The following is a 49,870-nucleotide window of genomic DNA, read 5'->3' as shown; positions in this document are numbered from 1 at the left end:
GGAGTCGTGAGTAATTGTGGTGCTAGCGGGAGACCTTTCTTCAGTGGGCCTTTCAGGCTCTGGCCGGTAATAGAGGCTTTCAGCCGCAGAGCAAACCTCCAGTTCACACTGGAGGTTTTGATTATTTGAATGAAAAATAAAAAACCCTCCGCATCACACACTAATACGAAGGGAAACACAAAATGAAATCTAAGATTGAATTCATAATAACATGAAATGAATGTTTTCTCAATAATTTAGCATAATACATAAAAAAATGAGAAAACACGAAGCTTAATCCAACTGAACTGGCAAAAAACCTCAAATTTTTTAAAAAAAGGAAAATAATTTACTTTAATTGATTGGGATGGAAAGAGTATAGTTATGAGCCCAAAATATTAAAGACGGGCTTAGAAAAAGTAGTTAAAAACTAGAGAATAAACAAAAATACTTTTTAGATTAAATGAAACATACTATGTTAATCTTTTGTTTTCTTTATGTCAAGTATATTGTCTTTTCAAAAAATTAGAAAAATCTCTAAAAGTATGGTAATTAAAATGCCAATATGTATTGTATAATTTTTTTTATGTAAATACAGATATCTTTTAAATCAACTATTTTTTAGATTTAATCTAAAGATTTTATAAAAAAAGAAGGGAATGAAATACAAAATGAATAATTCATTAAAAAAAGGTTCATTTAAGTTTTTATTGTATTCAAATACGATTCTCATGGGGGCAGTAACTCCCATTCGTTCGTTGTCTGTTTTTGCTGAGCAGATTACATCTTCAGCAGAGGTTGCAGTTCAACGAAATTATGCGAATACACTGGTTGAATATCAGGATGCAAGAAATGAGTATGAAATAGCTAAAGTAACATATGATCAGGCTCTTGCAGATTACAATGGCTTGAAGGATACAGCAGATGCTACATATGCTGTGGCACAGCAATTGAAAACTGAATTAGAGACATTGAAAGCAGAGTATCAAGATCAAGCAGCCGTTTTTGAAACTGCAGCTCAAAATTATAATGCTGTAAGAGAAATTTATGAAACAAACAAAACCGAGTATGAAGCAACAGTAACTGATTACCATACAGCAAAAGCTGATTATGAAGCTGAACAGCTTATTTACCAAGAGATGAAATCTACTTTTATTGATAAACAAAATGAGTATTTTGCATCTCTTTCTGATTATGAAACGTTAAATAATGATGCTGAAACGAAAAAGATTGCGTATGAATCACTACGCATGGAATATGAAAGCAAGCGTACTGAATATGAAGAGTCTGCTAAGGCTTATGAAGAGGTTCAGGCTGCTTATAATGATGCGAAACTTGCTTACAATACTCAGTTGACAGATTACAATGAGGGGAAATTTTCTTATGAAACACTACTGAATGAATATACTAATAAGAAGGACGGTTATGATGTCTCAGCAACAGTTTTTAATCAGGCTGCAGAGATGTATGCGGGGGTAAAAGCAGAGTTAGAGGCTACTAAAATAGCTTATGTTGGAGAAAAAGCACAATATGATCAGGAGCTCAGCAAATATAATATTCTGTTAGAGGAGTACAACACAAAGAAAGACGAATATTTAACTAAAAAGACGGCATATGAAATGCGTTTGGCTGAATTAACTGCTTTAATCAGCGGTTATGAAAAGCAACTTACTGCATATAATCAGATTAAGGATGACTATTTAACGACTAAACAGACCTATGAAGCTTCAAAAATAAATTATGAAACATTGTCTGCTCAATTAGCTGAATTAGCTAGTCAATACGAAAATGAGCGAACGGCTTATGAAGTTGAAAAAACAGCTTTTGAAGAAAAGACAGTTGTTTATCAGACTGCTAAAACAGCCTATGATCAGCAAAGGGCATTTTATGATACACAACTCGAAGCTTATGAAAATGAGCTGAAAGCTTACAACGAGAAACGAATTGCAGCAGAAGAACTTCTTGCTCAATATGAAGAAGGAACGGCAGAGTATCAATCTGCTTTAGAAACATACAATGAAAATAATAATCGCTATAATGAAATTAATATAAAGTATCAGGAAGTTAAAGCTCAGGCTGATCAATTAAGTGTTGAATTCAAAGAAGCACAAACAGTTTATCAAACAGCGTCTGTTGATTATCAAACAACTACTACTTCCTATCAAGCAGTTAAACAACAGTATGATACTTTAGCAGCTCAACTGGAGCAGGCCAAAGGTGACTATCAGGAGTTGGAAAGAGATTATCAGTTTTTAAGCAGTAAATATGCTGAAGGAATGGCGGTTTATACAGAAACAGAAACAGCTTATCAAAAAACTTTGACAGAATCAGATGAAGTAAGAGCTGAATATATGGAGTTAAATAATTCTTATGATCTTGTTTTAGCAGAATTTATCAACGGTTCAGCAATTTACGAAGCGACGGAAGAAAAGTATATTGCTGTAAAAGCTTTCTATGATGCTGTCAATCAGCAATATGAAGCAGCCCGATCAGAATACGACCGTTTATTGTTAGAGCAGCAGTCTCTTAAGGATGAACTGACTCAACTTCAAACAGAACTTTCTCAGCTAGAAGCAATTTATAACAGTCTTGGTATTTTAATGGTCACTGTTCAAACTCAATACAGCGAATTGGAAGCGCAATATAATGAAGCAAAAGCTGCGTATCAGGAAGTAACTGCGCAGTTGACAGCTTTGGAACCAGAATATACCGCTGTATCTGCAGCCTATATATCTGCTCAGGAAGCCATCGCAGATGCTGCAGCTGTTTATCAGCTTCGTGAAAATGAGTACACAGCTTTAGCAGCTTCATATGTTGAATTGAACGAAAAATATAATCAAGCCTATGCTCTTTACCAAACTGCTTTAGGTAAACTTAGCAATGCTCAGAATGAGAAAGTATTCCATGAAGCAGAGTATGGAGTAGTACAGGGAGAGTATGATGATTTACAGATGGAGTTCTCTGCGTTGGAAATTAAGTATAGTGAAGTGAATCAGGCATATACAAATGCTTTTGAAGCTTATAATACAGCTCAAAGCGCTTATATTGAAGCAAAAGATAAATTACTGGAACTTACAGACAAATTTACAGAGGCAAATACAAAATATCAAGCTATGTTAGTAAAATATACAACTGCAAAAGAGGAATATGATGAAGTACAGAGATTATATGATCTAGTTGAAAGTGCGTATCAAGTTGCATTAAGTGCTGAACAAAAAATTAGTACTGCTGTGACAAATATGAACTCTGTAATGAATAATTTTCCTTCCATTACACAGGAAAATTTTGTCAATATTGCAGCTGAGATTGAGGTATGGCAAGTTGATTATGCAAATGCAAAAGTTGAATTAACTGAGGCTTTAGACTCTTGGTCAGATATTCAAGCATACCAGACTGCAAGCGATGACTATAACAATAAGTTAGGAAATTCATCAAGTCCCGTTTATACTCCAGAGTCGTTTAGTGATGAGCTGGCTGACTATATTAATGAGGCTGGCACAGCGATGACAAATAATATTAAGAATGCTGAAATCTATCAACAATATTATCAGGCATATGCTGATTATCAAGAGGCGTTTACAAAATATACAGAAGGATGGGGAGAAAAAAATCCTTATAATAATGATTTAGATGATTGGGTGGCAGTAATCAATGTTCCAGTCAGTCAGAATTATAGTTTAATTGGCTTAACTGATGAAATATTGTTGGAGATGGAAGATACTCCGGAAAATCGTCAGTTGCTTATAGATACTTACGAGACTTTTTCAAATGATCAAGTGACGGAATTTGAAAAACTTGCAGACTATTTGAGGGAGGTTTCAGCTGAATGGCAATTGGCCAAAATAGCGTTAGCTGATGCTATTGAAGTATTTAATAATGCAACTCAAAACAGTGTAATAATGGGTGAGGAGACTGATCCGCTTCCAACGAACGCCAATAATATCCTAAAAAGAGTAAGATCAACAATAGAAAATAATTTGGATGAATTTGGAGACTATGCTACTATTTCGAAAAAAACTTCTATATACGTATGGATTCATTCACTTGGGAATTTTGTTGCCTATACAAGGTATTTAAGCGGTCAAGATGTAGAAGATCCAATTTCGGAAATTCCTCCTATGGTAATTGAAACACTTGGAGCAGAACCAGGACCTTTGGCATTGATACCGGTTGAACCCACTGAGGAGGAACTTCCAGAACTGCTTGCTGCACCAATAGAACCAGAAGTACTCAATGAGCCAGAAGCAGTTTCACCTGTTGCAGAATACGAGATTCCTGCAATTGAAGCACCGTCATTGGTTTCAGAAATGATAATTAATGATAACCTCACTGGCATTACTCAGACAACTCTTACAGAAGCTCGTGCTTCCGCACCAACTGATTCTGTTGTTGAGCCAGGTGTATCTCAACCAGTAACGGATGTGGAATGGGACAGTGAAGAAGCAGTGGCTTCTATCACTCCTGAAGCTCCTTCCGAACTAAATGATTTGGAGGAGGTAACAGCTCCTGAACCTATAGAGGTACCTGAAGTGATTGAAGAAGTACCTGCTGTAGAAGAGCCGATCATTCCAGAAGTCACAGCTCCGGAAATAGTAGAAGAAGCTGCGGCTCCAGTGGAACAGCCAGTCGAGATTACTGAACCAACAGAACCAACAGTGATCGAAGCACCCCTGTCAGGAGAAGTACCGTCTGTACCTATTACTTTGACTGCACCTGTGGAAAAAGCACAGCCTGTTTATACAAATACTGTAAGTATTGCAGCTGAGCCTGAAAATCAACTTTCAACCACTCGTTCTAAAAGAAGGTTACCAAATACAGGAACAGAAGACTCTACAGCCGGACAAAGTGCCGGAATGCTTATGACCGGCTTGGCTGGTTCCCTTATGTTCTGGAAGAGAAGAAAAAGAAGGCATGTGAAATAAAGTAATCGATTATTCAAAGTGATTCTTTCTAAAATAAATAGGTGTGGTTTTGACGGTAATTACCAAAATCACACTTATTTTTTAATTCATTCTGTTGTCTGTCTCTGAGTAAGGTTGTTACCAGTCAAAAAGGACTGCATAGCTAAGTGCAATAATCTCCCGGGCATACATTCTCGCTGTAACAGAGGATTCAGATTTGGCAGGTAATCCGCTTAGTTCCTCAATTCCTAAGCGGTTTGCCAGGAGTTTAGAGCGATAGATATGGAAATCACTAGTTACAATTACGGTTTTTCCCAAGTCTCTTTTTTCCAGCGCATTGGTAATATTCTCTTTTGTTCGGGTGGATTGATCTTCGCGAATGATTCTTGATGAGCTGACACCGTTGGCAATCAGATAGCCTGCCATAACATTTGCCTCGGAATCTGGTTCATCGGAACCTTGTCCGCCGCAAACGATGATAACCGCCTGAGGATTTTCGTCAATATAGCTGATTGCTGTATTTAGGCGTTCTTTCAGCACTGTGCTGGGATAAGCAGTTTCTTTACTCTGACCTCGTACTTGTGCTCCCAGAATAAGGATTGTATCCGGCTCAGCTGCTGGTATTTCTTTTGTGCCCTTTAAAATCAGAAAAAATATGGAGCCAATATATATGCTGCACAAAATAACAATAACTGCTAGTACCTTTTTTAATTTTTTCATTCATTCCCCTCTTTTCTGCTAGTCATTATACCCCGTTACTTTGGCAGGCAGGGTAGGCTTTGTTAATCATTGAATTAAATAATTTGACTTTTGTAATGATAGTCTGACGTTATTAAGTGTAAACGAGAAAGTACGAAAAGGTCTTGTTTTCACTGTACTTTAAATAATTTTTAAACTCATTAATTAATTCTTGAGGTTCGATGGGAAATACTCTCTTTTCTCAGGCAAATTAATAGAAATCACTTGTTGAATCCTATATGATTAAAGATATATATAATGAATTAAAAAAAATAAAAGTGATAAATTGATGTATTTTCCAAATTTATTCATAAAATAACTGAATAAAGTCTACGATCCTTCGAGATTATATGGTAGAATAGAAAAATGTATAGTTCTAGAGATAATTGATTTATCAAGAGTGAAATAACTGGGAATTTTGACCATAAAATCAAATGATAAAAAAAGGAAGTTTGTTAAAATGAATGAAAAAAATATCACTACTACTCGTTCGGAAAGAAATAAACAAAATAAGCCAGTTAAAGAGACAAAGCAGGCTGATCCGGATAAACCGATAAAAAAAGGAACAGCTAAAAATAAGACAATAGCTATCCCTCTTGTTACTGCTGTAACTTTATTTACGCTGGTTTTAGTGGTAGGATATGTATTTTTTCAGTCTCACTTTTTACCAACTGCAGAAGCAAATGGTGTGAAAATAGGCTGGTTAAATGTAAGTGCTGCTGAGGAAAAATTGAAAAGTTTGAATACTGATGCCGGAGATATCGTGATTGAGACTGCTGATGGACAAAAACAGACAATCCAAATTCCTGAAAAATATGCGGTTACAAAAGAATATTTGAATGAAAATATTGGAAGCCAGTCAATTGAACTGCCTTTGAATGAGTCATTTAAGACAGAACTGGAAGCTAAACTGAACGAGTTGACATTTGCTGAAGGAACGCCAAGTAAAGATGCACGAATTGAGCGTTTGGATACTGGCTTCCAAATTGTTCCTGAAGAAAATGGAACGGTCATTGATAAAGAGAGTCTTATGAATAAAATAATTTCTGACGTAGAGAAAAATACCGGCAACTATATTTATAATGTAGCTGATTTTTATCAGAAACCGGCTGTACTGCAGGACAATGAAGACTTGAAGAAGCAATTAACTGCTCTCACGCAAAAAGAGAATAAGAAAATAACTGTTGCTGTCAGCGATAAAACAGTAGAGATTCCGAAAGAAACATTGCAAAGCTTCATCAATGATGAAGGTCAAGTTGATACAGGTGTTGTTGAAATCTGGTTAAATCAGATCAGTCTGGAGTATTCTGCTGTCAGTCAGCCAATCACATTTACCAATGTGCATGGTGAAACGAGACAATATAAAAATAATGGCAGCTATGGCTGGTCATTGAATGTTGCTGAAACGATCCCTTTAGTTGTTCAGGCATTAGATAGTGCTAATTTGGAAGAAACAGTTACTGCTGTGATTGACGGAGATGTTAATCAGTCATCGGTTGTTAATCAGACATATATAGAAATTGATCTAAATAATCAGATGATGTATTATTTTGAAAATGGCGTAAAAACTTTGGAGACTCCTGTTATTACTGGACGCTATCATAAAGGAACTGCAACTGTACCGGGTTTCCACACGATCCTTTACAAGGATACAAATACAAGCCTTAAAGGTCAGATGCTGGATGGTTCAAGTTATGATGTTCCTGTAAGCTATTGGATGCCGTTACTGAGCTATGGCGGAGTTGTTACACAAATTGGTATACACGATGCAGATTATAAATTGGAACATTTTGGAAATAAAGAAGCTTACAAAACAACCTTGGGAAGTAATGGCTGTATTAATACACCGGGAAATGTAATGGCTCCATTATTTGCCGCTTCTTATCCGGGAATGCCTGTTATTATTTACGGTACTATCTATGATGATGCTCCAGGTGAATTCGACAAGCCGGTTGATTATGGTACACCGGTTTAAAAATAACGAAAATAGTTAAGAGCTTTTGAGGTTTTCAGCTTCAGAAGCTCTTTTTAGTTAATTTTTTGTATTCTTGGAAGACTTTTGTTGGGCAGAAATCGTTGAATAAAAAGCTTCTGAAAAGAAGACTAATTTTTATTCTCACGAAGGGCTTGCTTTTTTATTTGAGAAGTGATTAAATGGGTACATAACATGATTGAAGAAAAAGACAACTGAACTTGAGATGCAGTCTTACAGAGAGGAAAAACACAGCTGAAAGTTTTCCGGATATGCGCAGGGGATGACCACTTTTGAAACCTTTGTTGAAGCAGAGGCGGTTGTACCGTTACCACATTTAAGGAACAGGGTTTTTTACTTTGTTTAAAATTAGGTGGAACCACGAAATATTCGTCCTAGTATCTAACATAGATACTGGGGCTTTTTTATTTAGTGACGGGACTAAGAAGTTGGAGAAGCATTCTGAATCAAGTTTTTCTTAATTATCCTGATAGCTGATATAATATGAAATGTATAAAATCAGTAAATTTAAAAGGATCATTAAGCAGAAAAAAATTCAATCAGCGATGAAGGAGGAATATCTACCATGTTAATCAAAATCACTTTTCCAGATGGTGCAGTCAAAGAGTTTGAGGCTGGTATCACTACACTGGATATTGCTAAAGGAATAAGCAGCAGTCTGGCTAAAAAAGCGTTAGCCGGAAAATTTAATGGAGAACTGATCGATTTGGAGCGGCCGATTGAAGAGGATGGGGTCATTGAAATTGTTACTCCAGATCACGAAGAGGCTCTAGAAATTTTGCGTCATTCAACTGCTCACCTGATGGCCAATGCTCTGCGCCGCCTGTTTCCATCCATTAAATTTGGGGTGGGTCCTGCTATTGAATCAGGATTTTACTATGATACTGATAACGGGGAAAGTCCTGTGACAGCCGAAGATTTGCCGGCTATTGAAGCTGAAATGATGAAAATTGTCAAAGAGAATAACCCCATCGTCCGTAAAGTAGTTACAAAAGAAGAAGCACTTGATTTGTTTGCTGATGATCCGTATAAAGTTGAGCTGATCAGTGAGCTTTCGGCTGATGAAGTGATTACGGTCTATGATCAAGGAGATTTTGTAGATCTATGTCGAGGAGTTCATGTTCCGTCAACAGGTCGGATTCAGGTCTTTAAACTGTTGTCTGTAGCTGGTGCATATTGGCGCGGAAACTCCGACAATCAGATGATGCAGAGAATATATGGTACAGCATTCTTTGACAAAAAAGATTTAAAAGAATTTATCAAAATGCGTGAAGAAGCGAAAGAACGTGACCACCGGAAGCTTGGGAAAGAGTTGGAGTTGTTCATGATTTCTCAGGAAGTAGGCTCCGGTCTGCCATTCTGGTTACCTAAAGGTGCAACAATCCGCCGTACAATTGAACGCTACATTACAGATAAAGAAATTAGTCTAGGCTATCAGCATGTCTATACACCAATTATGGCTGATGTGAATTTGTATAAAACTTCAGGCCACTGGGATCATTATCATGAAGATATGTTCCCGCCAATGGATATGGGAGATGGAGAAATGCTTGTTTTGCGTCCGATGAACTGTCCGCACCATATGATGGTCTACAAAAATGATATTCATAGTTACCGTGAACTGCCGATTCGTATTGCAGAGCTTGGAATGATGCACCGTTATGAAAAATCAGGAGCACTTTCCGGGCTGCAGAGGGTGCGGGAAATGACACTGAATGATGGTCATACTTTTGTTCGACCGGATCAAATTAAAGAAGAATTCAAACGGACACTTGAATTAATGGTGGCAGTTTATGAAGACTTCAATATTACTGATTATCGCTTCCGTCTAAGTTATCGTGATCCGAATAATACTGATAAATATTTCGATGACGATGCAATGTGGGAGAAAGCTCAGACTATGTTGAAAGCAGCAATGGATGAAATGGAGCTGGAATATTTTGAAGCAGACGGAGAAGCAGCATTCTATGGTCCGAAGCTGGATGTTCAGGTAAAAACAGCTTTGGGAATGGAAGAAACACTTTCGACTATTCAATTGGACTTCCTGCTTCCTGAACGGTTTGATCTGACATATGTTGGGGAAGACGGAGAAAATACACATCGTCCAGTTGTCATTCACCGTGGGATCGTTTCAACAATGGAACGTTTTGTTGCTTACCTGACAGAAGTTTACAAGGGAGCTTTCCCAACTTGGCTGGCACCTATCCAGGCGACAATCATCCCTGTCTCTGTAGAAGCTCATTCAGAGTATGCTTATGACTTGAAAGAACGCTTGCAGGCTGAAGGCTTGCGGGTTGAGGTTGATGATCGCAATGAGAAAATGGGATATAAAATTCGTGCCTCTCAAACACAAAAAATCCCTTATCAAGTAGTTATTGGTGATAAAGAAGTAGAGGATGCGACTGTTAATATTCGTCGTTACGGAAGCAAAGAGACAACTGTGGAAGACACAAATATTTTTGTTGAAAGTATGGCAGCTGAAGTGAAAAACTTTAGCAGATAGACTGAGGGTGTGACCGCTCTTTGCTTGTCTCGGGCTGCCAGTTCTGCTTACGCAGTAATAAGTTAGCAGGATGGTATACAACGCTCTGATGAGGATAAATTTGTCAGAATTTATTCCATATCACTAGTGTTGCATGAAACGTTGAATGTTTCATGCAACACTAGTGATTTTTGATATATTTAATATAATTTGTGTAATTTAAACGAGCCTTATAAAATACTTTTCTCAGCACTTGATCAAGTTTCAACAGGAAAGATGAAGTTGTTTATTTCTCATAATAATAATTGATTTTCAGAAGAAATTTTTAAATATTTGCTTACGATGCTTATTACCACTATTAATTTTAGATATTTTTGGTTAGAATAAGAAAGCAGGACTTTTTGAGTATTGAAAGGAAACTACTATGAAAAATATGAATTTCTTAGATAAATGGAAAAAAAATCAGGAAGAACCAAGTACATATAAAGCAAGGAAATCACATATCCCCTTTCGATTGAACTTTCTATTTTTTATTATTTTTGGTTTGTTTGTTTCATTGATTGTTCGTTTGGGCTATCTTCAAATTGTTGAAGGAGCAGATTATGAGGAGCGAATCAGTCAGATTTCCAATCTTGAAGTGGAGAGCGCATCTCCCAGAGGGGAAATTTATGATGTGAATGGAACTGCTTTGGTAAGCAATAAATCAAATTTGGCAATTACGTATACACGAGGGAAGAATGTTCAGGCAGAGGATATTTTGGAAATTGCCAATCGTGTTAATGAGTTGATCAATGTTCCGGCAGAGGAACTGACAGAAAGAGATAAAAAGGACTACTGGCTTGCAAATAGTGAAAATCTAAAAGCAGCACAGGATCGTTTGACGGATAAGGATAAAACTGACGAGAAGGGTAATACCATTACAAATGAAAGTACCCTGTATTCTCTGACTGTAGATAAAGTAACAGAGGAAGAAATCAATTTTGATGAGTATACGCTTCAAGCAGCAACGATATTCAAAAAAATGAACTCTGTTCTTGAATTGAACACAACCTTTATTAAGAATGACGGAGTTACAGAAGACGAAATCGCAGTAATTGGAGAGCATGTGGCTCAAATTCCCGGCGTATCCACAGGCATGGACTGGACAAGAGAATATCCTCAGGGTGATTTGTTGAGAACGATATTAGGAACTGTCTCCACTGAGAAATCCGGTTTGCCGGCAGAAGAAGTGGAAGAGTACCTGGCAAAGGGATATGCTCGAAATGATCGTGTGGGCACCAGCTATTTGGAAAAACAATATGAATCTGTTCTTCAGGGGACGAAATCGAAGTCTCAGCTGGTTGTTGACAATAATGGCAAAGTCACCAGTCAGACACTTGTTTCTGAAGGAGAGAAGGGTCAAAATCTGAAGCTGACGATTGATTCAAAATTTCAAACCAAAGTGGAAGAGGTTGTTAAAGCACAGTATGAACAATTGCTGCAAACTGGAAAGGCACCTTATTCTGATGGAGTCTATGTTGCAGTGACTAATCCTAAAACAGGGGCAGTTCTGGCAATGGTGGGTTATAATCGTGATCTCATTACGAATGCATTAACTCCAGATCCTCTGTCAATAATTAACAAAGCTTTTGAACCGGGATCAGTTGTCAAAGGGGCTACTATTTCAGCCGGGTATGAAGCGGGTATTATCAATGGTAACGAATCGTTCATTGATGAGCCGTTTCAAATTGGGGGAAGTAATCTGAAATCATCTAACTTTAACCCGGTATTGGGCAATAGAATAGAGGTAACCGCAGAGCAGGCTCTGGAGTATTCATCCAACGTTTATATGATGCAGCTGGTTCTTAGAATGTTGGGAACAGAATATAGTTATAATATGACTGTTCCATATACAGAAGGAGATTCACGAGTATTTGATATTTTGAGAACAACCTATGCTGAATATGGAATGGGTGTCTCAACAGGTATTGATTTGCCTGGGGAATCTACGGGACTTGTACCAAGTAATTTTGATGATCCTGATTATGCACCTAGTGCAGGTAATTTACTGGATTTGTCTTTTGGTCAGTATGATAACTATACTGCATTGCAGCTGGCTCAGTATGTAGGGACGATTGCGAATGACGGAAAACGGATGAAGGCTCATATTGTTGACGGTATTTATGATAATAATTCTGATGGCACTATCGGAGAGCTTGTAGAAAAGATTGAGCCTGAAGTGTTGAATGAAGTGAATATATCAGCTGAGCAGATGGATTTGATTCAAAGAGGATTCCATCAGGTTGTGTATGGAACCAGCGGATTCACTACAGGGAGATATATGGCTGAAGCAGCACTTGAAATGGGAGCAAAAACAGGGACTGCAGAGGCTTTTTATAGAGATGAAGATGGGACAGTACACAGCGACTTAATCAATAGTAATGTTGTTGCCTATGCTCCTTATGATGATCCTGAAATTGCCATCAGCGTAATTTTGCCGCGACTAAACAATGATACTGAAAATTACAAGGCAAATCAGTATGTTGTTAATGCAATTGTTAATGCGTATGCTGAAATGTATAAACAATGATTTTGTAAAGGAGTTTCACTTTACAAAATCTGTAAAAAGGCTGGTAATTGAAAAGTAAACATGATATGATATTTGAGGCTAAGAATTATCTTAGATATCAATGAATCAAGTATAGGAGGGAAAGAAATGCGCGTAAACATCACATTAGAATGTACTTCTTGTAAAGAACGCAACTACCTTACAAGCAAAAATAAACGTAACACTCCAGATCGTTTGGAGAAACAAAAATACTGCCCGCGTGAAAGAAAAGTTACTTTACACCGCGAGACTAAGTAAGAAATTTATTTGTGAGCTAGAACTCTTGTGCGATAAGGGTTCTAGCTTTTTTATTTTGCTTATAAATCATATTTAACTACGTGGCTAACTATGATCAAAAAAATAGTGGGTAAGCACTGGATAGAAAGGTACCTGTCTCCCGCCTCGACTGACCTCTATACTAAGAGTGCTCACTAAATGTGGAGGTGATTTATATAGGAGAGAAGCAAGAAGTTGTTCAAATCAAATTGGAAAAGCAGCGACAAATCAAGCCACCGCTACCCGCTAAGGTCGCTGTAAGGATTAAGTCGGATCAACAAGATGTTTTCATTTACAATGGTGCCAGTCAACATCTTATTCAAACCGTGCTAAAAGAGCTGATGTTTCATGTTTCTTGATTACAAAGAAGTCGAAAACATCTTCATTGTTTGTGGGAAGACTGATTTGTGTAGAGGAATCAATGATCTGGCTAGTAACATCGTCAACTTAAGAGAAACTCCGAAAAAAAGTTGGAGTTTCTCTTTTCTTTTCTCCCAAAATCTTTTACTGTAAAAGAAAAGGGGTGATTTGCAGGGCTGTTCCCTATCACAAGCGATTTGATCGGATTACCCGCTCACTCGGTTCTTCTCAGTTCCATTCACTTGCACGCCTCCCTCATTTGCCAAACAGTTTTACTCGCACTCGTAAATTCCCTTTGAATAAAGTCATTCATTCGTTTCTTTTTAAACGCGGCCTTACTGTAACGATGGAAGTTTATCACTATCTAAAACGAAAGGAGTCCTCTGTAATGACATTATCTAAACAAGCCTTTCTTTCCCAACGAAAGAAAGTGAATCCTGAAGTGTTTCGTTTTTTAAACCAACAGTCTCTCTCTCATTTTTACACACAGGATACACCAAAAACATGGCATGATTATCTTGTTTTTGCCATTGACGGCAGTCGCATGGAGGTCCCAAGTATGGGGGGGGAAGGCAATCCCTATGACAATGCACTGATGGAATCTTTTACAAAACAATAAAAAGAGAGCTGGTTCAATGAGGCGAATTTTACCTGCCTTGATCATGCTCAGTTATCAATTGTCCAAGGATTTTGAAAAGGAGCATTCCTAAATTCCCTTAACTTGTTGTCCATTTTTTACTTGACAAGTCCAGTAGAAAAGTCATATGCTCATTTTAAGAAGCTTTGTGAAAAATGTGAGGTATGGTATGTAACAACATCAAGAGAACAAGATTTTGATACTTACAATGAAATAGTAAGACAAATGGAGTTACAAAAAACAAGCAATATTTTCTTAACCAATTGCCCGAGTACTGAAGGAAACATGGCAACTCAAATAAATTATTGTGCAAAATCAGTTTCACTGAAAAAAATAATTGCAATTTATAATATTGATTCATTTCCTACAGAAGAAGTCTTTGATTATGTAAATGTAAATATGAGAGAACTAAATATATTTCAACAAGTTAGTTTTTCTGATGATTCATTAAACAAGGTAATGGGTAGTGCACAAAGATGGCAAAATAGATGGTCAATTATATATGAGCTAGGAAAAATACTTGAAGTATCGAAAAGTAATTTTGGTTTTATATATACTATAGGGCATGGTTTTTTTATTACTAATGGTTTTTTTCAAGAGTTAGGTATGTATAGTGAAGATGAGCTAAATGAGGACAACGAATTTGGCTATCGGTTAAGGAAAAGTGGAATAAAAATACATCCCATACCTTTTTTGGAAAAAGTAGGATTTTTTTCTTATTTTATAGTGTTACGGTAAGTTTTGTGATGTTTTCTATTTTATTAAGTTTTTGCATGATGTATATTACGATTTTAAATATGTTATGTGATAATTTACTATTTAAGTTGAATTATAAGGAGAAGCAAAAAAATTCTTTCAAATTAATTTTTTATGATTTATTATTTTTTATCATTCATTGTTTAGGTCCGATTGTAACGATAATTAGAGTTTTGTTAAAAAAAACACTGCTATAAATAAATATAAAACAGAAAAGAGTGTAAAGTAGTCATGATTCAAAATAAACTTATTGCGCATATTCTATTAATGAAGCAAGGAAAATATCTACTCATAAAAAGATCAAAAGTTAAAAGAGGCAGGCCAAACTTTTATCCTGGGTATTGGGATGTTCCTGGTGGGACTGTTGAAGAGGGAGAACTTCCTAGAGATGCTGCAATACGAGAAACTTTTGAAGAAACTGGACAAAGAGTAACTATAGCAAAAGTCATTCATGAGGATAGTAATTATGATAAGGATAGAGAGACTATTTTTACTCGTATTGTCTATTTAGGTGAAATTAATGGAGACAATGACGTAATTCTCGATCCGGAAGAACATACAAAATTCAAATTTGTTGAGAAACTTGATCCTAATGATAAAGTTGTTAATTATCTAAAAAAAATATTTACAGAACTTTGCCTTTAGTAATTAGATAAAATTTGAAAATAATTGTTAAAAATATTTCCAAATCACTAAAGATTAGCATGAACAAAAGAGAAAGATTGGGAATAACTAAAAAGAAACTAAGAGGTTCTTGATGATTAATATTTTAAAAGGTGAGCATTACTTTAACTCTGATTGAATTGATAGAAATCAACGGGAACTCGCATGCCTATTTACAGTTACTTGTAGCCCTTTGCGAAAAGTAAAATCAGGAGTATAAACTGTCACTAGTGTTATAAATCATATTTAACTACGTGGCTAACTACAATCAAAAGTTCATATACTGTGTATGCCGTTCAATTGCAGTGCTTAGTTTCTTCTCAGATACATGCGTATATGTGTTCATGGTGATTGCAATATCGGTATGTCCAAGTATTTCCTGAACTTCTTTTGAATCAGAGATCCGGAGTCATACATAAGACTTGCAAAAGTATGTCTGAATCCATGGCAATCTGATTAATTTTATCTGGGGAGGAGCAGTGGCTGGGCTTGCTGCCAGAGCACGGGGAAAAGACAAAGAAAACGGGACTGTGCCAAAAGTATGTCTGAGATCCCTAAACCCGAATAAACGGTGTTCCAGTCTTTGTATGATTCGAGCATTCGAAGAAGCGTAGAAGCAAGTTCCTACATGCCCCCCAGACATGCGACGAGCATTCGAAGAAGCGTAGAAGCAAAGCCCCCCCATGCTTCGAGGATCGGAACGAAGTCCTTCAATTCTTAGTGGCTTTGCCATTTAGAAATTGATGAGATCGAAAAGAAGTGTAGTGTAGTGAGAACCGTAGACGCAGAAAAACGGATACAGCGTAATGGTTTGTCTCGAGAATCGTTAGACTCGTAGAGACAGCAGTTCTGGAAATAAGTCGAACGATACTGAAAATATGAGTAGCTCCAGGGAGGTATCAATTCACAGCTAGTCATATTATGACTAGTGTTCCTTGACAATTTTCGTATATTCCGACTTATTGACATAAATCACTACGATTGACTTGTCAGAGTAGATGTTTGCATGATACCTACTTGGTTCTTGAGACAGAACACTTCTGTCACAACCTCGTTTTTCTTTTTTGATTATTTTAGGACTACTTTTGTCACAGCCGCCATTTATTTTGTTCATATAAAATTTAGAACTATAAAAAATAGGCTATGTGACAGCAAATAGAGAGTATAAACTAAAACAATCATATTATTTAGATTCAATTTTTTAAATTTATTGAAGTGAATCTTTTGAATGGTTATGAAAAGCATTAGCAATACAATAAAAGGGACTGCATTTTTTTTTATATCAAACAATACATTCAGAAATGGAGAAAGCGTAGATATCTGTACTCTTGGTAAAGCAGGATACAGAAAGATTGCTAAATAAATATGAAAATAAAGATGGTCTCTTTTCTCTGTCATAATAACGCCCCCTGTCTAATAGACTAATCTGTGCTGTTCTTCAACACTATTATGCTTAGTAGATACAGTTCGTATATATCTATTACTGTATTTGTCGTATAGATCATATTGAGCTGTATACGATACATTTCTACGGAAAACATTATATCTTCTGCTAACAGTTACTCCCCACTGGCTAACTGCAAAATTAACTGTATGTGAATAATACCATCCAGAAGTCACACGATAATTAGTTGTTCGATGATTTTTAGCAATATAACCTCCAGTTCTTGAAGAAATTTCTGGCCCAGAAAATGCAGACAATTCTGGCGTAGAATATTCTGCAGCCAAAGCTGTTCCCGCCGGTGCTAGGGATGTCAAAATGACTCCTAAACTAAAACAAGTTACCATTTTCACAAAATACTTTTTCATAATAACCCCCCTAAATCTATATTTTTGTTTCCAAATTAAAGCTAGCATGAGTTTCTCTATTAGTCAATATATCGTTGTTACTTCATGTTATTGATAATTACGTTAAACGCTTTCATATAGTGTTCAAAATTTGAAAAATATTAATAAAAATAAGAAAGTTCATTCTTTTTGAAAATTTTTAATTATTTGTATTTTGGTCGAATTGTTACGGTTGTTAAAAATTAGTATTTATTGTGGAATAGTTGTAAAAAATAGAGAGCCCGTTTTACTTGAAGAGTAGCGGACAATTATCATCTCGTAGCGCCTATTTTTGAGTTATATGGATGATGAGGTGGTGTCTAGCTTAATTTGACAAATGAAACCTTGAAATCATTGATAAATATTCTGATGTATTTACTAATAAAATCCCATTATCTGATTCAATCTGGCTATTATCTACCTTTATTTTTAATGCCAGCTTATTCACTGAAAGTATCTCCCCTCTAATCTTCCTTGGTGGAATTTCTTCAACGGGTGCAGGTGTTTCAGCTTGTTCATTTTGTTTTTCATTCTTCGTACAACTTACCCTAAATCCCCAAATAACCAAAATTAATAATACAAAAAATTTTTTTTAATGATACCAACTCTTCTATCATTGCTTTTGATCTGGAAATAAAAGTTATCACAGGGTACATCTTTTGGTAAAGGACATTCATGTCTTTTAGCGATATTAGTTTTTAAATAGAAAAGAACCGTGAACAGCGCCGTAGCTTATGAGAAATTTTCTTTGTCATTTTGAATGCCATCAGTAAAATACTTGCTGATAGTCCATGACAGATGATTAGTAAATTTTATTTTTGCTAGTATAAAATACTGTTTAATTTGATGATATCTAGCGACCGAAATACCGCGAAACTAAATAAGTTTATTATTTATCGGCTCAATCCCTTTCCGCACATAGGATTGATTACATAACAACTTATTTAACTACGATTAATGGTTCATATATTGAGTATGACGTTCAATGACTCACTTTTTTGTTATCTTGTTATGATAATCGGCATCTTTTTATGAGTGGTTAATTCATAGTTATTGGCACTTTTGGATGCATCAATTTCTTTGTTATTGTGAGGGGGCATTTTCCGATCGTTATGACTTTGTATTCCCTGAAGAGTTCCGTCTTTACGTTTTTCTTTTTGAATGCTAACGTAAGTCATAAAATTTTTTCCTCCCCTGTTCGATTCGTCCACCTTGCCATAAACGGGAGCGATGTCCAAGTAAAGAGTAATGCGCTTTATTAACGTAAAGAATATACTTGGCTGAGGAGGGCTATTGGCTAGTGTACCGAAAGATTGTTCCTCTCAATCGACACCAGCCAATGATCAAAAAAATAGGAGGGCTATTTCTACAGTTGTAAAAATGGCCCACCTATTTTTTTAATAAAAACCCGATCTATTCAGCATGAAAATCCTTCTATCACCAAAAATAACTTAGTTAGTTTTGGTATGGATTAAATTGCTAACGATTCTCTATCTTCAGAAAATTTTGTCTCTTTTACCATACTCTATAATTTTGAGCAAATTTGTGTTCTAAGGTGAGCCAATTAGAATTGCTGGTCGTTCCTAGGTGAGTCCATCCACTTGCAGCATATCCATTCTGAACATTAATAGTTCCGTAGATATACCCATGTAGGTTAGGAGCCCAATTCCCTGTTAATCTAGTTTGATACTGATGGAAATATCTCAATACTGTGGTAACATAAGCTCTGGTTTTTGGGTTGACAGACTGACTGCCAATTTCTGTTTGCAGCTCTATTAAAGCATCATGCTGAATAACTTCTTCAGCATTAACTGCTGAAGTAAACGACAAACTAGTTCCCAACAAAATTGTTACAATAAAGCCATAAATAAAATTCTTTTTCATTTTTTAAACCTCCAACTATATGTTCTTTTGTTAATTTATGATAACATATTATTATCAATAATAAAATTTTTGTTAATTTTATTTGATGTTAAATTTAAAATGAATGGAATTTCTAATTTTAAGGAGGAATAGTTTTGGAAGAATTAATAACAATTAGTAATCTTCATGTAAAGATAAAAAAAGAAATGATAATAAATAACTTATCTCTGAGTTTGAAAAAAAACTCCATAAATTGTGTTGTAGCTCCAAATGGAATGGGAAAGACAACTCTTTTTAAATCATTAGTTAATATTATTCCAATTGAATCAGGTGAAATAAAGATAAATTTGGAGACTTTGAAAAACAGGAGAAAGTTCAACAGAAATATATTTTTTTTAGAAACTTCGGATCAATTATTCTCTAACTTAACAGTCTATGAAAACATGTTGTTCATAGCAAAATTATGGGAATATAAATCTGATTTAGAAAATATTATTGATTTGGTCGGTGTAGAAAGTTATAAAAATAAAAAAATAAAGCATCTTTCTTTAGGCATGAAGCAAAAAGCTTTAATAGCTGTCGCTATTTCTAGTGGAGCGAGGTTCATTATTTTTGATGAACCAATAAATGGATTAGACATTGAAAATATCGAAAATATAGCTACTATTTTCTTAACTCTAAAGAGTGCAGGGAAAACTATATTATTGTCCTCTCATAACATTTTTGAAATAAGTAAACTATGTGACAATATTTACTTCTTAAATAATGGTGTTCTGAAAACAGCTCCTTTAGATTATGAATTGTTAAAAGAAGAATACAATGAATTATATGTAACTAAAAGGAGAGACTAAATGTTAAAATTTGAACTAATAAAAATATATAGAGAGAAAACAATATACATATTGTTTTCCATGTTGTTATTTGTTATATGTGTGCCATTATTTTTAGGGAATGCTCAATTTGATTATTTAAAATATTATGAAAACAACTACAATGCAAATTTAACAACTCTTGAAAATATAAAGAATGATCCTGCAGCAGCAGAAACAGTTGAGGATATAAAGGAAGTAAACGGCTATTTAAAAGAGCTTGTTGAATCCATGAAAAAAAAGGATACTAAGAACATATTAAAAAATGAACTCAATTTTGAAAAGAAAAATCTAGAAGATATGGAAGCAGGTAAACTGCATGCAGGTTCATTAATTGATAAAAAAATTACGGTTGCTATACTTGAATATCTAAAAAATAATGATATGGATAAAAAAAGTGACGATACAAAAAAATTAGAAGGAATACAGTATCTAAATCTGATAGTATCTACACCGCAATTAATGCTAATTATACTGATTTTAATTTGCTTCCATGTAGCTTATGTACTTAATTTAGACTACAGGAAAAATAATTTTATACTATATTGTATATCTCCTAACTCGTATTTAAAAACGTATTTTACCAAATTTTTAGCAAATATAATATCTAGTTTTGTTAACGTAACAGGATCATTTTTAATTATTCTGACTATTCTATCTATAAAAAATGGAATAGGAGCATTGAACTATCCTGTTCCAACTATACAAAATAATGCAGATATAAAGCTTATATCTACAGGGGAGTTTGTATTCAAAGCAGTACTTTTTCTATTTCTATTTTTGGTATTTATTAATTTATTCGGGTTGTTGTTATCAATCTTATCGGATAATTTAATACTAAACATATCTATTTTGATATTTCCGTTAATTTTTGGTCAATATGAAGTAATAAATGCTTTTGTAAGCGATAAGTTTAAACATTTTATCCTACTGAGTTACATTGATATAGCTCATATTCTATCAGGCGGAAGCAGCATGAAACCTCTTACTAGCCCAATGCTAACGTATGAGAACGGAATGATAGTATTGATAATAAATATTGTCGTATTTTTATTTGTCGCTATAGGCATTTTACTAATTCCTTCACAAAAATTAATGGTTAGAAAATTAATGAAATAAGTGGATTCACTAGAAAATGGAAGAGATTCGTCGCAAAATACTTGGGAGGAAATACCAGTCACAGCTAGTACGACAGGTAACGATCTCAAGGTCAATGAAAGGGGATAGGCTGTTGGGGGATTCCAACAGTCATAGACCGAGTAACCCAACAAGTGATTGCACAAGTACTAACTTCAATTTTTGAAATAAGGTTTCATCTAAACAGCTGTGGATGTATATTTGGAAACAATGGAAAACGCCCAAAAACAGACGAAAGAGTTTAATCAAACTGGGAATGGATAAAAATTAGGCTTATAGAATTAGCTATTCAAGAAAAGCAGCAGAAAGAATAGCCAATTCATGGGTGGTGTTGTGTACAACAATCACTAATTGTAGACTGGAACGCTTCGGTTTATTGCCAGTAGTCACACAGTATCAAAAAGTATATGTGATATAAAGTTGAACCACCGTATACGAGAGCCGTGTGTCAGACTGTTTAACAAATACTTCAATATAAAAAATCTACTTTCGATTTTACTCAATCATAGTTCCAAACGACATCAGAATAACAAAAAATAAAAGCTTCAGGATCATTGGGTTGCCAACAACCTTACGATTTCTGAAACTTTCTTTATATTTATCAATCGTTTGAAGTTGTAAACGAGACCAAGTAGAATTGTCTCTGAGTCAACAGAACTCAGTTCTTTAAGTAAACAGGAAAATGTCTGTATTACTTTTTTATCCCTGTACGGTTATATGGCTGCTGTCCAGGATTTTGTTTTAATACTCCACGATGCCATCTAAGATAAGCAAAGTCATTCAACGAGAGCATCGACAGCTCGAACTGGATTTTCACTATCAATGATTTCATCAAATGAGAATAACTGAAACCTTATTTGTTCTCTTGAGCAGCTTTGAACAGTGCTCATTTGAGTAAACTCCCCTAGTTATCCCAATTATAACATCAACGGAGTCACTTGCTAGATAGTCTGACGTGTGGCGATTTGTCGATTAATGATTAGCCTTCTATTCGATCGTTTTAAATGTAAAAGTACTTTGCAATTTTTAGAAGTATATTTTTTGGTGTCTGTACAATTAAAACAACGTAGGATAAAATGAATCATCCCACGTTGTTGTTCTTCTTGATACTAAAAGACAGTATTCATCACATCGCCATCCACGACGGCTCCAATGTATTTCCGTCTGGATCCTGTACTTCCAGTCCATACATTTGTTCTTCTGGAATGCCCATGTCTACTCGATAGAAATCACCGCCGTTTGCTTTTGCTGTTTCGCCAAATTTTTTCACAGCTTCTGCACTTTCTAAACTAAATGCAGTCAGAACACTGCTGGTAGTTTTTGTATCTGCAATTTTTTTACCATTGATAAACTTACTGTAAAAATCATGGTTAAGAAGCATAATCCAAAAATTATCATCCCAAACCATAGCACTCGCTTCTTCTGTTGAGAAATCTTTATTTTGTGTGAATCCCAATTTTTGATAGAATTCAGTGGAGCGTTGTACATCAGTTACAGGAAAATTCACAAAAACCATTGTTGCCATAAAAAACCTCCGCTTTTCATTTTGGGCAGTTCAAAATATATTCTAAAAAATGCTCTGAAAACCTAACAGCAATGCAGTTTTCATCTGCTTTGACACTTCATCCTCGTGTCAAAGAGCAGCTGTTATCTAAGGCAGTGAAACGAACAATTTACAGTGAGCATCATTAAGCTAAGCCTGTTGTTCTGACGCACTTTTTTACTGTACTTTTTTCTTCAGCACGATCGATGTTGAAGGCTAGCTGTCAAGTGCACTGATTATTCAGTACAGAGTTTTCATAGATTATTTTGAGTTACCTTTATTTTGTTTATTAGGAGAAAAGAATCTCATTATGGTACTTTTTTGTCAAGAATAAGGTTCTGAATGAATAAGGATAATTGCAAATATCATTTAATTATCAGTAAAATATGCTTTTTCGGCTATGTATAACCCGATTTCACGAAAATAATGAATAGTGGTACACTTAAAAGGAATTGAAAGGAATGGTTAAATGGATAAGCGTGTATTGTTAGGGATTGGCGCTATTCTGGCTGTTGTACTCTTGATTATAATGATCGAGCTTTTTTCACAGCATAAACTTAAACTGAGAATTAGATATCAGTGGGGGAAAAAGCCGGCTTGGAGCCGTTTGGATAATGAATACAGCCTAAAAGAAGCATGGCATTCTGCTCAAACCTATCAAAAAGCGGACAGCATAGTAGACGATATTACTTGGAATGATTTAGATATGTTGGAAGTCTTTGAAGCAGTTAATGCAACCTATTCCAGTGTGGGGTCAGAAGCATTGTATCAGCAGCTTAGAAGCTTTGAATTTAACAGTCAGTCGGCTGAAAAAATGGAACAGCTGATCACTTTTTATCAAAACAATCCTGAGATGCGTGAGAAAATACAATTTAAATTTGCGCAGCTGGGAAAGAAAGATAATAATTTTGTGAAACATTATTTATCAACAACAGAAGGGAAGGAATTGCCTCATTTTTATCTATATATGTTGTTAGGGCTGCTGCCCTTCACAGGTCTTCTCTTCTTGAGTTTTGGACAAGTTTTTGGTGCGGCTGTTTCACTTGGCAGTATCTGCTTTAATACTGTTTATTATTTAATCAAAAAGGAACGGATGGAAATGGAACTGAGCAGTCTCCGTTACTTTGTTCGTACACTTGGGATAGCCAAAGATTTAAGCAAGCTGGAAACACCCGTTCAAAAAAAGCTGAAAGAAAATCTCAGTCCGCTGAAAAAGATTTTGTTCGTTGGCTTCTCTTTTAGAGTAAAATCCAATTCCGAAGCTGAAATTATCTTTGACTATGTCAATATGGCTTTAATGCTGCCGTTTATTTCCTATAATTTTGTATTGAAGCGATTGGCCAGACATCGTTCAGAAGCAATAATGTTATGGGATATTCTTGGAAAAATGGAAATGGCATATGCTGTACTGAACTTCCGTTTATTTATGCCTGCAGTCTGTCAGCCTGAATTTGCCAGAGGAGGTATAACTGCGACGAACAATTACCATTCTTTATTATATGTCAATGCAGTTGCCAATCCTATTGATTGGGAGCATAATACGCTAGTTACCGGTTCTAATGCTTCTGGAAAATCAACGTATGTAAAAAGTATTGCAATTAACTGCATTTTAGCCCAGACAATACAAACTGTAACGGCAGACAGCTTTAAGATGGAGAGAGGACATGTTTTAACATCAATAGCGATTGAAGACAATATATTTGAAGGCGACAGCTATTTTGTAGCAGAAATCAAATCAATCAAACGAGTGTTGGATCAGGTTGAACATGGAGAACGTAATTACTGTTTCATTGATGAAATACTCAAAGGCACTAATACGATTGAACGGATTGCTGCTTCAGCCAGCATTATTAACTGGCTGAAGCAATACCCTTCTCTGGCCTTTGTGGCGACCCATGATATAGAGCTGACCGAAATCTTAAAGCATTCCTGTGAAAATGTACATTTTGAAGAACGTGTGGAAGAAGAGGGAATTACATTTGATTACGAATTAAAAGCAGGACCGGCAACAACACGAAATGCTTTGCAGCTGCTGCAGGTTATGAATTATCCTGATGAGATAGTAACAGCAGCCAAAGAAGAAGCTCAGTTTTTTGATGATTACAGGACCTGGAAGATTTTGAACAGCTGAATATTTCTAAAGAATTTGTGGTGAGTAAGAAAATGATTGAGCCTCTTCAAAACTTGAACGGGGAATGTTTATTTCGTAAGAGTTACCTTTGCTGCTAAGCTGGGTGAACCGTTATGATTTATCAAAAATGCCGGAAAGGATTCAATGTAGACTGCTATTATTCTGTCATGGAACGAAAGATGCAAAAATTGATTACGAAGATACAGATGATCTTGAAACCAATGGTTCCGGATAAGAGTACGCTGAAAATACTCAGTTTCTGATTGGTGAAGATGAAGGACATCTGGGTTAAGGAAATCTAATGAATCAGGTCACAGATGTTTTTGAAGAAGAATTACAAACAAAATAGAGTTTTCAAGTTACAAAGTGAGGCAAGTCTAAAAGGGCGGCCTCTTTTTATATTCTATTGAGTTAACCAAGTAAAAGTTTAAGAAAAAGATAAGGTACTTGTTTAATAAATCAGGTACCTGTATAATGATAGTTTGTAAGGTACCTTGATATTCGGATGGAGGAATGTATGATGAAAAATTTTTTTGATGATCAACTAATAAAAGACTATTTTAATTTCGAGAGAACGATGCATCAGTATTATACCTGGAAGCGAAGAGAAAAAGATGGGGATGGAATTTCAGTTAAAGAGCAGCGAAGACTGTTAAGCTTGTTGACGATACAGCCGCAAATGAATAAGAGAGAAGTTGGTTTTCTTCTTGGAATGCATCCAAAATGGCTGAATCAGCTTTTACAGCATTTGAGTGAAAAAGGCAAGGTTATAGTAGAGGTATCTAAAAAAGATTCAACAGCTGCTGAGATTACACTGACTGAAGCTGGGAGAAAAGAAGTTGCGAAAATGGATGAAGAAAAGAAAACATCCGTATTTGATATCTTGTCGGATGAAGAAAAAAGTCAGTTCCAATCAATAATCGGAAAAATTACAAGAGAACTTGATGAAGAGCTTCCGGAAGATGCGAAGAAGTTTTTTAAGCATAATGGATATGGTCGAAGAGGATTCGGAGGGAAAGGCAGAAAGGGCAGATTCCATCATTTTGATTGTCAACATGATGGCAGACCAAAAGAGCATCCTGTACACGGACCTGAGTTTGAAGGTTTTGGATTATTTGAAGATAGAGCTTGAAGAAAAGAAGCGAGTAAGCAGGATATTCAATTGAGCAATAATGTGTCAAGATAGCTGTAGTGCAGGATATGCGATTTACAGAGACTTGGAAATAATTACTACTTAACTGAAGAGCTCTGGCAAAGCAGCTCATTTCCTAATTTGTACAAAAAAGTCATGCGTCTTAGTTTTTATTTGCTCAGCTCTAAAATTTAGGATTGAAGGAGATTCAATTCAGCAGAAAACAAAAAATGGTATGAGTAGCTTGAGATCCACCCACACCATTCGCTTTTTCAAAGAGTAAGTAAACTTTATTACCTAATTTCATAGAAATATTCTACTGATGCTAGATATTTTCCTGAAAATTAGGTACAATAAAGATCGCTAGTACTTCGGTACTCGCAAAGGGCAACTTGGATAGATAGTGGCAGCTCTCTATTCAAGGCTTCATCGTCTGGTTGGCGCCAGGGGATGAAGTGCCTTTTTATTTTGTTGTTTAAAATGACCAGATCAGGTTACAGAAATCAGGATTAGGGTTGAGTATTTTCATTGGGTCGTGCTGGTGAAAACAGTTCCCGCCTGTCTGGCTTCATTCCCTGCTGCTGTAAAGAAACTCCTTCAATACAACTAGCAGGATAGAAAAAAACGGTATCAGAGCTGCTGCTCCAATACCGTCAATAGTTCACAACAAATATACATAGTTTCCGATACCTGAAATTTGGGAAAGGAGAAAAGTAAACTTCTAAAGAAAGATTTCAGGCAAAACAAAAAAACTAGTATGAAAAGCTGAAGACTACTGGCATTTGTATCGGCAGTGGCAGCTGTCTGTACAAGGCTTAAACTATCTGGTTGGCGCCAAATAGATAAGTGCCGTCTTTTATTTATATCAAGTTAAATATTTCTATCCTACGTCTTATAGTATACCTAAATAATTTGTCCTTCGCAATAAAAAAATAAAGGTTCGATTAATTTATTTGATAAATACAAATGAAAAAGAACAATTTGGAAGAAAAAACAGCTATTGTTGTTTCTTTCTTATAGTCCATTTCAGTCTGCTATGTTATCCTGATAGAAAGCGCTTTACTTTCTGGGAGGGATAATTGAAATTGAAAGTAGTTATTATAGGGGCTTCATTTGCTGGAATAGCTGCAGCCTTTGGAGTACGAAAAAAATTTAAAAGAGCAGATATATATATTATTGATCAGCAATCAGAAATAGGCTATTTACCCGGAGGGTTAAATTTATTTGCCTATCATCAAATCGCCAGTTTAAAGGAAGCACGATTTATTACTGAAAGTGAATTGCAAAAAGAGAATATTCAGTTGATGCTTCAATCAAAAGTGATTAAGCTGCATACGAAAAATTATGCTTTAACTTATATTAAAAAGGGACAGGAGTATTTATTTTCATATGACAAATTGATTCTGGCTACAGGGTCCAGTCAATGGTCAGAAAAGATATCCGGCAGCAGTTCTAAAAAAGTCCTAAAATACAAATTCTTTGAAGACAGTTGTCATTCTTTGCCAATGTTGGAAAGCAGCCGGAAAGTATCTATAATAGGCGGTGGTCAGATTGGTATTGAAGCAATCGACAGTCTGTTGAAAATGGGTAAAGAAGTTTGTGTGTTTGAAAGTATGGATTATCTGTTGTTCAAATATTTCGATAAAGAAATGATTCAGCCTGTTTACGAAGAGATGTTGAAAAGAGGTGTACTGTTTCATTTCAATGAGCCTATAGATAAAATTGAGAGCCTTGAAAATGGACTGAGCATACATACAAATAAGGAAGAATACTTCAGTGATGTTGCTGTTTTTGCAATGAACGTTCGCCCTGATTTATCCTATCTTGATTCTAAAATAAAAAGACACATCGATGGAACTGTTTTGGTTGATGAGTACCTGAGGACCTCTCAAAAGGATGTTTTTGCCGCAGGAGATTGTATTCAAATCGCTCATTCAGTGTTGGGGGAATCATTTTATATTCCACTGGTAAATAATGCCGTTCGAACAGGGCTGGCTGTTTCGCAGAATTTATTAGTTCCGACAGCGGAATTTATCGGCTCAATTCGAACCATTGGAACGCGAGCTGTTGGATATTATATAGCTAGTACAGGTTTGACCGAAGAAGAAAGTCTGTTTTATCCGCAAGAAGTAGGTTCTGTTCACATAAAACAAAGAAGCAGTCTTTTTTCAGGTGAAGAAATTTCAGGGAAGCTCATTTTTGAAAGAGCCACGCATAGATTATTAGGTGCACAGCTAGTTTCAAAGGACAATATTCTCGAAAAAATCAATACTTTGGCACTGAGTATTCAAGTCGGACAATGTTTGGAGGAAGTGTATCAGAAAGAATATTTTTTCCATCCGTTTTATTCAAGTCCTTTAGACATTACAAATCTATTGGGAATAAAAGGAGTATGGGAGGAGCAGAATGAGAGTTGAATCATTACTTGATAAAAAGAAAGCTCGGGAGATTCGGCTGTTAAAGAAAGTAGTGCTGGAAGGCGGGCAAATTTCGGATGCAGCATTAATCAAGTATCTCAATATTTCCAAGGCATCGCTGGAAAATGACTTAAAGGCATTGAATTGTGGACTGAAAGTTTATGGGAATGATTGTTGTCTTTTTTATGATGGGCAGCAGATCAAGGTAGAACTGGCAGCCCATTTTAGTATGGCACGTGTAATTAATGACTATCTTCAGCAGTCACTTAAATTTCAGTTGATTGATTATTTGTTTATTCACCGGGAGTTTACAATTATCCAGTTAACAAATAAATTTATGATAAGCGAGTCCTCTCTTTTTAGAAAGATAAGAGAACTGAATACTGTATTAAAAGAATTTGACATTCAAATAAAGAACGGTCATTTAAAAGGAGAAGAACTTCAAATCCGTTATTTTTATTTTCAAATTTACTGGTTCCTTACGCCATATGAAAAGCATTTAAAAGCAACTATAAACGCTCAGAATGAACGAATGATCAATTCACTTGAAAAACGGCTGACTATAACGCTGGGTCAGGATAGTCGATTGAAGCTCAGCCTTTGGCTGACAATCAGCAAGAGGAGGCTTACAGTACCTGGAAAAATTTATCGTTTATTAACAGAAAAATCATCCAGCTACGAAGCGGATCCGATGTTTCAACAGCTGCGCTCTTTTATTTTACGCTATTTCAGCCGTTACCCGCTTGAAATAGATAATGAAGAAAGTATGCTGCATTTTATCTTTTTAACGAGTATGTTTGTTCTTTCGGAAGAGGATATTGAAAGATACGGACAAATCAGAGGCAGACGGACACCGACTTCATTGGCGGATACATTCATGCTGGAACATGCGGTTCTCTATTATCGGCCTCAAAAATTTTTTCCGACACTTGAAAGAAAGATTTTTTACTATTTTTCTCAAATTCACAGCCGACTTTATTTTTTTAAAGGAGAATTGGAAATTTTTGACAAGGACAATATTTGGGAAAAAGAAGAAAAACTTTCAGGACACCATTTAATGAATTTTTCAAAAATATTACTGTCTGAAAGCTTGGATGTTTTAGGTTTATCTTATGAAGAGAACAACAGTCTTTATGAATGGTCGCTGGTAAAGTATGTGAGTTTGCTTGCAATTATTGATTTTGAGATGATGAGTGAGCTTCAAATTGGCATTGATTTGAAAATGGACCCATTATATCGTGACGCATTGACTCAGGTTTTAATCTTGAGCTTAAAAAATGTAAGCGGGGTAAGGATTGAGGAATACCGGATAAAAAAGAATTATGATTTAATTATTACTAACAGAATGGGGGGAGAAGCTTATCCATCCGGTCAGCACCTCTATGTTCTTTCAGAGCTGGGATCAGCCTATGATATTGAACAAATCAAGAAAAAAATCAGGCAGTTATATCAAAAAAGTAATAGCTAACTTGAGGTCTGGACAAAAGCGATCAGGTCCGAGAATTAAGAAGGAATATCCGAAAATTGTCAAGGAACACTATTCATAGAATAAATGGCTGAGAATTGATACACTGCGCTTCGATTACATCAACTTCCACATATGAAACATACGAGAGTTGACAGGCTTCACTAGGATTGCTTTAGCAGAGTAGATGACGCCTGTTACCTACTTGGTGAAGGACTCGGAGCTCCTCATATTTTCAGTATCGTTGGGCTTAATTCCGAAGGAGCTGCTCCTGCGGATACTCGTCGCAAAAAGAATTTTTGCTTTTGTACCGCCGTTTATTTGAGGTTAGATACGAAGAGCGTTTGGAACTTTATTCTGTCTCACTCTCATTTGAATCTGGGGGAATCAAAAACTATCAACAATTTTTAAAATTAAAAAAAATATGACACTTTTAATGGGGTGTTTTCTTTTATGATAGAAAAGGAAAGCGATTTCATTAAAAACAGGAGGAAGCAACATGACAGAGAAAAAATATATCATGGCAATTGATCAGGGAACAACAAGTTCGAGAGCAATTATTTTTGATAAGGCTGGCAATAAAGTCGGCAGTTCCCAAAAAGAGTTCACGCAGCATTTTCCTAAAGCCGGTTGGGTGGAGCACAATGCAAATGAAATATGGAATTCAGTACAGTCAGTTATTGCAGGGGCACTGATTGAATCCGAAGTCAAACCAACAGATATCGTTGGAATCGGAATTACCAATCAGCGCGAAACGACCGTTGTCTGGGATAAAGAGACAGGTTTGCCGATTTATAATGCGATAGTCTGGCAGTCACGGCAGTCTTCGCCGATTGCTGATCAGCTGAAACAAGCTGGACATGGAGAGATGATTCATAAGAAAACTGGTTTGATTATTGACGCATACTTCTCTGCCACAAAAGTCCGCTGGATTTTGGATCATGTTGACGGCGCACAGGAACGGGCTGAAAAAGGAGAATTACTGTTTGGAACAATTGATACCTGGCTGGTGTGGAAATTAACCGGTGGTGAAACCCATGTAACGGATTATTCAAATGCGAGCAGAACGATGCTTTTCAATATTCATGAACTGGATTGGGACCAGGATATATTGAAGCTGTTGAATATTCCAAAAGCGATGCTTCCAAAAGCTGTATCAAATTCAGAAGTGTATGGACTGACAAAGACCTATCATTTCTATGGAAGTGAGATTCCTATTTCAGGCATGGCAGGAGATCAGCAGGCTGCTTTATTCGGACAAATGGCATTTGAGCCGGGAATGGTTAAAAATACGTACGGTACAGGTTCCTTTATAGTAATGAATACCGGAGAAAAACCGCAGTTGTCAGATAATAATTTATTAACTACCATCGGCTATGGAATCAATGGAAAAGTTTATTACGCATTGGAAGGAAGTATTTTTGTTGCAGGTTCAGCAGTTCAGTGGTTAAGGGATGGTCTGAAAATGATTCAGACTGCAGCAGAATCTGAAGCTGCAGCAGAAGCTTCTTCTAACCGTAATGAGGTTTATGTAGTTCCGGCATTTACCGGTCTGGGTGCACCATATTGGGATTCTGATGCACGAGGGGCAGTCTTTGGCTTAACAAGAGGAACAACAAGGGAAGATTTTGTGAAAGCGACATTGCAGGCTGTGGCTTATCAGGTGAGAGATATCATTGATACGATGAAAAACGATACTGGCATTGATATACCTGTCTTAAAAGTAGATGGCGGCGCAGCTAATAACGATTTGCTTATGCAGTTTCAGGCGGATATTATGAATACTTCCGTTCAAAGGGCTCAAAATTTGGAAACAACTGCATTGGGTGCAGCGTTTCTTGCAGGACTTGCTGTAGGCTTCTGGAAAGATTTGGATGAGCTGAAATCTTTCCATGAAGAAGGGCAGGTTTTTGAAGTGAAAATGGCTGAAGAAGAACGTGAAGACTTATATGAAGGCTGGAAACAAGCTGTAAAAGCAACACAAATGTTCAAACATAAACCAAAATAGGAAGAAGGGTGCAGGATGTCATTTTCAGCAGCCAAGAGAAAACAATATATCGAGAAAATGAAAGAAGAAATCCTTGATTTACTGATTATCGGCGGTGGTATCACGGGAGCAGGTGTTGCTTTGCAGGCTAGTGCTTCCGGAATGAAAACGGGACTGATTGAGATGCAGGATTTTGCTGAAGGCACATCTTCAAGATCTACAAAACTGGTGCATGGCGGTATCCGTTATCTGAAAAATTTTGATGTTGAGGTTGTTGCTGATACAGTTCAGGAACGAGCGGTTGTTCAGGCAATTGCTCCCCATATTCCCAAGCCTGATCCAATGCTTCTGCCAATTTATGATGAACCAAAAGCAACCTTTAACATGTTTTCTGTAAAGGTGGCAATGGATCTTTATGATCGGTTGGCAGGTGTTCTTGGCACAAAATATGAGAACTATACATTGACAAAAGAAGAAGTGATTGAAAGAGAACCGCAGCTGAAAAAAGAAGGATTGCTTGGAGGCGGAGTTTATCTGGATTTTCGAAACAATGATGCCCGCCTGGTTATTGAAAATATCAAACGTGCAGCACAGGATGGCGGTTATCTGGCAAGCCGAGTTAAAGCAGTTGGTTTTTCTTTTGACGGTAATGGAAAGATTAGCGGTGTGAAGGCAGAAGATCTGCTGACGGGAGATCAATTTGAAATAAAGGCAAAAGTTGTAATTAATGCGTCCGGACCATGGGCTGATAACGTTCGGGGACTTGCTACTGAAATGGAAATCATTCCTCAGCTTCGTCCAACGAAAGGGGTCCACCTTGTCGTTGACAGCAGTCGACTCCATGTTCCGCAGCCGGCTTATTTTGATACCGGTAAAAATGACGGCAGAATGGTTTTTGTTGTTCCCAGAGAACAGAAAACGTATTTTGGCACAACAGATACAGACTATACCGGGGATTATGAGCGTCCGGAAGTAACTCAGGCGGATGTTGATTATCTATTGGAAGTGGTTAATTCACGCTATCCTGAGGCAAACCTAACGATCACGGACATTGAAGCCAGCTGGGCAGGCTTAAGACCTTTGATTTCAGGCAACAGCGGGTCAGATTATAATGGCGGGAATAATGGAAAGATTTCAGATGAGAGTTTTAACCAGTTAATCTCAATAGTCGAAAAGTTTCAAAAGAAGGAAATCGGACGATTGGAGGTAGAAAGTGCACTGAAACATCTGGAAGATTCATTATCAGAAAGTGAGAATAATCCGTCTGCTGTTTCCAGAGGCAGTTTGCTGGAACGATCCAAAGAGGGGCTGCTAACGTTATCAGGAGGAAAAATAACTGATTATAGAAAAATGGCTGAAGGAGCGATGAGAGAAATTCAGCGTATTCTAAAAGACGAATATGACAGCGGTTTCGAACTGATTGATTCTAAGAATTACCCTGTTTCAGGCGGAGAAATTTCACCGGAAAATGCTGAGGAAGAACTAAAACAGTTGGCAGATGAAGGTATAGCTAAAGGATTAAGTGAGGAAGAAGCTTTATACCTGGCTCATTTATATGGATCAAATGTCGCCTGGCTGTTTGACCGTATCGATGAAATAAAACCTGCTGAATACCTGACATTAGCAGAAACATTGAGCTTATACTATGCACTTGAAGAAGAAATGACACTGACACCGGAAGATTATCTGGTTCGCAGAACAAATCATCTTCTATTCATGAGAGATTCACTGGATCAGGTGAAAGAAGGGGTTGTTGCAGCGATGGCCGATTATTATCATTGGACAGGGGCAGAGACGAAAGAGTATCGGGAAAAATTGAATGAAACAATTGCTAAATCTGATTTGACTGAGCTGAAAGGCAGGGGACCTCAAAATGGATACATCCAACATGACACAACTATTCAGTGAATTTTTGGGAACACTTATTTTAGTACTTTTAGGTGACGGTGTATGTGCAGCCGTCAATTTGAAAAAAAGTAAAGCAGAAGCTTCAGGCTGGATTGTCATTGCTTTAGGCTGGGGAGCAGCTGTAACAATGGCTATTTATATTTCAGGATTTATGGGGCCGGCGCATTTGAATCCGGCAGTAACCATTGCAATGGCTGTGGTAGGGAATTTTGAATGGGGAGCGGTTATTCCATTTGCCATTGCTCAAGTGGCTGGTGCTTTGATTGGTGCAATTTTGGTTTGGCTGGCTTATCTTCCGCACTGGGAAGAGACAGAAGATAAAGGTGCTGTCTTAGGGACGTTTGCTACAGGTCCTGCAATTCGCAATTATCCGGCAAATGTAGTGACTGAAGCTATCGGTACAATTGTTCTGATCCTTGGGCTGCTTGCATTTTCTCAACACACATTCGCTGACGGAGTGAATCCATTTGTTGTTGGGATTCTAATCGTATCCATTGGACTTTCACTTGGAGGTCCTACAGGTTATGCTATTAACCCTGCAAGAGATTTGGGGCCGCGTATTGCTCATCAAATACTGCCGATTGCAGTAAAAGGAGAATCAGATTGGGGATACTCATGGGTACCCATTGTTGGTCCGATTATTGGAGCTGTGGTTGCTGGCGGAATCTGGATGGTTATGATCTAACCTGCATATAATCGAGCATAATGGTTGGAACAGAAGCTGTTTCTGTTCCAACCATTATTTGTTTTTACCGGAAAATGAGTTTGAAGATCTATGAATTGTTATGAGTAAAAGATTTAAAGTTGTTCAGCTTTCTTTTCAGGCAAACTCATGCTACCATTTTAAGTAACAGTAAATAAAAGCAAATAACAGGATGTGAAGACTTGGAAGAAAATAAATTTTTATATGCAGAGGAACGAAAGGCTGAGATATTGAGATTGCTTGAAGAACAGGAACGGCTTCAGGTAATAGATTTGGTGGAATTGTTTCAGGTTTCGGGCAGTACTATTCGAACGGATATGCGTGAACTTGAAAAAGAGCATTTATTGACACGAACTCATGGAGGAGCGATTCGCAATCCGCAAAGAAGTTTTGAAGATAAGCCCAAAGTCAGAGAACTGACGACTGAAAAAAGGCAGATTGCTCGTAAAGCAGCTAGTTTGCTGAACGATGGCGATTCTCTGGTTATTGATACTGGGACTTCCTGTCTGGCTTTTGCAGAAGCTTTGGTACACAGCCAGATTAAGGGTCTAAGAATTCTTACGTATGATTTGCAGATTGCTTCCATGCTCAGCGAGGAAACAGAGCATGAGATTTGTTTTATCGGTGGGATTATTCGAAATGGATTTCAGTATACTTCAGGAGAAATGGTGATAGAATCATTACGGACATTTTTGGTTGATAAAGCAATTATTGGGACAACATCATTTTCTATAGAGAAAGGCTACTCTACGCCAAATATAGGCACAGCCGAACTCAAAAAGATTTTGTTTTCCATCGCAAGACAGAAGCTGCTGCTTTGTGAATCCAGCAAAATTGGGAAAGAAAGTTTCAAACTATTTGCCGGAACTGCTGATGTGGATATTTTTATTACAGATAAAGGAGTCAAAGAAACGGATCAGCATTCCATGAACGCTAAAGGCTTGACTGTTTTAACTGCCTGAAAAAAGAATGAAGTGAACGAAAAGAGCAGAAATACCATCAAAAAATGATGATATTTTCTGTTCTTATTTCTTTGCTTCAAAAGCAATTGAAAATAATTTAACTTTCATTTCCTTTTATTTGTTGACAAAATGAAAGTTCGTGATAAAATGAAATCGTATTCAAGTAAGAGGAGGAAATGAAATGACAGTCAATTTATCAGTGAAAGAATTAGCAAATTTGGTTGATCACACCTTATTAAGGGCAGATGCACAGCGTGCAGAGTTTAATAAACTTTGTCAGGAGGCAAATAATTATGGTTTTAAAATGGTGGCAATTAACTCATCTCCTGTTCAGCATTGCGCAGAACTTTTAAAGGAAAGCCCTGTTCATGTCGGTGCAGCGATTGGATTTCCTTTGGGGCAGACGATGATTGAGACAAAAGTCTTTGAAGTGGCTAATGCAATTAGTAATGGTGCAGATGAAATTGACTATGTAATTAATATAGGGGAGTTAAAAGATGGAAATTTGACTTACATCCGACAGGAAATGGAAGAGATCGTTTCGTTGTGTCGGGAAAAAGGAATATTGAGCAAAGTGATTCTTGAAAACTGCTATTTATCTGATGAAGAAAAGGTTGCTGTTTGTAAAATTGCGAAAGAAGTACTGCCTGATTTTGTAAAGACTTCTACCGGATTTGGTACAGGCGGCGCAACACTGGCTGATGTGAGATTGATGAAAGAGGTAGTGGGTGATAAGGTGAAAGTTAAGGCTGCCGGAGGCATTCGTGATTTGGAGACAGCTCTGGCAATGGTTGAAGCAGGAGCGGAAAGACTGGGAACGAGTTCAGGAATTCCAATTGTTGAAGCGTATAAAGAATTCATGGAGGAAAAAGGATGAGTTTAAAAGAGCTTATGTCTGAAAAACTGATTATCACAGAATTGCAGAGTAAAAATAAGGAAGAAGGGATTAAAGAGCTGGCTGAAAAAATGGCTGCATGCGGAAGAGTCACAGATCTGCCTGTCTATCTGAATGCTGTAATGAAGAGGGAAGAGGAAGCAACAACTGGTATAGGATTTGGCGTAGGCATCCCACATGGAAAGTCGACATCAGTTGCAGAGGCAAGTCTGGCATTTGGTCGAAGCAAAGAGGGAATTGTTTATGATTCCATGGATGGAAGTCCAGTGCACTTATTATTTTTAATTGCAGTCCCGGAAAATTCTGATAATGAACACCTGAGGATTTTGAGCCAGTTGTCCAGAAAGCTGATGCATCAGGAGATTAGAGAACAGTTGATGAATGCTGTCAGTAATGAAGAAATTTATTCGATTATTGACATGTAGAAATTTTACTTTGCCAAGGAGTTTTCAAATGAAATATTCCGTGGTAAACAGTAACAGCTATTACTCTCTAATGATGCAAGAGATCAACACTGAAATGGTTGGATGCCAGAAAGACTAAGGAGGAAATAGAATGAAAATAGTTGCAATTACTTCATGTTCCACTGGAATTGCCCACACGTATATGGCTGCTGAAAATTTGGAAATGGCTGCAAAAGAAAAAGGATATGAAATCAAAGTTGAAACTCAAGGTTCTATTGGGGCTGAAAATGTTCTTACCACAGATGAGATTACTGCTGCTGATGCAGTGGTGATTGCTGCCAGTACAACGGTCAATAAAGAGCGTTTTAATGGAAAACGGCTGATTGAAGTGGATGTGAACGAAGCAATTAATAACGGACCCAGCCTGCTGGAACGATCACTTTCAGCACCTGTTTATCAAACGGGTTCGGGAACAGAAAATATGAAGGAAGAGAGACAGTCAGGTAAAGGGATATACAGTCATTTAATGACAGGGGTTTCCTATATGATTCCATTTGTAGTTGCCGGAGGCTTGTGTATTGCACTGGCATTTGCTTTTGGGGGAATCAATGCCGAAGGAGATTTGGCTCAGGGAATTAATGAATTGGGCGGCTTGGCGATGTGGCTGATGTGGCCAGTTCTGGGTGGGTATGTTGCTTTCTCTATTGCGGATCGGCCCGGTCTTGTTCCGGGAATGGTCGCAGGAATGGTTGCTTCGGGAATGAATGCCGGCTTTTTAGGAGCCCTGCTGGGCGGATTTCTGGCAGGTTATACAATTTTAGTATTAAAACGATTCTTAAAACTGCCTGCAGCTTTTTCTGGTTTGCTGCCGGTATTAATCCTTCCAGTTCTATCAGTTTTAATCGCCGGAGGAATTATGAAGTTTGTTGTAGGTGTTCCAATCACAGCAATTAATGAAGGGATAATGAACTGGTTGAACAGTTTAACAGGGATTAATTCTGTTTTACTAGGGCTTATACTAGGAGCCATGATGGCTGTTGATTTGGCCGGACCTATTGGAAAGGCAGCATACTTCTTTGGTGTCGCTTCTCTGACAAATCTGGGGGCAGGTGAGACCAGCACGATTATGGCAGCTGTCATGGTTTCTGGAATGGTACCTCCTCTGGCAATGGCTCTTTCTTCTACTATACTTGGAAAACAGCTGTATACAAACGAAGAAAGAGAAGCAGGAAAGTCGGCATGGGTATTGGGGCTGTCTTTTATCTCTGAAGGAGCCATTCCATTTGCGGCAGCAGATCCAATACGAGTGCTAGGTTCAGTTACAGTTGGTTCAGCGATTGCCGGGGCTCTGTCAATGATATTCAATTGCGGCATTGCAGTTCCGCATGGCGGATTTTTTGTCTTTTTGATCCCAGGTGCAGTCACAAATGTTTTATTCTATATCATTGCACTGGCAGTTGGAACGGCAATCAGCGGTTTTCTGGTGACAGCAGTGAAACTGGCGGGTGTCAAGAAAAGGGAACAAGTGTAAACGAGAGAACAGGTGGAGGGGAAATTCGTGAAAATGGTGAATATTTGTTTAATCGGTACAGGACGAGCTGGTATGATTCACGGCAGAAATATGGCAGCTAAAATAAAGGGCGGCAAGTTGATTGCTTTATGTGATCCTTCAGAAGAATCTCTAATGAATGCACAAAAGGAGCTGACCGTTGATTATATTTATAAAGATTATAGAGAAGCGATAGAGAACCCGGAAGTTGATGCAGTAGTGGTTGTCACGCCGACAGTCTATCATAAAGAAATCGTCATTGCTGCAGCTGAAGCCGGCAAACATGTTCTTTGTGAAAAACCTTTGGCAATGGATGAGCAGGAATGTCTGGAAATGATTCAGGCAGCTGAAACAAATAACATCAAACTTCAGGTGGGCTTCATGCGCAGATTTGATGAAAGCTTTCAGGAGGCAAAAGCAATTGTGGATTCCGGAGCAATTGGCGAGGTGGTTTTGGTTAAATCTCTAACCCATGGTCCAAGTGAACCAAAACCATGGATGTATGACATCTCTCAAAGTAATGGACCTATTGGCGAAGTGAACAGTCACGATCTGGATACCCTGCGCTGGTTTACAGGTAGTGAAGCAATCTCCATTTATTCCATTGGCGGAAATTTTCGTTCACCGGAAGTTCGAGCAGAATATCCGGATTACTATGATACGGTTTCCATGAATTTGCAGTTTTCTGATGGCAAACTGGGCGCTGTGGATGGTGCTCAATATGTTCAATATGGTTATGATGCTCGTGTGGAAATACTGGGTACAACAGGCAGCATACTGATTGGAGATCAAAGTAAACATAAGCTGGTTGTCGCTAATCGGCAAGGAGAAATTGTTCGGCCGGCAATGCACAGCTGGACATATCTGTTTCAAGATGCGTATGTGGCAGAGGATCAGGCATTTGTCGACTGTATCGCAGCAGATACAGAGCCGCTGGTTAGTGGCTATGACGGAATGATGGCAGTAAAACTTGTTCATGCAGGTTTAACGTCGCTGCTTGAAAAACGAGTGGTACAGATAGATTAGGAGGATAAGGATGTCTCAGAAAATGATGAAAGCCGCACAACTTTCAGGAAAAGAAAAACTTCAAGTCACAGAGGTGGATACACCGGAAATCAGTTCTTCTGAAGTACTGGTAAAAGTGAGGGCTGCTTCTATTTGCGGAACAGATGTCAGAATGGTTAAAAATGGCTATACCAATGTGGATGAAAGACATCCATTGACATTAGGACATGAAATTGCAGGAGTGATTGAAGAGGTTGGCTCTGAAGTTAAAGGCTGCGAAAAAGGAATGCGTGTCGCAATTGCTCCAAATATGGGCTGCGGCATTTGTAATCAGTGTGTCAGTGGAAATACGCATTTATGCGAGCACTATGAAGCCTTTGGAATCAATCTGCCGGGCGGCTTTGCTGAATATTTGAAAATACCGGAAAGAGCAATCCGTCAGGGGAATATCACACGGCTTCAGGATGAAATCAGCTTTGAAGAGGCAGCATTAATCGAGCCGTTCAGCTGTGTATTTAATGGACAGGAAATTGCAGGAGTTTTCCCAGGGGATACAGTGTTGATTATCGGCGCAGGACCTATCGGTATCATGCATGCAATGTTGGCTTTGAGTCAGGGAGCCGGTAAAATTATTATGAATGATCTTCAGGAAGAGCGTTTGAATACAGCAAAAGAACTGGTGCCGGAGCTGGTAATTCTGGGGAGTGAGGATTTACAGAATAAGATTATGGAGGAAACCAATGGTCAGGGAGCAGATCTGTGCATCGTGGCAGCACCAGCTCCGCAGGCTCAGGAGGCTAGCTTCAACTATATGGGAATGAATGGTCGTCTGCTCTTTTTTGGAGGGCTTCCGAAGCAGAAAGAAAATGTTTCGCTGAATACGAATATTTTGCATTACAAGCAATTGAGAGTTTACGGCTGTACCAGAGCCAGTCTGCGCAGCTACCGTATTTCAGAACAGTTAATTGCCAGTGGGCGCATTCCAGTTAAACGCCTGATTACGGAATGTTACTCTATTGATGATTTTATGACTGCCATGCAAAATGCCAAGCAGGCTGTCGGCTTGAAACACGTCATCACATTTAATTAAGAGATCTGTTATTTATGTCAGCTGGTCAAAGGTGGTAATCCGCAGACCAGCTGACATTTTTCCCTTATTAATTGTTTATCAAGATAAAAAGAGAATCGGTCTATTTTTTTTACGACTATTGTATTTACCTCCGTTCTATTTTTTACTCTTAAACGGGGTTTATTTTTGAGTGAGAAGTAACAAAAAGTGTTTTATCAGGAAATAGTCTTTCTTTTTTGGGAGGTCCGGGGATTTTTCTTTTCAGAATAATGTATATGGGAGATGGACTTCAAAAACAGCAGGGGATTCTCTGCGGGAAATTTTAAATACATTTACTCCTACACTATTAGGAGATGTTTTTGCCGATCTTATTGTAACCGCAATTGTTCAAAGCAGTTTAGGAACAACAGTATTAACAGTTGGTTTGGCAAGAGTTGGGGGGATGTTTCTATGCTAGGTGATTGGCGTAATCATTGGGGCTAATGTTGATACTGGGAGAATCGTTTTCTGTATTGAGTTTAACTTAAGTGAATATGCACTATTCATTATGGGTGTCGGTTCCATTAGCTCTTTTTTTAAAAAAGAGTGTATTAATAATATCGGACAGATAGTTTTTGGTTTTGGCTGTTTGTTTTATGGTTTGAAATTAATGGGGAACGGACGGTATAGTGCCATTAAAGGATATGCCTCAGTTTGCTGATTTAATGGTTGGGGTATCTGATTTTCCGATTCTGGGTAGGAATTGATATGCTGCTGACCATAGTTTTGTAAAGCGTACGGCAGCTTCACACGTTGCCTTTAGCCTAGTTGGAGCGATTATTTTTACTATTTTATTGTCTCCGTTAATCCGATTATTCAATAGGAGATAAAATCTAAACACTCAAAAATTTCAATACATTAGGTTTTGAGTGTTTTTTACAGACAAACATATGCTGATAAAATTAAATCCTTCTTCTTCGGGCAGATAAAGTAGGGTTTTCAGATGCAAAAAGAGTAGAATAGAAGCAGGAGTTGATAATAGTGGAATGGATAGACAGACTTGAACAATCTTTGGACTACATAGAAAAAAATTTGACTGAAAAAATTAATTATTCGGAGCTGGCTAAGATTGCTTGTTGTTCAGAGTATCATTATCAGCGAGTTTTTTCTTATATCGTAGGTGTGCCGTTAACGGAATATATTCGCAGAAGGAAGCTTTCGCTTGCCGGTGCAGAACTGCAGCAGGGAGATAAAGTACTGACAGTGGCTGTGAAATATGGATATGAATCAGCGAATTCATTTACACGGGCTTTTAAAGCTCTTCATGGGATGGTTCCTTCTCAGGCAAAAAGAGAAGGTGTTCGTTTAAAAACCTATCCGCGTATCAAATTTCAAATTTCGATTAAAGGAGATGTTGAAATGGAGTACCGTATTGAAACAAAAGAAGCATTTAGAATTGTGGGAGCAAGGATACCCCTTTCGAAAGAAATTGAGGAGAATTTCAAAGAGGTTCCTCAGTTTTGGACTAAGGTTTCCACAGATGGGACACTGTCAAAGATAGTTCCTCTGATGAATCAGGAGTTAAAAGGGGTTATGGGAGTTAGTTCCGGATTTGCCGCCAATGAGGATGAACCGGAATATTACATTGCTGTTGCCAGTGATCAGCCGGTTCCGGAAGGTCTGGCGGAATATACTGTGAAAAGGTATACTTGGGCAATTTTTTCAGGAAGCGGACCGATGCCTCTTGCAATTCAGGAGCTGGAAAAACAGATTGTGACAGACTGGCTGCCAAGCTCCGGCTATGAATATACAGATGGTCCGGATATTGAACTCTATATTGAAAGCAATCCTGAAAATGCCGTTTTTGAAGTTTGGATGCCAGTGGTAAAGGCAAAAGAAAATACAGAAGATTAATCAATTGCTGTTGTCAGGAAAGCGGTCTAAGTGTGATGCTTTGTACTTACGGCTACTTGGTACATACAAAGACTACGATGAGGAAGCGCAGAACAGCGAAAACTGTAGTAGCACTACTCTTTTCCTTGATGCATGACAGATAATTACAGGGAAGCTCGCAAAAACCAGACGGTATGTATCGAGAATCAAAATGAAATCCTTCAATTCTTAATGGTTCTCCATTTAGAAATTGAGGAGATCGAAACAAAGTGTATCGAGAGCTGGAGATACATATTTTAAATGATATGTATCAGGGATCAGATTGAAACATGCAAACAATGAAATACCGTTTATTCGGCTTCTGGAGTTTGGGACAGAAATAAAGTTCCAAACTCTCTTCATATCTACACCCGAATAAACGGCGGTACAAAAGCAAAAATTCTTTTTGCGACGAGTAACCGCAGGAGCAACTCCTTCGGAATTAAGCCGAACTATCCTGAAAATATGAGGAGCTATTTTCGGATATTCCTTCTTAATTCTCGGAGCTGATCGTTTTTGTCCCGACCTCTTTAGTGTGGGCTCATTATGCCAGTCTTTTTTCCGTTATTAAAGAATCTTAAAGAAAAATTATGAAAGAAAAGTACAAAATTTCCACTTCAATGATTCACAATCCGATATAATAAAAGGCATTGAGAGAAAGTGAGGGAAAGCAATGGAATCAACATATATACTGTCTTCAGATAAACAGACCCGGCTGCACCTTGTTTATTGGGAGCCGCAGCAGTCTCCGGTGGGAATTGTTCAGATTATTCATGGAATGGCTGAGTACATTGAACGGTATTCAGATTTTGCAGCCGAGCTTAACAGACTTGGGTACGTGGTTGTCGGACACGATCATTTAGGTCACGGAAAATCTGTTGATGAAGTCAATCCTAAATATGGCTATTTCGGTAAAGGCGAGACTGCTAAAACAGTTATAGAAGATATTCATCTCGTTAAGCAATGGACAGAATTATATTTCCCTGAAATTTCCTATTTCATGCTAGGGCACAGTATGGGATCGTTTGCTCTCCGTAATTATTTACAGCAGAATCAGAAAGAACGATTGAACGGAGCAATTCTGATGGGGACAGGGACAGGCGCAGCAGTTATCCCAGCAATATTGGCACTCACTTCTGTACTGAATCGCTTACAGCCTGAAAAAGTCAATTATCTATTGGATCATTTGGCTTTTGGTTCTTTCAGCAAAAATTTTCCGGAAGAAAGTCAATTTAATTGGTTAAGCAAAAATCAGGAAAACGTAAAGAGCTATGAAAAAGGAGCTCTGACAGGCTTTATATTTACCAATAATGGCTTTCATACATTATTTCAGCTCCTTCATAATGCAAACCGAAAAGGCTGGGCTGACAACATTTCCAAAACGCTGCCAATCCTCGTAATCAGTGGAGAGCAGGACCCTGTTGGAGACTTCGGAAATGGTGTGAGAAAAGTGGCAAAAGACTTAAATGCAGCCGGTGTAACTGATGTAACAATGGCAATGTTTGCAGAGCTTCGCCATGAACTATTGTTGGAGAAAGAAAAAGCTCAGGTCTACGAAAAAATCAGCAGCTGGATAAAGGCCCATAACAAATAAGAATGTCGGATCGCTCAAGTGTCTGCTTCAGCTTGAAAAATAACGTAAAAAGTACAGCTTGCATTTTGGAAAATTCTCCAAAAGAAAAAATTTGCTCCGGGTGATTTGATTGCTATTTTTCCTGTTTTTTTATAAACTTAATAAATTGAATGAAGGAAAATGAATAGTGTTAAGCAGTGCTGGAAGGAGTTGCAAAATGATGGATAAAAAAGGCACCAGAAAATTGGGGAAAGCAAATTTACATTGGCTTCATAAAAACAATGAGATAAAAAAGAACAAAGAACAACTGATTCGGGAGCAATTATTTTCAGATCAGCTCTGGATAGCTGCGCAAACCATTGGTGTGGTTAAGTCCATGCCTTTTGAATTCAACACATTGCCGGTTATAGAGCAGGCCTGGTCTGAAGGCAAAAAAGTGGCTGTACCTAAAACAGAAAAAAAAGGATTGTTTTTTCATTCGATACATACTGAATCAACATTTGTTAAGTCTTCTTTTGGGGTAGAAGAACCGGCTGAACATGCGGTAATTTCTTTGGCGGAGATTGACTTGCTGATTGTTCCGGGCGTGGTTTTTACAACAGACAGGTTGAGAATAGGGTTTGGCGGCGGCTATTACGACAGAATTTTGGAACAGTATTCGGGAGCCAGCTGCAGTTTGGTATTTAGTGAACAAATTCAGGAAGGCTGGCAGGCGGAAAGCTTTGACCAGCGGGTAGACAAGTTGTTTATTCGATAAGGAGGATTTGATGGATTATCAAACGAAAATGAAGGTAAAGAATTTTTTGAGCAAGCCTTTTATTACATACGTAATACTTGGAATTACAGTTATTGTATTTCTGGGTATGGAATTGTCTGGCGGATCTGAAAACAAGCAGGTACTGCTGGACTGGGGAGCAATGTCAAAAGACCGGGTGGTTCTCTATCATGAGTATTGGCGCTTCTTTACGCCTATGTTTCTTCACATTGGCTGGATGCACATCATTCTGAATATGATTACGTTATACTATGTGGGTGCTCAGGTGGAAGGTGTTTACGGTCACTGGCGCTATCTGCTGATCTATCTTACAAGCGGTCTGCTTGGTAATTTTGTCAGCTTTGGGTTCGGCTCACGATTTACAATTTCTGCAGGAGCCAGTACTTCTATTTTTGGATTATTTGGTGCATTAATTATTCTGGGGTGGCATTTCCGTGATAATCAGGCAATTCGATTTATGGTTCAGCGTTATTCAGTCTTTATTGGAATAACACTGCTCTTTAATCTGTTCAGTTCATCTGTTGATATTTTAGGTCATATTGGCGGTCTGCTTGGAGGATTACTCGCCGGGACATTTGTTGCTGTTCCAAAGCAATCTGAAAATTTTAATATTCATCAGCGAATTATTTCGGTAATGATCATCGCATTCATTTTTGTTGTTTGTTTCTTCTTAGGTTTTAAAAATTACAATTAACTTGTATAATAAGGAAGTGCTTTAATCATGGAAACGTTATATGATGTTCAGCAGCTGTTCAAGCGTTTTGGGATGTATATTTATGTAGGCGCCCGAATCTATGATATTGAACTGATGGCAATTGAATTAAAGAATCTCTATGAAGGACATTTAATTGATAGAGACATCTATCTTCAGGCCAGACGAATCCTAAGCAGAGAGCATAAAATAGAAGAAAACAGGTTAACAGAGAGAGGGATCGAATGACATGGAAAAAAAGATCATAGGAATTGATTTGGGCGGTACAACAATCAAGTTTGCAATTTTGACCTTGGATGGAGAAATCCAGCAAAAATGGAGCATTGAGACCAATATTTTGGATGAGGGATCGCATATTGTTCCAGATATCATTGAATCGATCAACCATCGAATTTCTCTTTATGGAATGAGTAAATCCGACTTTGTGGGGATTGGTATGGGAACTCCCGGCAGTGTAGACTTGGAAAAAGGAACAGTGATCGGAGCTTATAACCTGAACTGGACCACGCTTCAGCCTGTGAAAGAACAGATTGAAGCCGGAACAGGTATTGTTTATGCTCTAGACAATGATGCAAATGTAGCTGCTTTAGGGGAGCGCTGGAAGGGTGCAGGGGAGAATGATCCGAATGTGGTATTCATCACATTAGGCACTGGTGTTGGCGGAGGAATTATTGCAGAAGGCGTACTGCTGCATGGAACAGCCGGATGTGCTGGAGAGATAGGTCACGCAACCGTTGATCCTAACGGTTTTGACTGTACCTGTGGGAAAAAAGGCTGTCTGGAAACAGTAGCAAGTGCTACCGGAGTTGTCAGACTGGCAAGAAAATTGTCAGAAGAGTACGCTGGAGACGCTGAACTGAAACAAGCGGTCGATGACGGACAGGCAATTACGAGTAAAGATGTTTTTGAATATGCTGAAAATGGAGATGCTTTTGCTTTAATGGTTGTTGACAGAGTTTGTTTCTATTTGGGTCTGGCATTGGGCAATATCGGAAATATTCTGAATCCGTCAAGCATTGTTATTGGCGGCGGAGTATCAGCTGCTGGAGAGTTTTTACGGGGACAGGTTGAAAGCTACTTTAAGGAGTTTACTTTTCCTCAGGTTCGGGAAAGTACTAAAATTAAGTTAGCTGAATTGGGGAATGAGGCAGGTGTAATCGGAGCCGCTTCGCTGGCATTAAAATTTATTGAAGAGTAAGAGAGGGTTTTGAGATGTCTGGGTTATTAATGTTAAATATTATTTTAGGTTTGGTTCTTCTGGCAATGGTCGGCAATACGCTGTATATGTATATTCTGGGGAAACGGTCAGCCAAGCTGATCACAGAGGACGAGTTTAGGGAAGGGATGAGAAAAGGGCAGGTCATTGATGTCAGAGAAAAAGATGCATTTGATGCCGGTCATATTTTGGGTGCCCGCAGTCTTCCTTACTCCATGCTGAAAACAAGTATGCAGTCTCTTCGGAAGGATCAGCCAATCTATCTATATGACCAAAAACGATCAATCAGTATTCGGACAGCAAGCAAGCTGAAAAAAGCCGGTTATACAGATATCTATGTATTAAAAGACGGTTATGAGGGCTGGACAGGGAAAATTAAAAAGAAAAGCACACTTTAACATTTCAAAGATTGAAGCAGAGTTTAGGATAAAACGTGAAAAGTTTTGTATCCTCTTTGCTTCAGTTTTTTTCTTTAGAAAGCCTAGGAAAGAGGGGGTCCGTCAAATATTTATGAACTCATCCTATTTTGAGCTCTCACCTAAAGGGAAATAGTTTTATTTTTTGGGATTTACGCTACAATGGAAGAGGGGCGATTAAAGTGATTTATATTAAAAGAGCTTATGAAAAACCAGATAAAAAAGATGGTTATCGGATTTTGGTTGATCGTTTGTGGCCGCGAGGAGTCACTAAAGAAAAGGCTGAAATTGACTGCTGGATGAAGGCTATTGCGCCTAGTAAAGAGTTGAGAAAATGGTTTAATCATGAACCTGAAAAATTCTCTGATTTTAAAGAAAAATATAAAAAAGAGCTTTTGAATGAACCGGAAACTGTTCAGGAGCTTTCAGCTATTCTTAAGCAAGAGCCGATTGTGACATTTGTTTATAGTGCAAAGGATGAAACGATGAATAATGCAGTAGTTTTGAAGGAAATCATGGAAGAAGTCTACAGAAAAAAATGATAAAGAGGAGAAAGACGGGTGAAAAGCGTTGCCATCGGAGGCGGACCGCGCAGATTATCAGTGTTGGACTGAATTTTCGTGGAATATGAGAGAAGCTGACAGGATTTCAGAAAAAATCCTGCAATAGTATTTTCGTTAAGCTGATGACAAGTCTCCAAATGGATGCACGTGAAAAAAAGAAATCGGCTGCTTATTCAGCTGATTTCTTTTTTCACTGTTGACTTCTTAGCGTGTAACACGTTTACGCATTGCTTTTTTGCGGTTTTGTTCAATCATATCCTCTTTTTCTTCGATCGGATCAATTACTGTTTTCTTTACAGTAAACGCAAGACCGGCAACAGCAGCACAAGTAACAGCTGTACCGACTAACAGGCCGGAAATAAATTTTTTCATAACATCATCTCCTCTATATAGTTAATTCTACATATTTCATTATGAACGAAAATACGAAAAAAGCCAACTCTTTTGTCATAGAAAGTAAACCTTTAATAAAATAGTTATATAATGAAATTCATTGGAAAAAGTGAGATAATCTTTCGTGAATGATTTGCAGAAAGAGGAGGATTAAACAATGAACCTTAATCAGATAATAGAAGCTTTTCTATCTCTTTCTATTCAGAACGGCGGCTGGATGGAATTGGATCGTTTTTACTTAAAAAACAGAATTTTACTACTTGTAGGTGAAAAATTATTGGAGGAAGAATCACAGACAGTGGAGCTCTTTCAAGGGACAGCAGAAAAAATGGTAGACGAGTTAATAAACTATGCTTTGGCTAATAAAAAAATAGAGAATGATCAGGCATCAAAAAATGTGCTGAAAGCTCAGTTATTTGATCTTCTTATGCCGCCGCCAGCCGTTGTTAATGCATTTTTTGCTCAATATTATTCAAAAACGCCTCAAGATGCGACGGACTACTTTTATCAGTTAAACAGGAAGAGCGGGTATGTTAAGAAATATGAATCTTTGGAATCCATGACAGTTGAAGCAGGCTACGGAGAAATGACGTTTAAACTGATGACTGATCAAACGAAAAAGACATCTGAAACAGCGGCTAATGAATTTGCTGCCGCATGTATTCAGGAGAAAAGCTCTCCTCAATGTCCTTATTGTTTTGAGAGTGAAGGATATGCGGAACAAAAGGCAGAAAATAGTATGAAGCGTTTTATTCGGATGAATCTCCAAGGTGAAAGCTGGGGATTTCAGTTCGCTACTGATGAACAGTATTCTGAACAATTCTTTATTTCTCCAGAAAAGCATAGCTCTTTGGAATATGGGAAGAGGGGAATTAATCGAATGACTCAGATTCTTGATGTTTTTCCGCATTATTTTATCAGCTTAAAAGATGATGGGAGTATAAGACATGGCTGTTATGAAGGAGGTAAGGAGCAATTCCCGTTATTTCATAAGAGTATCAGTCGTTATATTGAGCTTGCTGATTTTCCGTTATTGAATATTGGGACAGTTTATTGGCCTTTTCCTGTAATTCGGCTGCAAAGTCCCAATAAAGAAGATATTACGGAAGCCGCAGCAGTTGTTTTGAATAGATGGGAAAAGAGTATTAAAACTATTGAAGATAATATATTTATTTCGATTATTGGCCGGCGTAAAGAAGGGACATATGAGTTTGATTTGCTGTTTACTAACGCAGATAAAACAACTGAGAACAGAGAAATAGATAGACAGAAATTTTCGATTGCGGAACTTTCAGGGGTGCTTAATCTTTATGATGCAGAGCTTATCAAGACCGAAGAAATAGAAAGAAGCGGGCGGATAGAACAGCTGTCAGAACAATACCTTGGTCAGCTGCTGCAAACAGATTTATTTAAAAGGGTCGATTCTAGGATTGAAAGTTTTGAAGATTTTTTAACTGAGCTGGAAAAAAATTAATAAGATATTTATAGTGCTATACTTATCGATGTTCATTACAAAGGGGTTCATATTGTTTGAGTAAAACATGGCAAGTACAAGATTCAACAATCCACTCTTTTTTTCCTTTGAAAGGACTGGTATACTAATTAGGAAACACAAATTTTAAAAAGGAGAGTAGGAAGAGAGTAATGAAAAAGAAAGCGTACAGAAATACTCCGGCTTTTTCATTTATGAGCTGGGGATCATTTGCCTTTTTTGTAGCATTGATGTTGATTGGTTTATACACACTTAAAGAACCCTTGATGGTAAAAGGGTATTACTTGATGGGTTCAGTTGGTTTGATTTCTTCGTCTTTTACACTTGCAAAAGTAATCAGAGATAATCAGGAAGATGAAGAACGTTATAATCAGATGTTCCGTGCAATGGATGATTCAATAAAAAAAGAAGATTAATTTGTTGAAACTGAATATTAAATGGAGCTTGGGAATGATTCCGGCTCATTGTCAACTAGTGTTGGTGAAAGAAATACAAGAGAATAAAGCCAAGCAGTTAAGGGGCCCTACCTAGCTGCTTGTTTTTCATGCATGGATTCTGTTAATGAGGGTTCTTTTTAACTT

40 protein-coding genes and 1 pseudogene are annotated in these 49,870 nt (G+C 37.5%); 35 read left to right on the top strand and 6 right to left on the bottom strand.

Features of this window, described 5'->3' with window-relative positions; all coding sequences use genetic code 11:
• The first annotated feature begins 650 nt into the window (after positions 1-650).
• Positions 651-4,901, top strand: a complete 4,251-nt coding sequence (locus tag IW492_RS15660; RefSeq protein WP_202068793.1) for an LPXTG cell wall anchor domain-containing protein — start codon at positions 651-653, stop codon at positions 4,899-4,901.
• A gap of 117 nt (positions 4,902-5,018) precedes the next feature.
• Here the strand turns inward: IW492_RS15660 and IW492_RS15655 are convergent, their stop codons facing one another.
• Positions 5,019-5,600 (bottom strand): YdcF family protein, encoded by a 582-nt coding sequence (locus tag IW492_RS15655; RefSeq protein ID WP_202068791.1) that lies wholly within the window; start codon positions 5,598-5,600, stop codon positions 5,019-5,021.
• 478 nt (positions 5,601-6,078) lie between these two features.
• Between IW492_RS15655 and IW492_RS15650 the strand changes: the two genes are divergently transcribed.
• The 7 genes from IW492_RS15650 to IW492_RS15620 all read left to right on the top strand — a co-directional run bounded on the left by IW492_RS15650 (position 6,079) and on the right by IW492_RS15620 (position 15,354).
• Positions 6,079-7,593 (top strand): L,D-transpeptidase family protein, encoded by a 1,515-nt coding sequence (locus tag IW492_RS15650; RefSeq protein ID WP_202068790.1) that lies wholly within the window; start codon positions 6,079-6,081, stop codon positions 7,591-7,593.
• Between the two features lie 583 nt (positions 7,594-8,176).
• Positions 8,177-10,114 (top strand): threonine--tRNA ligase, encoded by a 1,938-nt coding sequence (gene thrS, locus IW492_RS15645; RefSeq protein ID WP_202068789.1) that lies wholly within the window; start codon positions 8,177-8,179, stop codon positions 10,112-10,114.
• Between the two features lie 403 nt (positions 10,115-10,517).
• The gene (locus tag IW492_RS15640; RefSeq protein ID WP_202068788.1) at positions 10,518-12,662 is read left to right on the top strand and encodes a penicillin-binding transpeptidase domain-containing protein; all 2,145 of its coding nucleotides are present in this window, start codon (positions 10,518-10,520) and stop codon (positions 12,660-12,662) included.
• 126 nt (positions 12,663-12,788) lie between these two features.
• The gene (gene rpmG / locus IW492_RS15635; protein WP_202068787.1) at positions 12,789-12,938 is read left to right on the top strand and encodes a 50S ribosomal protein L33; all 150 of its coding nucleotides are present in this window, start codon (positions 12,789-12,791) and stop codon (positions 12,936-12,938) included.
• A 766-nt stretch (positions 12,939-13,704) separates the two neighbouring features.
• Positions 13,705-13,935, top strand: a complete 231-nt coding sequence (locus IW492_RS15630) for a hypothetical protein (RefSeq protein WP_202068785.1) — start codon at positions 13,705-13,707, stop codon at positions 13,933-13,935.
• A gap of 120 nt (positions 13,936-14,055) precedes the next feature.
• Positions 14,056-14,691 carry a hypothetical protein gene (locus IW492_RS15625; protein ID WP_236671954.1) on the top strand — a complete coding sequence of 212 codons (636 nt, stop codon included), beginning with the start codon at positions 14,056-14,058 and terminating at the stop codon, positions 14,689-14,691.
• Between the two features lie 249 nt (positions 14,692-14,940).
• Entirely contained in the window at positions 14,941-15,354 is a 414-nt protein-coding gene (locus IW492_RS15620) for an NUDIX hydrolase (protein ID WP_236671953.1), read from the top strand.
• Between the two features lie 1,431 nt (positions 15,355-16,785).
• Here IW492_RS15620 and IW492_RS15615 read toward each other — a convergent pair.
• The 3 genes from IW492_RS15615 to IW492_RS15605 all read right to left on the bottom strand — a co-directional run bounded on the left by IW492_RS15615 (position 16,786) and on the right by IW492_RS15605 (position 19,083).
• Positions 16,786-17,181, bottom strand: coding sequence for a hypothetical protein (locus IW492_RS15615; RefSeq protein WP_202068782.1), 396 nt, complete (start codon positions 17,179-17,181; stop codon positions 16,786-16,788).
• A gap of 1,019 nt (positions 17,182-18,200) precedes the next feature.
• Entirely contained in the window at positions 18,201-18,377 is a 177-nt protein-coding gene (locus IW492_RS15610; RefSeq protein ID WP_202068781.1) for a plasmid recombination protein, read from the bottom strand.
• 337 nt (positions 18,378-18,714) lie between these two features.
• Positions 18,715-19,083, bottom strand: a complete 369-nt coding sequence (locus IW492_RS15605; RefSeq protein WP_202068780.1) for a hypothetical protein — start codon at positions 19,081-19,083, stop codon at positions 18,715-18,717.
• 134 nt (positions 19,084-19,217) lie between these two features.
• Between IW492_RS15605 and IW492_RS15600 the strand changes: the two genes are divergently transcribed.
• Both IW492_RS15600 and IW492_RS15595 read left to right on the top strand, forming a co-directional pair.
• Positions 19,218-19,913 carry an ATP-binding cassette domain-containing protein gene (locus IW492_RS15600; protein WP_202068779.1) on the top strand — a complete coding sequence of 232 codons (696 nt, stop codon included), beginning with the start codon at positions 19,218-19,220 and terminating at the stop codon, positions 19,911-19,913.
• The gene (locus IW492_RS15595; protein ID WP_202068778.1) at positions 19,914-21,050 is read left to right on the top strand and encodes a hypothetical protein; all 1,137 of its coding nucleotides are present in this window, start codon (positions 19,914-19,916) and stop codon (positions 21,048-21,050) included.
• Between the two features lie 1,144 nt (positions 21,051-22,194).
• Here the strand turns inward: IW492_RS15595 and IW492_RS15590 are convergent.
• On the bottom strand, positions 22,195-22,593 hold the full coding sequence (locus tag IW492_RS15590) for a VOC family protein (RefSeq protein WP_202068777.1): 399 nt from the start codon (positions 22,591-22,593) through the stop codon (positions 22,195-22,197).
• Between the two features lie 487 nt (positions 22,594-23,080).
• On the opposite strand from IW492_RS15590, the gene IW492_RS15585 reads away from it, so the two are divergent.
• The 23 genes and pseudogenes from IW492_RS15585 (at position 23,081) to IW492_RS15475 (ending at position 47,383) form a co-directional block, all read left to right on the top strand.
• On the top strand, positions 23,081-24,742 hold the full coding sequence (locus IW492_RS15585; protein ID WP_202068775.1) for a MutS-related protein: 1,662 nt from the start codon (positions 23,081-23,083) through the stop codon (positions 24,740-24,742).
• Positions 24,743-24,830: 88 nt separating this feature from the next.
• The gene (locus IW492_RS15580) at positions 24,831-24,977 is read left to right on the top strand and encodes a hypothetical protein (protein ID WP_202068774.1); all 147 of its coding nucleotides are present in this window, start codon (positions 24,831-24,833) and stop codon (positions 24,975-24,977) included.
• A 285-nt stretch (positions 24,978-25,262) separates the two neighbouring features.
• The gene (locus tag IW492_RS15575) at positions 25,263-25,874 is read left to right on the top strand and encodes a MarR family winged helix-turn-helix transcriptional regulator (RefSeq protein ID WP_202068773.1); all 612 of its coding nucleotides are present in this window, start codon (positions 25,263-25,265) and stop codon (positions 25,872-25,874) included.
• Between the two features lie 1,079 nt (positions 25,875-26,953).
• Positions 26,954-28,291 (top strand): FAD-dependent oxidoreductase, encoded by a 1,338-nt coding sequence (locus IW492_RS15570; RefSeq protein ID WP_229441914.1) that lies wholly within the window; start codon positions 26,954-26,956, stop codon positions 28,289-28,291.
• Positions 28,281-29,759 (top strand): helix-turn-helix domain-containing protein, encoded by a 1,479-nt coding sequence (locus IW492_RS15565; RefSeq protein ID WP_202068772.1) that lies wholly within the window; start codon positions 28,281-28,283, stop codon positions 29,757-29,759. The genes IW492_RS15570 and IW492_RS15565 overlap by 11 nt, the downstream gene beginning before the upstream one ends.
• 496 nt (positions 29,760-30,255) lie before the next feature.
• Complete coding sequence (gene glpK, locus IW492_RS15560; RefSeq protein ID WP_202068771.1) at positions 30,256-31,764, top strand: glycerol kinase GlpK; 1,509 nt, start codon at positions 30,256-30,258, stop codon at positions 31,762-31,764.
• A gap of 15 nt (positions 31,765-31,779) precedes the next feature.
• Positions 31,780-33,651 (top strand): type 1 glycerol-3-phosphate oxidase, encoded by a 1,872-nt coding sequence (gene glpO, locus IW492_RS15555; RefSeq protein ID WP_202068769.1) that lies wholly within the window; start codon positions 31,780-31,782, stop codon positions 33,649-33,651.
• Positions 33,617-34,336, top strand: a complete 720-nt coding sequence (locus tag IW492_RS15550; RefSeq protein WP_202068767.1) for an MIP/aquaporin family protein — start codon at positions 33,617-33,619, stop codon at positions 34,334-34,336. Before glpO ends, IW492_RS15550 begins: the two co-directional genes overlap by 35 nt.
• A gap of 200 nt (positions 34,337-34,536) precedes the next feature.
• A complete protein-coding gene (locus tag IW492_RS15545; protein ID WP_202068765.1) occupies positions 34,537-35,316 on the top strand; it encodes a DeoR/GlpR family DNA-binding transcription regulator in 780 nt (259 codons plus the stop codon).
• 181 nt (positions 35,317-35,497) lie between these two features.
• Complete coding sequence (deoC, locus tag IW492_RS15540) at positions 35,498-36,193, top strand: deoxyribose-phosphate aldolase (protein WP_202068763.1); 696 nt, start codon at positions 35,498-35,500, stop codon at positions 36,191-36,193.
• Positions 36,190-36,636 carry a PTS sugar transporter subunit IIA gene (locus IW492_RS15535; RefSeq protein WP_202068761.1) on the top strand — a complete coding sequence of 149 codons (447 nt, stop codon included), beginning with the start codon at positions 36,190-36,192 and terminating at the stop codon, positions 36,634-36,636. Before deoC ends, IW492_RS15535 begins: the two co-directional genes overlap by 4 nt.
• Before the next feature lie 130 nt (positions 36,637-36,766).
• The gene (locus IW492_RS15530) at positions 36,767-38,146 is read left to right on the top strand and encodes a PTS fructose transporter subunit IIC (protein ID WP_202068758.1); all 1,380 of its coding nucleotides are present in this window, start codon (positions 36,767-36,769) and stop codon (positions 38,144-38,146) included.
• 33 nt (positions 38,147-38,179) lie between these two features.
• Positions 38,180-39,190, top strand: coding sequence for a Gfo/Idh/MocA family oxidoreductase (locus IW492_RS15525; RefSeq protein ID WP_202068797.1), 1,011 nt, complete (start codon positions 38,180-38,182; stop codon positions 39,188-39,190).
• Positions 39,191-39,200: 10 nt separating this feature from the next.
• Entirely contained in the window at positions 39,201-40,259 is a 1,059-nt protein-coding gene (locus tag IW492_RS15520; RefSeq protein WP_229441922.1) for a zinc-dependent dehydrogenase, read from the top strand.
• 289 nt (positions 40,260-40,548) lie between these two features.
• Positions 40,549-40,938 (top strand): annotated as a pseudogene (locus IW492_RS15515) (Na/Pi symporter).
• A gap of 320 nt (positions 40,939-41,258) precedes the next feature.
• A complete protein-coding gene (locus IW492_RS15510; RefSeq protein WP_202068756.1) occupies positions 41,259-42,131 on the top strand; it encodes an AraC family transcriptional regulator in 873 nt (290 codons plus the stop codon).
• A 691-nt stretch (positions 42,132-42,822) separates the two neighbouring features.
• Positions 42,823-43,743: an alpha/beta fold hydrolase gene (locus IW492_RS15505; RefSeq protein WP_202068754.1), complete on the top strand. Its 921-nt coding sequence runs from the start codon at positions 42,823-42,825 to the stop codon at positions 43,741-43,743.
• A gap of 199 nt (positions 43,744-43,942) precedes the next feature.
• Positions 43,943-44,479: a 5-formyltetrahydrofolate cyclo-ligase gene (locus IW492_RS15500; protein WP_202068752.1), complete on the top strand. Its 537-nt coding sequence runs from the start codon at positions 43,943-43,945 to the stop codon at positions 44,477-44,479.
• Positions 44,480-44,489: 10 nt separating this feature from the next.
• Positions 44,490-45,191: a rhomboid family intramembrane serine protease gene (locus tag IW492_RS15495; RefSeq protein WP_202068750.1), complete on the top strand. Its 702-nt coding sequence runs from the start codon at positions 44,490-44,492 to the stop codon at positions 45,189-45,191.
• Between the two features lie 27 nt (positions 45,192-45,218).
• Entirely contained in the window at positions 45,219-45,437 is a 219-nt protein-coding gene (locus IW492_RS15490; protein ID WP_202068748.1) for a YqgQ family protein, read from the top strand.
• Position 45,438: 1 nt separating this feature from the next.
• A complete protein-coding gene (locus IW492_RS15485; RefSeq protein ID WP_202068746.1) occupies positions 45,439-46,407 on the top strand; it encodes an ROK family glucokinase in 969 nt (322 codons plus the stop codon).
• A 14-nt stretch (positions 46,408-46,421) separates the two neighbouring features.
• Positions 46,422-46,823, top strand: a complete 402-nt coding sequence (locus tag IW492_RS15480) for a rhodanese-like domain-containing protein (RefSeq protein WP_202068742.1) — start codon at positions 46,422-46,424, stop codon at positions 46,821-46,823.
• Between the two features lie 200 nt (positions 46,824-47,023).
• Positions 47,024-47,383: a DUF488 domain-containing protein gene (locus IW492_RS15475; protein ID WP_202068740.1), complete on the top strand. Its 360-nt coding sequence runs from the start codon at positions 47,024-47,026 to the stop codon at positions 47,381-47,383.
• A 225-nt stretch (positions 47,384-47,608) separates the two neighbouring features.
• Here IW492_RS15475 and IW492_RS15470 read toward each other — a convergent pair whose 3' ends face one another.
• Positions 47,609-47,776: a DUF3042 family protein gene (locus IW492_RS15470; protein WP_202068738.1), complete on the bottom strand. Its 168-nt coding sequence runs from the start codon at positions 47,774-47,776 to the stop codon at positions 47,609-47,611.
• 178 nt (positions 47,777-47,954) lie between these two features.
• Between IW492_RS15470 and IW492_RS15465 the strand changes: the two genes are divergently transcribed.
• Together IW492_RS15465 and IW492_RS15460 are read left to right on the top strand one after the other, a co-directional pair.
• A complete protein-coding gene (locus IW492_RS15465; RefSeq protein WP_202068737.1) occupies positions 47,955-49,271 on the top strand; it encodes a hypothetical protein in 1,317 nt (438 codons plus the stop codon).
• 170 nt (positions 49,272-49,441) lie between these two features.
• Positions 49,442-49,705: a YiaA/YiaB family inner membrane protein gene (locus IW492_RS15460; protein ID WP_202068736.1), complete on the top strand. Its 264-nt coding sequence runs from the start codon at positions 49,442-49,444 to the stop codon at positions 49,703-49,705.
• The last annotated feature ends 165 nt before the right edge of the window (positions 49,706-49,870 follow it).

Source organism: Enterococcus sp. BWB1-3 (assembly GCF_016745275.1).
GTDB lineage: Bacteria > Bacillota > Bacilli > Lactobacillales > Enterococcaceae > Enterococcus_L.
This window is presented reverse-complemented; position numbering and strand designations above follow the sequence as displayed.

Excerpts from the sequence above, each read along its gene's own strand:
- IW492_RS15605 (WP_202068780.1), bottom strand. The coding sequence starts at position 19,083 with ATGAAAAAGAATTTTATTTATGGCTTTATTGTAACAATTTTGTTGGGA.
- IW492_RS15480 (WP_202068742.1), top strand. The coding sequence starts at position 46,422 with ATGTCTGGGTTATTAATGTTAAATATTATTTTAGGTTTGGTTCTTCTG.
- glpO (WP_202068769.1), top strand. The coding sequence starts at position 31,780 with ATGTCATTTTCAGCAGCCAAGAGAAAACAATATATCGAGAAAATGAAA.
- IW492_RS15610 (WP_202068781.1), bottom strand. The coding sequence starts at position 18,377 with ATGACTTACGTTAGCATTCAAAAAGAAAAACGTAAAGACGGAACTCTT.
- thrS (WP_202068789.1), top strand. The coding sequence starts at position 8,177 with ATGTTAATCAAAATCACTTTTCCAGATGGTGCAGTCAAAGAGTTTGAG.
- IW492_RS15640 (WP_202068788.1), top strand. The coding sequence starts at position 10,518 with ATGAAAAATATGAATTTCTTAGATAAATGGAAAAAAAATCAGGAAGAA.
- IW492_RS15550 (WP_202068767.1), top strand. The coding sequence starts at position 33,617 with ATGGATACATCCAACATGACACAACTATTCAGTGAATTTTTGGGAACA.
- IW492_RS15470 (WP_202068738.1), bottom strand. The coding sequence starts at position 47,776 with ATGAAAAAATTTATTTCCGGCCTGTTAGTCGGTACAGCTGTTACTTGT.
- IW492_RS15590 (WP_202068777.1), bottom strand. The coding sequence starts at position 22,593 with ATGGCAACAATGGTTTTTGTGAATTTTCCTGTAACTGATGTACAACGC.
- IW492_RS15650 (WP_202068790.1), top strand. The coding sequence starts at position 6,079 with ATGAATGAAAAAAATATCACTACTACTCGTTCGGAAAGAAATAAACAA.
- IW492_RS15505 (WP_202068754.1), top strand. The coding sequence starts at position 42,823 with ATGGAATCAACATATATACTGTCTTCAGATAAACAGACCCGGCTGCAC.
- IW492_RS15520 (WP_229441922.1), top strand. The coding sequence starts at position 39,201 with ATGTCTCAGAAAATGATGAAAGCCGCACAACTTTCAGGAAAAGAAAAA.
- IW492_RS15500 (WP_202068752.1), top strand. The coding sequence starts at position 43,943 with ATGGATAAAAAAGGCACCAGAAAATTGGGGAAAGCAAATTTACATTGG.
- rpmG (WP_202068787.1), top strand. The coding sequence starts at position 12,789 with ATGCGCGTAAACATCACATTAGAATGTACTTCTTGTAAAGAACGCAAC.
- IW492_RS15525 (WP_202068797.1), top strand. The coding sequence starts at position 38,180 with ATGGTGAATATTTGTTTAATCGGTACAGGACGAGCTGGTATGATTCAC.
- IW492_RS15530 (WP_202068758.1), top strand. The coding sequence starts at position 36,767 with ATGAAAATAGTTGCAATTACTTCATGTTCCACTGGAATTGCCCACACG.
- IW492_RS15620 (WP_236671953.1), top strand. The coding sequence starts at position 14,941 with ATGATTCAAAATAAACTTATTGCGCATATTCTATTAATGAAGCAAGGA.
- IW492_RS15465 (WP_202068737.1), top strand. The coding sequence starts at position 47,955 with ATGAACCTTAATCAGATAATAGAAGCTTTTCTATCTCTTTCTATTCAG.
- IW492_RS15565 (WP_202068772.1), top strand. The coding sequence starts at position 28,281 with ATGAGAGTTGAATCATTACTTGATAAAAAGAAAGCTCGGGAGATTCGG.
- IW492_RS15535 (WP_202068761.1), top strand. The coding sequence starts at position 36,190 with ATGAGTTTAAAAGAGCTTATGTCTGAAAAACTGATTATCACAGAATTG.
- IW492_RS15655 (WP_202068791.1), bottom strand. The coding sequence starts at position 5,600 with ATGAAAAAATTAAAAAAGGTACTAGCAGTTATTGTTATTTTGTGCAGC.
- IW492_RS15495 (WP_202068750.1), top strand. The coding sequence starts at position 44,490 with ATGGATTATCAAACGAAAATGAAGGTAAAGAATTTTTTGAGCAAGCCT.
- IW492_RS15615 (WP_202068782.1), bottom strand. The coding sequence starts at position 17,181 with ATGAAAAAGTATTTTGTGAAAATGGTAACTTGTTTTAGTTTAGGAGTC.
- IW492_RS15460 (WP_202068736.1), top strand. The coding sequence starts at position 49,442 with ATGAAAAAGAAAGCGTACAGAAATACTCCGGCTTTTTCATTTATGAGC.
- IW492_RS15660 (WP_202068793.1), top strand. The coding sequence starts at position 651 with ATGAATAATTCATTAAAAAAAGGTTCATTTAAGTTTTTATTGTATTCA.
- IW492_RS15595 (WP_202068778.1), top strand. The coding sequence starts at position 19,914 with ATGTTAAAATTTGAACTAATAAAAATATATAGAGAGAAAACAATATAC.
- IW492_RS15585 (WP_202068775.1), top strand. The coding sequence starts at position 23,081 with ATGGATAAGCGTGTATTGTTAGGGATTGGCGCTATTCTGGCTGTTGTA.
- glpK (WP_202068771.1), top strand. The coding sequence starts at position 30,256 with ATGACAGAGAAAAAATATATCATGGCAATTGATCAGGGAACAACAAGT.
- IW492_RS15485 (WP_202068746.1), top strand. The coding sequence starts at position 45,439 with ATGGAAAAAAAGATCATAGGAATTGATTTGGGCGGTACAACAATCAAG.
- IW492_RS15575 (WP_202068773.1), top strand. The coding sequence starts at position 25,263 with ATGAAAAATTTTTTTGATGATCAACTAATAAAAGACTATTTTAATTTC.
- deoC (WP_202068763.1), top strand. The coding sequence starts at position 35,498 with ATGACAGTCAATTTATCAGTGAAAGAATTAGCAAATTTGGTTGATCAC.
- IW492_RS15630 (WP_202068785.1), top strand. The coding sequence starts at position 13,705 with ATGACATTATCTAAACAAGCCTTTCTTTCCCAACGAAAGAAAGTGAAT.
- IW492_RS15490 (WP_202068748.1), top strand. The coding sequence starts at position 45,219 with ATGGAAACGTTATATGATGTTCAGCAGCTGTTCAAGCGTTTTGGGATG.